Consider the following 51,061-nt stretch of genomic DNA (forward strand, 5'->3'; position numbering starts at 1 on the left):
CGTCCTTTTTGGACGGGCGGGACGCCCATCCCACAATAACAATTAAAATTGTAAGTTATTTAATTCGCGATCCTAAGATTTGGAGTGGGCGATCGAGCTTCGATCTAAAAGTTTGTAGGCGTAAGGCGGGGCGTAGCCATCGCACAGCGCCCCGGAAAAAAAGACCAAAAAAAGATCGATCGTCCGCGCAAGTCAACCCTCCTGGGCTCGCACCCGCAACAGCAGCAGCTTTCCCCCCTCACCTCAATCGGGCTGCCGCCTCCCGAAAGCCCTAAGCCTCATAACTCCCCAAAAGTTTTCGCCACAGGAGTTTCACCGTCTCCAAGCTCACAGGTATAGCAACGGCACATAGGGTAAGGACGTTCTTAATTGATGAAAGCATTGTTTTTACTGTCGAATGCCAAAAGCATTTCTAGAGGCTGCTGCTCTGGCTCCCTTGTGCACGAGAGAGGCGAATGCTATAAAATCTTAAACAGCAGGGGAGTGCGGAAATTGCGATCGAACGCCAAGCAACAACCGAACTCGATCGAGTCCAAACCTTTGATAACCTATAATTTGAATGAGATGCCGCAGGCACTTCTGCTACTGGCATTATACTAATGCGCCATCCTGCGGCTAATTTGGGATTTATTCTTTCTAACAACTAACAACTAACAAATAACAACTAATAAAGAGGGGATTGCTTAATGGCTGCAACAGATTTTAAAGACTATTACGCTATTTTGGGACTCAACAAAACTGCCAGTTCTGACGAAATTAAAAAAACTTTCCGCAAACTAGCCCGCAAATATCACCCGGACATGAACCCCGGCAACAAAGAAGCAGAAGCTCGTTTTAAAGAAGTAAACGAAGCTTACGAAGTGCTCTCAGACCCTGAAAAACGCAAAAAATACGACCAATACGGTCAATACTGGAAGCAAGCTGCCACAACTCCAGGCGGATGGCCGGGCGGGGGCAGTACGAATGTAGACTTTGGCGGGGTTGACTTCAGCGAGTACGGCAGTTTTGACGAATTTATCAATGCCTTGTTAGGTCGCGCAGGTAGTAGTCCTGGTAGTGCCCGCAACGCCAAGTGGAATTACAGCAACTACCGCAGCACCAGCGGCGGGCCCACAGGTTTTGGCGGATTTGAAGATTTCGCGGGGTACGAAAATCGCACCGCAGGAAGCTCTCTCGACACCGAGGTCGCCATTTCCCTGACTTTGGGGGAAGCATTTCGGGGAACTTCTAAGCGAGTCGCCACGGGGGAAGTTTCGATTCCAGCAGGAGTGAAAACCGGCAGCAAAATTCGGATAAAAGGCAAAGGTCAAGTTGACCCGTACACGAAGCAACAGGGAGATTTGTACCTAAAATTAGAAGTTTTGCCTCACGCTTTCTTCCAGTTTGAGGGAGAGAATTTGGTCTGCGAAGTGCCGATAACTCCCGACGAAGCGGTGTTGGGATCTTCAATTGAAGTGCCGGCGCCTGAAGGTATGATCACTGTGAAATTTCCAGCCGGGATTCGTTCGGGTCAGTCTTTGCGGTTGCGGGGCAAGGGATGGCCGAAACCGAAGAAAAACGAGCGGACTGATTTGTTGGTCAAAATTGCGATCGTGCCACCGAAAGAAATTAGCAGTGTAGAACGCGAATGCTATGAAAAAATCAAAGCAAATCGCACTTTTAATCCTCGCAGTAATCTCAATCAGATGGTGCTGTAAATTACCCAGCACGGACCTGAGTACAGCTACAGTGTGGGCTTTCAATAGCCCTGAAATGATCTTGCACCTTGCAAAACAATCTCGAACCTTCGGGCTTATTTACGAAAGCCTCAATAGCAGCAATATTCTTACTGCCGTTTAAGTCGGCATCACCTTTCCATCCACAATGACCACAAGCGAACTTTTTGCCATTCCTATAAGACTCACCCTTTACAGGATGAATGTGATTGCACTTGTGGCACATTTTGCTGGTGTATCTAGGCTCAACAAACAGAATCTTTACGCTATGCTTTATAGCTTTGTAGATGAGGAATTGACGCAACTGAAAGAACGCCCAGCTATTACTAAGTCTCCGCTCTTTCTGCGAGCGTGGCTGCTGATTTGTGCGTTCCCTAATTCCCGTCAAATCTTCCAAAGCGATAACTTGATTTTTGTTCTTAGCCTTGGTTACGATACGGTGACTGATAGTGTGATTTACCAAGGTCTGAAAGCGCTTTTCCTTGCCCGACAACCGTTTCAACAATTCTCGACATCTACGCCGAGTGCTGCGCGTGCCTTTCGTGGCTTTTCGCTGGATATTTGCTCTCAACTTGGCATAATGGTTTCTAACTTCTGTAATTTGTTTGCCGCTAAATGTATCTCCATCAGAAGTGACCGCAATATCAGTCCTACCCAAGTCACAACCCAAAACTTGATTGCAAGGTGGAGGCTCTGCTGGCTGAGATTCAAGCTGAATATTAAGATAGTAACTACCATAAGAGCGTTTGCACAAAGTAGCAGTCTTGGGGTTTTGACCTTTCAGCAATCCAAGTTGGTAGTTTCCGATAGCCAGTACAAACCGTTCCCTACCACCAGTAGTAGTCAAACTTACTGTCCAATCTTTTTCCCTAAAAGAAAAGATACGGGTATCGTAAGTGACGCTAGTAGGAGCAAATTTGTTAACAGGCTTCCCATCTTTTTTAGCTGTTTTTCTGTTACCAGAAACCCGTCTAATAGCATGGATTGCCAACTGCGCCGAAAGTCCAAACATCTCTCTGACATTGTGATAAGCTAATCCGCATTTAAATTGCAGGGTAAGATAAATTTTCACTTTTGTGGGGTGGGCATCTTGCCCGCCCTCAACATACAATTTAAATGCACAACAGCTTATACCTGCAGATTGCATCGCCAATTCATTTGTCAGAGTTGGCGGCACAGTTTGATTCACGTATTCACAAGCATTAGCGAATGCCTGAAGGGTTGCATCAATTTTGATGGAATGCTCAGGCGTTACTTGGAGCTTGCAAGGGGCGGGTTCACCGAAATATATGACACCCACCGACAAATCAGATAAACCCGCCCCATCCCATCGAGAAACTACCAGAACTATCGGTCAGAGCAACTCCGCCCTATGAAAAACTCCACTTTTAACCAACCCTCTACCAGAATAGGCGCAACCACAGGCAGATTGCGCCTACAAAACGCTATATTTTGTTGTTCGTAAGTCCTGAATCGAAAATCAAAAATCGAATAACCCTTGACGTGTGTAGCAATTCGTGATATTTTTATCCGCGTTTATCGGGATATAAAAAATATTTATGAATAAATCTTAAGTTTTAATTAAATTTAGTATTATAATTTTGGTAACTTCCAACTAAGTATTTATTCTCAATATGATAGCGGATCAATTTCCTTGGCTGACCGCAATTGTCATCCTACCCCTCCTAGCTTCCCTCGCCATCCCTTTTCTGCCCGATACAGACGGCAAAACCATTCGCTGGTATGCCCTAGGCGTAGGTATTGCAGATTTTGTATTAATGTGCTGGGTGTTTTGGACTCATTACGATCCAAGCATCTCTACTTTCCAAATCGTAGAGCAATATTCCTGGATACCTTCTTTAGGTCTCAACTGGTCTGTTTCCGTTGACGGACTGTCAGTGCCGTTGGTACTGTTGGCGGGATTGGTGACGACGCTATCAATCTTTGCAGCCTGGGAAGTCGATCGCAAGCCGCGACTCTTCTACTTCCTGATGCTGGTGATGTACTCCGCACAAATAGGAGTGTTCGTCGCCCAAGACATCATGCTGCTGTTCATTGTCTGGGAACTAGAACTAATTCCGGTGTACCTGCTAATCTCGATTTGGGGCGGACAAAACCGTCGCTACGCAGCTACCAAATTCTTGATTTACACCGCAGGCGCTTCCATTTTTATTTTGATAGCTGCCTTAGCAATGGCATTCTACGGCGGAGGCACCCCCACCTTCGACATGGTAGAACTTGGCTTGAAGGACTACCCACTGGGTTTAGAATTACTGCTTTATGCGGGATTGCTGATTGCCTTCGGTGTGAAACTGGCGATTTTCCCTTTCCACACTTGGCTACCTGATGCCCACGGTGAAGCATCTTCTCCCGTCTCGATGATTCTGGCCGGCGTATTGCTGAAAATGGGCGGATACGGACTGATTCGGCTGAATTTGGAACTTCTTCCCCAAGCACACGTTTACTTTGCACCGATTATGGCGGTGCTCGGCGTAGTCAATATTATCTACGGCGCGCTGAATTCCTTCGGCCAATCGAACATGAAGCGCCGCCTAGCGAATTCGTCGATTTCTCACATGGGATTCGTGTTGTTGGGTATTGCTTCCTTCACGGATTTGGGAATCAACGGGGCGCTGTTGCAAATGATTTCCCACGGTTTAATCGCCTCAGTATTGTTTTTCCTGGCTGGCGTTACTTACGATCGCACCCATACAATGATCATGGACGAGATGGGCGAGATTGGAAAAGTCATGCCGAAAGTGTTTGCTTTGTTTACCGTAGGTGCGATGGCATCTTTGGCACTCCCCGGAATGAGCGGTTTTGCTAGCGAATTGTCCGTGTTTGTGGGCGTCGCAACTAGCGATATGTACAGCGGTTCTTTCCGCGCGGTGACAGTGTTCCTGGCTGCAGTGGGACTGATTTTGACGCCGATTTATTTGCTCTCGATGCTGCGACAGTTATTTTACAACTGTGGGACACTAGCGGCTTGCGACCTTGAGGATCTAAATCTGCAGAATCAGAGAAACAATCTGGATGAAGCGGTTTGTTTCGGTAATAGTTGCGTTTTGCCGGGTGATGCACCGTTTATTGATGCTAAACCTCGGGAAGTGGCGATCGCATTTTGCTTTTTGATACCGATTGTCGGCATTGGTTTTTATCCCAACATGGCGATGCAAGTCTACGATGCCAAGACTGTCGCAGTCAACGCAGAAGTCCGCCAATCTTACATCCAAATTGCTCAACAAAATCCTCGGATTTATGCGAATCAACTTTTGGTTCCCAAAATTGCCCAAGCTCAAAAATCGCCTGCTTTGGACAAAATTACAGGGGCTGAATCTGCATCGGTTTTTGGCATTGTCAAATAATTTTCTCGAACTCTGTTTTTGTTGAAAATTGGGCGATCGCTTTTGTCAAAGGGCGATCGCTTTTTTCTTATCGCTGAATTTCTGAAATAATCTGCGCCAGATTCTCCCTAGCATATCCCACCTCAAGAATCGATTTATCATCGAGATCAGAGGCTACTTTTTTCAAGATATTTAGCGGTTCTTCAAAGCCTGTCGTCTTCACAAACAACACTTGCAACCGATTTTTTACTAATGCTAAAATAGAGCGACTTGGTTCGCCTTTATCCCCTTTCCGTTTAGCAATGTTGATGCTCAATTTGTGAGTTTTCAACAGCCGCATTCTTTCTATTCCTTGGGTCTTAACCGTCTCCAAAACCTCCGCTCGAATCTGATCGACTAATCTATCCGTCACATATTGCACGATCAAAGGCTGAAGCATAAAAACAGTTTCCCCGCCCTCACTAATTTTGTCAATCAGCGAGCGACGACCTAGAGAATCGAGATTTTTTAGCAAATCCGAAAGCGATGAATTGACCAACATCTGCTCTCGCAAAGTCGCCAGGGAAATCGGGATTTGAGCAATAGCAATCCAGTCGGCAATCTCTTGTTCTGAACTCGACATTCGATCGAACTGTTGCGCCAGCAAATTGCTGATATGTTCTTCAATAAATAACGCCGTAGCTTCCAAAAGCTTTAAAACATTCCCCTCGAAAAACTCGTTAATTGTTGTCGCTACAATCTTTAAGGCTAACAGATTGCCTCCGTACCGGGATAACAAGATTTCCAACTCTCGATCTTGAGGCGACAAACCTTTTTCTTGGAAAATTTCCCGCGCTATTTCCTCGGAAATAGCAGGTTTTAAAGACCGCACTTTTTCTCCCGCCAGCAAAGCCAGTTCCGTAGGCTCTTCCGAACTAACTAGCAGTAAACAGCTATTGTGATTGACCTCACCGAGCCGCACAATTAAATCTCGATATCCTTCGTAGCCTTCGCGATAGTGTCCCGCTAATTCTTCGGGTTTGAGAACCGCTTCAAAATCGTCTAAAATTACCAGACAGCGGTGTTTTCGCAGATACTCGACCAAGCGCGAAATTTTGCTGTTGAGGTCGATCCTATTCGTTGGCGTAGCCCCCGTAGGGGCGAGATCCCCTAACGGCACATCGGGTTTTTGTTGGTTAGAAAAAAGTTGAATTAAGCTTCCTAGGAAGTCGGATGGTGCGGGTGTCGATCGCAGCGATCGCCAAATCACAAAATCAAACTCATTCTGTACCTGTTTTGCCAACTGCACCGACAGAGTTGTTTTGCCGCTACCAGCCAAACCAAGCAGCGCTACCAGGCGACAATTATCTGATACAATCCACTGCTTTAAAGTAGTTAATTCTTCAGTCCGTCCGTAAAAAACCGAAACATCCGGTGCTTGGCCCCAATCTTCCTGTCGGTGTCCGATGGCCATCTTCAATAGAGAGCCTTTACCTCCACTAAAATCGCTCGTTCCCTGATCGATGTGGTATGAAAACAGCAACTGATGCCTCAATTCCGAAAGCTTTCCAGGGCCATTCCCCCCGATCTGAAACTTTTTGTAAACTTCGCCTAGTCTTTTGCGAACGGCGATGTCGCTAATGCCAAGCTTGGTTGCGATCGTCGCCGTAGATTGACCGTCGAGAGCCATAAACACAGTTTCTAACTCGGCATCTGTGACACCGCGTTGTTTGGCGATCGTTTGCACAAAGTTTTGAGGAATCGGAGTAGTCAAGGTAGGAATCTCGTCTATACTAAAAATCTATCTTCTATTATATTGTGTGAGTTCTCGCGGGAGAGCAATTGAATCGAATCTACCAACGTTCAGCTTGCTTTTTGTTGTTTGGGCAGTTTTAGATATTTATCAAAAAAAATGGGTTTAAAACCCCGTCCTTCTAGGACTGCTTTTTGTGGGCAAAAGTATAAACCCTTGAGTTATTCTAATAAAGATATGTAACAAATGTAGTTAAACAAGTAATTCCCTTGTACCTTAAGAATAGCTAAAAAAAGGATATTCAGACTTGTTAACCAACTATGTGTACAAGTTGCGCCAAAATCAAACGCAAGACTTAAAAATGTCCAATTGGGTAGATATGTTGCGGAGTCACTACAACTGGTGTCTGAATGACAGAATTACTCAATACAGCCAACAGTTCCTACAAGGAAACTATTGCGAAATTAGGACAAAAAGTGAAGCTTGCCCGTTAACCAGTTGCGTTAGTAGAAACGGTGCAACTGGATCGCCGTGGAAGATCGAAAAAATAGATAAAGACGGCAAAATCAAAAACCCTCGACGCAACCCAGGCGACATTCAAATTACCGCACTGCCAGAGTTAAAAGCGGCTAGACCTTGGTTTGCCGGAATAGACTCAACGGTTCTACAGCAAAATGTCAAACGGTTAGACACTGCTTACAAGAACTTTTTTGAAGGTCGGCGTTTTCCCAAGTTCAAGAACCGCAGCAACTTTACATCCTTCACTTTTGTGATGGGGGTGAAAATACAAGGTAACAAAATTTATTTACCTAAGTTGGGCTGGATGCGTTTTCACAGCTCACGTCCGATTCCCATCGGTTTTACCATTAAAGCCTGTACCGTGAGAAAACGGCAAAATGGCTGGTACGTATCGCTCCGCATTGAGGACAAATCTGTTCCCGATTACACTACAAAACCTCTCAAGGATGTCGTCAAAATAGTTGGATGCGACATGGGAATCACTAAATTAGTCCATCTGTCAGATGGATCTCAAATCGAAAATCCCAAGTTCTCAACTACGAAGAAAGCTAAACGCACCCTGAGAATCAGGTCCCGACGAGTCAGTCGAAAAGCTAAAGGTAGCAAGAACCGCAAAAAAGCAGCTCAGAAAGTGGGGCTTTTACACCAAAAGATTAGCGATAAACGTCAAGCTCACCACTGGAAAGTCGCCAAGAAAATTGTGGATCGCAAGATTGATGGCATAGCTTTGGAGGATTTGAATATATCGGGAATGATGCGCCGCTGCCGAGTAAAACTTGATGAGAAAACAGGTAGATTTCTGAAAAATGGGCAAGCAAAGAAGAAAGGTTTAAACCGTTCTATCTCTGACGCAGGTTGGGGTGAATTAATTTTGAAGATTGAGTATCTGGCTGTAAAGCAAGGAAAAATCGTAATCAAAATTAATCCCAAGCACTCTAGCCAAGAATGCCGGAATTGTGGCAATATCGACAAGTCAAACAGAGATGGCGAAAAGTTCATCTGTGCTAAATGCGGCTACCACGAACACGCCGATATCGGTGCAGCAAAAACGATTAGAGATCGAGCTTTGAAATTGGTACGCGGGGACTCCGCGAAACCTGGTGCTTGCACCTAAACGCCCAAAAGAGATCATCACGCCGGGCGAGCAAACGTGATGAGTTTGGGAACCCTGCAAACAGGGATATTGAGTCAGAAATTTCTCAAGAATCCTCGCGCCTTCAGGCGCCCGGAGTGTCAAACCCAATTATCGATTGTGATACCAGTTTAAAAAATACACCTCTAGGCCCGTACTCCAAACCAATACACAATCAGTCATTCCCAATTATTCAATTATTGAATTATTCAATTCTTTAATTATTTAATCTAAGATGGTATGAGGAACGGGAAGTTTATCGCCATAAATTGTTGCTATCTCCCTACCTGTATAACCTATTGTAGGATGGGTGGAGACACGGCGCTTAATTTATAGCACCCAACCATAAATCTCCCACCGCACCACAACCCACTGCAAACCAAAAACCAGGTAAATTTACAATTTTTGAAAGCATCGCTGTATCAGCCAAAAATTGTCGCAGTAGCGCGGTATTCTTGGGCAGAAAGCACCCGCCAACTCCCATCGCCCATAAGTTCCAAAACCTGCTGGTGATATTTCACTAAACTCACTCGGTGGCCGACACTCACAAACGTAGTTTTAGTGGCTTGCAACTGCTCGTATAAATGTTGCTCGTTCTTCAAATCCAAAGCACTTGTCGCCTCATCCAAAATAGCGTATCTCGGTTCCGTCAATAACAATCTAGCAAAAGCTAAACGTTGCTGTTCTCCCAGCGACAAAATCTCGCCCCAATCTAAATTCGCATCAAAACCGCCCAATCTGTCCGGCAAATCTGCTAAGTTTACTGATGCCAAAACGCGGCGCAATTTTTCCTCATCAACCTCGCTACTGGTATGGGGATACAAAAGTTGCGATCGCAAACTACCCAAAATCATATAAGGACGCTGCGGCAAAAACAGCATTTCCCCCAATTCTGGCCGCGCCAAACGGCCCGTTCCCGCGTCCCACAAACCCGCAATTGCCCGCAGCAAGGAACTCTTTCCAGCACCGCTTTGACCGACAATTAACAGTCCTTCACCGGGCTGCACTGCTACCGACAAATCCCTAATTAAAGTCTTTTGATGCTGCGGAGTATCTAAAGTAACGTGCTCCAGTGTCAACTGAGAATCTACTACTACATCTATAGCAGTTCCTCCAGGACGAGATACCGCTTTTTTCGCTTCCAGAGTATCTGTAAATACAGTCAAACGATTGATACTAGCGGCAAAAGAACTCAGCGGCTCAATCTGAGTTACAATCACAGAAAAAGCGCGCAAAACCTGACTAAAAGCAAAACCAGCTTGAGTGATATCTCCAAACTGGATTTGGCCGGCAAAGTAAGCAGGAGCCAGAAACAAAGCCGGAATAATCACAACAGCATATCCGTATCCAGTTGTGAAATAATCCAAGTTCCGCTGCCAACCAATTAGCAAATTAAAATTGCGGAATACTTCCACAAATCGCTGCTTTATTTGAAATGATTCTTGCTCCTCGCCTCCATAAAAAGCAATAGATTCGGCGTTGTCGCGAATGTGAACCAGTCCGTAGCGAAAATTTGCTTCTTTTTTAAGTTGCTCGAAATTCAGAGGTACTAATCTTTGACCAAAAACTAGAGTAGCTGTCGTGCCCACAATAGCATAGATAATCAGAAAAATCGAAAGTTGTTTTGAGATAGACCACAGGATACCAGTAAAAGATATAATATTAACTATTGAACCCAGGATGATCAGCATAAATGACAAACTTGTCCGGGTAAAAGAGCGGACATCTTCGGAAATTCGCTGGTCTGGATTGTCGATTTCCTTGTGTAAATTTATTTCGTAATAAGCCCGATTCTGAAAATACTTATCGAGGAACTTATTAGTCATCCACTCCCGCCAGTAGATACCCAATTTATCTTCGGTATACCGGTAAATTACCACAATGGGAGTGCCGACTATAAAAACCCCTGCATACACAAACAGATACTTCCAGTAATTGAGCTGGTCTTTCTTCGCTAGTGCTGTGTTAAAAAAGTTACCGACGTAACTAATTATTACATTCATACCACTGACTGACAGCGACAAAAACAGCAGCAAAGTCAATAAAGCCCAGGGCTGCCAGTGCGGTGTCAATCTGTCTTTGAACCAGACAAAAGCGCTGAAAGGAAGAATTAACATTAAAGCCACGATCGCAATTGCGGGCGAATTAATAATTCCTTTCAACAACGTAACTAAGCCGGCTGCAATACTATTGACCAATTCGGGAAATAAGACTTGAGTACCCAAACATACAGCGCTGACGAGTACAAACATCGCAGCGAACAGAAATATCAACAACAGCGCCACTAATCCTAAAAATATTCTGCCGCCCCCAGGCTCTAAAGGATAAAAGTAAGGTTGAGCGATCGCAATAAATCTCTGCCACAACTGACGGTCAAATCGATTCATCTTTGCTGTTTACAAAACTACTTTGACTGTTCTAACATATCAACTATTGTGACAAACGGCAGCAGTAATTTATGTCGGAGTTTTGCGAAAAAATTTGTCTCACCCAGAGACGGAAACTGGTTTTCCGAGTTAACTGGTGGAGACCAAAAATTTGGGAGCTTTGTTCAAGCTCTTATATTCATCTGTTAAATCAATTCTTTAATCTCAAATCTCAAATCGCTCTAGCTGGAAGAAGTTGCGCTATCGCCGGCCAAGTCCGACTGCAATTTACTGCTGTAAAATCGTTGGCTAATCCCTAAAATTACTTGTTTCATTAGCCAATACAAAACAGCAATTACTACAAAAGTGACAGCCATTACTAAAACCGGACGCTTGCCTATCAAATCGTTCATTACACTGTTAACCAGCGCATCGGGGTTAGTCAGAATGTCCCAAGTGTTGAAGCGGATAAATCGCCCTAAATAAATGCCGATCGCCGAAAGTGCGTGTATAGTTATCTCCGTTACCAGGATAAATCTACTCAAACCCTGTTGCTTCAAATAGTAACCCAAATTCATCACCGACAGCACGTAAGCTCCAAACCCGGCCAGCATAAACGCGAGATATTGGGGAATCAAAGCCAGAGTCACAGTCCACACCGAGTTCCCCTCTTTAATCTGGCGGATCAGGTGAATGATATCAGTTAAAACGTAGGGCGCATTGGGTAAAAATGCGATAAACCAGAAAAAACCGCCCCACCACCGGAGAGAGCGAACTCCGCGCTGCCGCAGTACCCAGATGTCTACAGCCATCAGTGCCAGTGTAATCGCGATCGCCCCCAAAACGTAAGTTTTGCCCACATCTTGCACTATGTGCCTCAGATACGCAAAAACAGGGCGCGTACTGGACAAAAAAGTAGCGCCTAGGAGAAAGCCCGTACCCCACAGCAGCCAGCGCGATCAAGGTTTGCGGAACAGCCAAAAACTCAGGCCCAGCGGCACTAAACCCAAAAACAAATTCCAAGACATCCAGCGGACATTGTGTCCCATTGCTTGCAGGGCTTCCAGGATTAATCCCATCATGTCAATTTTTATACAATTAAAGGTTTGATGCAGCACCGCTTCGTTAGCAGCTTCCGTCTATTTTAGTCTTTAAATTGTAGGGTGAGTCAGCTTATGGCCCCTGGCTGCGCGCCTTAAAATCAGGCTCTGCTGACGAATCCTACCACTGCGGAGTCAATCTCAAATCTAAAATCTAAAATCGACTGACGCACCCTACCACTGCGGAGTCAATCTCAAATCTAAAATCTAAAATCTAAAATCTAAAATCGACTGACGCCCTACTATTTATACACTTTGTCGATCGGAATCTCAATCTGAAAAGTTGTTCCGCATCCTATGGAAGAAATGCACTCAATCTTACCCTTGTGCTTTTCCACCACAATCGAGTGCGCGATAGACATTCCCAACCCCGTACCTTTCCCCACAGCTTTCGTAGTAAAAAACGGGTTAAAAATGCGATCGACTATCCCATCGGGAATACCCGTACCGTTGTCCGAAATTTCTACCCTCACAGTGTTCTGGGGGGTTACACCAGTGGAAATAGTAATGCGACCACTCTTTGTCTCTGATTGTGGAACCGATAACTGGTGATATCGCTCTTCAATAGCATCAATTGCATTAGCAATAATATTCATAAACACCTGATTCAGTTGGCTGGCATAGCACTCCACCAGCGGCAGTTTCCCGAACTCCTTAATTACTTCAATTTCCGGGCGGCTGTCCCGACTCTTCAAGCGGTGCTGCAAAATTAACAAAGTGCTCTCAATTCCCTCGTGAATATCCACCGGCTTCATTGCCGATTCGTCCAGTCGCGAAAAATTTCTGAGGGACAATACAATTTGCCGGATGCGCTCGCTTCCTACCTGCATCGAACCCATAACTTTTCTTAAATCCTCAGCCATGAAATCCAAATCAATCTCTTCAATGCGATCGACAATTTTTGAATTAGGATCGGGATACTCCTGTTCGTAAAGAGTAACAAGATCCAGCAACTGTGTAGTATACTGGTTGAGATAATCAATGTTAGCGTGAATAAAATTAACGGGATTATTAATTTCGTGAGCTATCCCAGCCACTAATTGCCCCAAAGAAGACATTTTTTCTGTTTGAATGAGTTGAGTTTGAGTAGAGCGCAATGACCGCAGCGCTGACTCTAAATCTCTGGCTTTTTCTCTTTCTCGTTCCTCGCTTTGCCGCAGTGCTTCCTCTGCTTGCTTGCGAGTCGTAATATCCTGGGAAACTCCAATTATTACCTTAGCATGACCCTCCGCATTCCTACTAAAAATAGTATCCCGGCTTTGCAGCCACAACAATTGACCGTATGCTCCCTGTAACCGGTACTCAATTTCCCTAGTTTCGCCATCTTCAACTTCTGCAAAGCTCGCGTGATGTTCCACAATTTTCGGCAAATCTTCGGGGTAGATCAACTGAGGCATGAGTGACGAATCCATCGCTGTAATGTCGTCAAGGGTATATCCCAAAAGCCCGAACAGTGAAGTATTCGTGTAGATATTTCGCTGTTCTTCCAAGTCGTATAGATACAAAATACCGGGAGTAGCCTCGGCTACTTTTTGAATAAACTGCTGGCTTTCTTGCAATTCTAATTCAGCTTGTTTGCGATCGGTAACATCAACGGTGATGCCGTCCCAAAGAATATCGCCGTTTTCCTTAGCTTCAGGACGCGAATTTGTCTGAAACCAGCGAATTTTGCCTGAAGGTAGTACCAGCCGTCCTTCCCACTGCCAAGGTTGCAGATTTTGGGCAGAAATAGCAATAGATTCGTCGTAATTGTCGCGATCGTCGGGATGAACCAAATCTGTTAGCACAGCCGCATTTTTAATAATATATTCTGGTTCTAACTCAAAAAGTTCTCGGCAACCAGCACTTATGTAAGGAAAACTGGAAGAGCCATCTGCACGCAACAAAAATTGATAAATTATTCCCGGCACATTAGCAGACAGCTTTTGGAATTTTGCCTCGCTTTCCCGCAGTGCTTCCTCTGCTTGTTTGCGTTCCGTAATGTCAGTAATTGAACCTACCATGCGGACTGCTTTTCCAGATGCGTCCCACAAAGCTTGTCCCCGACTCAATATCCATTTGTAAGCGCGGTTATAGCACCACAAGCGGTATTCGGTGATGTAATGAGGCGTTTTTCTCTCCAAGTGTTCTTGAAGAAGTTGCTGAGAACTCACTAAATCATCGGGATGTAAACTCGTATTCCATGTATTATTGTAATCGCTAATGTCACTATCTTCGTAACCAGTGATTTCCTTAAAGCGATCGGAAACAAAAAGTTCACCGGTTTGCAAGTTCCAGTCCCAAATGCCGTCATTGTTGCCTTTGAGTGCTAACTGCCAGCGTTCTTCAGTTTGCATCAATTGAGCAGTTCTCTGTTTCACTCTATTTTCGAGTTCTTGATTGAGCTGTTTGAGACTTTCTTCTGCCTGGTTGCGTTCGATCGCAATTCCTGCTAAATTAATCGACGCTTCTATCAATTGCAGATCAAAGTTTTTGGGGTAGCGCGGTTGGGAATAATACATTCCAAAAGTCCCCAAAACTTGACCCTGAGATGAGAAAATAGGAGTAGACAAGCAAGCTCTCAGTCCAAAACTCAAGGCTAAATCTCGATAATTTTCCCACAAAGGATCGCTGGCAATATCTGTAACGATTACCTGTTGGCGGCTAAAGGTAGCAGAGCCGCAGGAACCGACATTCGGCCCGATGGCTATGCCATGAATAGCAGCATTGTAACTGTCGGGCAAACTGGGCGCGGCTCCGTGCAGCAAATGTTTTCCGTCTGGAGCTAGAAGCAATATCGAACCGATGACATCTCTAGATTGCTGCTCGATAATTTTAACTAAAGTATTTAAAGTATCGCCCAGAGAAGCACCCTTAGCAATCATTTCTAAAATTTGTTTTTGACCCGTTAACCAATTTTCAGCTTGCTTGCGCTCCGTAATGTTGCGGGCTACCCACAGAGCCGTGTTTTCTTTCATTGGCGAAATGGTAGCGGCAAACCACGTTTGTACGCTGGCAAGTTCCAGGTTATATTCAAAAGTACAGGTTTGATTTGTAGCAAGGGCGGTGCGAATTTTATCGTGAAAAATATCTGCCATTTCTGGCTCGAATAATTCGCTGATTTTTTTCCCGGAAAATTCCGCCGGTGGCTTGTACAATAATTCTGGATTTGTCGGGGCAATTTTCAGCAAGCGTCCCTCAATATCAATCTCGAAAATTACGTCGTTCATGGCAGCGAACAAAGCTCGAAGTTCCGCTTCAGAACCTTGCAGGGCGATTTCAGCTTGTTTGCGATCGCTAATATCCGTCCCGATACAAAGCAGTCCTGCCACATTTCCCTTCGCATCTAGTAAAGGTTTATTTGTCCACGCTATCCACACCCTTTCTCCATTGCTGCGGATGTTTTCATTTTCGTTTTGGAAGTATTTTTCCGGCTGTGCCAAACAGTCTCGAATCTTTGTCGCGAGGTCACTTTCAAATAACTCTGTTTTCGGTATAATTGTGCCGATCGCACTTTGGCCGATGATTTCTGCTTCTGAATACCCGAAAAAATCTTCAGCAAACTCGTTAAAAAAAGTAATATTACCTTCACTGTCTAACTGCACAATCATGCTGTTAGCATTCTCAACTAATTGCCGGTACTTAACTTCGCTCTCCCGCAGTTTCGCACGGCCGTACACCCCGCTAAAAACTGCCACCCCAGTCAAAAGTGCCAGCAAGTCGCCTCCAAAGATCACCCACCCCCGAAACGGCGAATTCGCAGGCCATCCTCCCGCCGGAATTGCTGCCAACTGCCAGGAACCGTTGGGCAAAGTCACTTCCAGCACCACGGGATTCTCCTCAAAAATTGACCCGTCACCGAAAAACACAGGGCCGGAGGCTCCCGAACCGTCTTTGCCCCGCAGAGCGTATTGCAGCTTCGCTGAGGAGTCGTTGAGTCCTGCTTCCTCAATGAGGGTATTTTTGTCGATGATCAGGCCTGTCAAGCCCCAGTAAACTCCTGTTTCTGCCTCGGCGCCGGAGGGTGTGAGAAAAATCGGCGATCGGCTGATGAAAGTCTCGTCCCCCTCCAATAATTTCACGGGCCCGGCTAGCAAAGTTTTTCTGGTTCGGATGACCTCTTTGACCATTTCCCGCTGTTCGGGTAGCGTCGTCAAGTCAACTCCGATCGCCGATTCATTTCCCTCCCGCGGATAAATGTAAGCGACCGTCGTGCCTTTAACTAAAGTTATGGCGCGAATGCCCGGTTGCTGTGCCACCAGAATTCTCGCCGTCGCTGCAAACTCGGCTTCGGTGATGTTTGGGTTGTTGGAAATGTAAGCCCCCAAACCCCGCATCAAAAACAGGCGGGAATTCAAAGAGCCTTCCAGCTTTGAACGGACTGTGCTGAGGCGATCGAGGGTGCTAGCGCGGTTGTAGTGAAAAAACCGCCGCTGTTCCGATCGATCTAAAATGCCAACTCCGACCAAAATTGCTATTGATGCCGAAATAGCTGCTAAATACGGTGAAATTTGGAATTTTTTAACCTTAAAGTATTCCATCTGCCGGGGGTTAAGGTATTTTTTTACGTCTTTAGATAGATTTAGTTTAGTTTGATTTCTCTAGGCAAATCCAAAATTTTCGGCATACCGGGCTTTTCGCAAGCGGGCGCGAGTTTGTTGTGTTCGAGGACGCCCGTCGAACGCGGGCCGCCAAGCCTCTCATCATCAATTCTATGGAAAAAGTTTTAAATCTCAAATCGACTGACCGAAAGTAATGTGGTCATAAGCCCCCGGATTCATTCCAACGCGCAGGCTCAAGACGGGATCAATCTAAAATCTGAAATCTAAAATCTAAAATCGACTGACTCGCCCTCGATGGGGTAGGACGCGCCATGCTCCCGCACCACACCGGTGGGGGAACGCGCACCCGAAAGACGGGAGTTATTAGCTAAAATAGGTTTAGCAATAATTTTTTTCAGCGCTACGGCTAATCATTCATAGGGGCAATTTGATGCAAGAACAGTTGATGGAAGCGATCGCACCTTACCGCAATCGCGTAGATTATCTAGAAGTTCGCCTCGAACAAAGCGAGTCAACTGCGATTAGTTTTCGCGGCCCTCAGTTAGATGCTGTCAACCGCAGTTTTAGTCTCGCCGGCGGCATCCGCGCCTGTCACAAAGGTGGCTGGAGTTTTGTAACTTTTAACGGTTTAGATGAATTAAAAGACCGCATTGAAGAAGCTGTAGTGCAATCTCGTTTGGTTGGTAGTGAAAAAACTCTACTAGCAGATGTCACCCCGATTCAAGATTATGTAGCGGTGGAATTGGGCCGCGATCCGCGCTCTATTACTCTAGCCGAAAAGCGGAAATTGCTCGAATCTTACAATCAGTTGCTGTTAGATCATGACCCGCGAATTCAGACGACAATGGCAGGTTACAGCGACAGATTTGGGATTACTTATTTTGTGAATTCTCAAGGGACTTGCATCGCTCAAGAGCGCTTGGACGTGACCGGACGTTTCGGAGCGATCGCCCGCGGCGAGGGCGGTGTCGTCCGCCAAGGGTTTGAGTCGATTCACTCGCGATCGGATTACGATGTCTTGACAAATATTGAAGATCGTGTTAAGAGTGCTGCCGTTCGAGCTGTAGGCCAATTAGAGGCAAAATCGGTGAAAGGTGGTCAGTATCCGGTGATTTTAGACCCTTATTTGTCGGGGGTTTTTATTCACGAAGCTTTCGGGCATTTGTCGGAAGCAGACGGCATTTACGAAAACCCGAAAATGCAGGAATTGTTGACTTTGGGCAAGCCTGTGGCGATCGAACAATTGAATGTAATTGACGACGCAACTGTGCCGGGATTACCGGGAACTTTAAAATATGACGACGAAGGCGTGCCGGCTCAGTGCAAGCATTTAATTAAAAATGGAGTTTTAGCCGCTCGAATGCACAATCGCGAGACTGCGGGCAAAATGGGCGAAAGTCCGACGGGAAATGCCCGGGCTCTGAGTGCTACTTTTATGCCTTTGGTGCGGATGACTAATACTGCGATCGAGTCTGGCGAACATTCCTTTGACGAAATGGTTGCCGACATTGACGAAGGAGTTTATGCAGTGCGGATGTTGGGAGGACAAACCAACGGCGAAATGTTTACCTTTGCGGCGGCTCAAGGGTTTATGATTCGCGACGGCAAATTAGCCGAACCCGTGAGCGATGTCACCTTAAGCGGCAATGTATTTCAGACTTTAAAAGATATTGAGTCGATAGGAAATGACTCGGTTTATGCCTACGGCGGTTGCGGTAAAGGTGGCCAGAGTGGCTTGCCGGTAAGTGTCGGCGGCCCCCATTTGCGGATTAAAAATGTTGTAGTCGGAGGAAGGTAATCATTAGTCATTAGTCATTAGTAATTAGTTCAAAACTTACGCAATTGGCACATGGTGAAGGCGTGCTCGCGCCCTCACGCCTCACCTTAACCAGTGCGGGACACGGACAAGTTGACAAAGGACTTAAATCTGGTATTTACTTTCACTCCCGCTGAGTGCGATGTCGCAGGCTACCGCTACCAAAGGTGTAAATTTCCGCACATCAATTCGCACAACGAATAAGCTAGACTTGTACGGGTTTCGCGTTCTTTTAGCCAATTTTATTCCCCTTAACTCGCCTTCATCTCTACCCGCTCGCTCTGCCTAATGGGAATCTCAACCACAAATTATGCACCCGGTTCTGTTGGCTGTGATAAACACTTCAAATCTCCGCCGCGCTTCTCCACCAAAATCTGATAGGTAATCAAATAATCCCAAACCAGTGTCTTGACCCGCAGGTTCAGTTGTAAAGAAAGGACTAAATAGATGGGTTCTTAGGATCGCGAATTAAATAACTTACAATTTTAATTGTTATTGTGGGATGGGCGTCCCGCCCGTCGTTTTTGGACGGGCGGCACGCCCATCCCACAAACTTGTGGAAGTTATTTAATTCTCATTCCTTACCTCCCTTGTTATTCCCAGCCCATTGTCTTTCACACCGACTCTTACCCCATCCTAATTCAGCATAGAAGTACAAATCGTAATCGTACTATGGTCATTTTTAATTTGCTCCGAGGTGCGTTTTTGGTCATAGCAATTCAAGGCATGAATCGCATAGCTCAGCAAATTCATAAATACCTGATTCAACTTACCGACATAACATTCTATTTTTGGCAAATCTCTTGGGGACGAGGCGCACTCTACAGATAGAGTTTGTGCGTGCAGGAGTGTTCCCTCTTTCTTCTTCCTTCTCAATAAAAAATCCCGGTTTCTTTAAGAAACCGGGATTTTTCCTACCAACTAAGAGAGGAGTCAAAACTTCACAGGTAGCGGTTGCCGGAATTCTGCATTTCTCGCACAACCCTCTAAACCAAACTACGGCAAATTCTAGTTCCAGCTTCTTTAAAGCTGTCTCATTTCCTCTTCAAGCACCCGAACCAAATCTTGATTGCCACTGGATCTCGCTACTTCTATGCGGTGCATCAGTTGCTTGTGAATGTTAGCGCGGTGGGTTTCTGCTACTTTTTTTACGTTTTGACGATTTGTGTTCATGGTGGACGTTCCTTATATTAAATTTGGTGTACCTGCTACTTCTCTAATATAGCGCTAAATTCCAAAAAGTATCTAAATTTACAAAAAATTTACAGTTGTTGACCGATCGACCAAACTCCTGTATAAGATTGGTCATAAGTCAATAGCGATATCTTGACAATCAGAAGTCATTAGTCATTAGTCAGTAGTCATTAGTCATTAGGCTGATGCCCGATGCCCGATGCCCGATGCCCGATGCCCAACATTTACATTTAGTCAAGCGGTGCGCGGTACGCACTCAACATTTAGTCAAAACTAAAAACTTGCTTCAGCGCCTCTACCAACTGCTGAAGGTGTGCGAGCTCGTGAGTTGCCATCAGCGAAATCCGAATTCGACTCACGCTGACAGTCGGAGGCCGAATCGCTGGAGCAAAAATACCCATTTCCTTGAGTTTGCTGCCGACTGTTAAAGCGGAGGCTGCATCTTTTAACGGAAGAGTGAAAATTGGGGAGAGGGAATTACTAATTGGTAATTGGTAATTGGTAATCGCGCAATATTTGAAAGTTTCGATATTTTGTCGCAACCGAACTCGGCGTTCTGGTTCTTGCTGTACAATCCTCACAGCTTCTAAAGCAGCCGCCGCGTCAGCAGGCGTCAATGCTGTAGTATAAATCCAACTCGCAGCTCGATTACGCAGAAAATCAATTAAAGCAGCAGAGCCCGCAACGTAACCACCTAAACTTCCCAAAGCTTTGCTGAGTGTCCCCACTTGAATCAGTGGTGTTCCCGTACACCCGAAATGTTCTGCACAACCGGCACCGCTAGCACCGAAAACTCCCGTAGCATGAGCTTCATCTACTAATACCATGCAGTTAAAGGTTTCGGCCACAGCCAACAACTGTGGTAGCGGACACAAGTCCCCATCCATGCTAAAGACGCTATCGGTAATAATTAAACACTTGCGATACCTTGCGCGATTTTGCTCTAGCTTGGCTTTTAAATCCTCAAGATTGCAGTGACTGTACTCTAGGGCTGTTGCACCGCTGAGTGTGGCTCCGTTTTTCAGGCTCGAATGGTTGTACTTGTCAGATAATATCAAATCGCGCTTGCCGACAACGGATGCGATCGCCCCTAGATTCGCCAAATATCCCGAACTGAATACTAAAGCATCTTCAGTTTGTTTTAAATTAGCAATAGCTTGTTCTAACTGTCGGTGCAAATCGCGGTGTCCGCTGACCAACCTCGAACCCGTCGCACCCGTACCAAATTCCTTAGTTGCAGCTATAGCAGCTTCAATTAACCTGTCATCGCCCGCAAGTCCCAGATAATCGTTGCTGGCAAAGTTAATCAGGCTGTGGCCTGCTAACTTTACCACAGGCCCAGGGGAACTTTCGATCGATTCTGGCGATCTATACCAATTGGCACGGCGAACTGTGTCCAGGGCCTTCTCTATCCAAGCGTAAGGGTCTGTGTTCATATTGGAAAGCGATCGGGTAATACGTTATATTAGCTGGTGATCAGTTCCTCCCTATCACAGAAGCATATGCCACTCACTAAAAAATACAGATTAGTCACCCGCAGCGATTTTGACGGTCTAGTCTGTGCAGTTTTGCTCAAAGAACTCGATATGATCGACGAGATTAAATTCGTGCATCCTAAAGATATGCAGGATGGGAAAATCGAAATAACAAATAACGATATTAGCACCAATTTACCCTATGTTGAGGGAGTTCATCTAGCTTTCGATCACCATTTCAGCGAAACTCTTAGACACGAGAAAATCAAAATCAACCACATCATCGATCCCTATGCAGCTTCTGCAGCTAGGGTACTGTACAAATATTATGGAGGTGCAGCAAAGTTTCCTGATATTTCTGAGGCAATGATGGCAGCAGTTGACAAATCAGATTCCGCTCAATTTGCCCAAGAAGAGGTTCTGCATCCGCAAGAATGGGTGCTGTTAAACTTCATAATGGACGCACGAACCGGGTTGGGAAGGTTTAAAGAGTTTACCGTTTCCAATTATCAGTTAATGATGCAGTTAATCGATTACTGCAAATATCATACTATCGATGAAATATTGCAGCTTCCTGATGTAAAAGAAAGAGTAGACCTCTACTTCGAGCAAGAAGAAAAATTTAAAGAGCAAATACAGCGATGCGCCCAAGTTTATAATAATTTAGTTGTTTTGGATTTGCGTAACGAAGATGTGATTTATGCGGGAAATCGTTTTGTAATTTATGCTTTGTTCCCTCAGTGCAATATATCGATTCACGTACTTTGGGGACTGAAACAACAAAATACTGTTTTCGCAGTTGGCAAGTCAATCTTTAACAAAACTTCTAAAACTAATATTGGGGAGTTAATGTTGAGGTATGGCGGCGGTGGACACCAGAATGCCGGAACTTGTCAGATTGAGAACGATAAAGCTAGTCAAGTTTTGAAACAGTTAATTGCCCAGATAGAGCAAAATGGTTAATTTGGCTTTATCTTTTTTGCAGTCAGGACTTGAGTCTTTGATTATTTATTTTAATTTTCAGCACTAAAGTCCTTACTACAAACAGGGATTTTTAGGACTGAAGTCCTTACTGCCAACGAGAGTTTATTCCTCAAGGTTTTGATCTGGCGGGTTCTGAACATTGAGATTTTCTGAACTTTTGCCTTTGACTGGTGGCAAATGGTCTACCAAACCCATATCAAAAGCGATATCCGGCAACTCATCAGCGTTATATTTTCCTGGCTCAAACAATCGGCCGGGAGTAAAACAAGGCTGTTTTAATCGTACCACTTCCCCGGGTGAAAACATTCCCCTAAACATTTTGCGTTCGAGTCCCATAATTTCTGCTCTTAAAACAACTTTCGCATTAATCCTAGCAATTTTTGAGCAGCAGCTTCCCAATTAAATAAATCTGCCGTCTCTTTAGCTTTTTGAGCTACCTGAAAACGCATCGGGTCTTCAACAATTTTTCGCAACTGTTCGCGAACCGACTGAACATTTGGCTCGGCCCAATGAGGAGCATTTCTGATTTTTAGATACTCAGTATCGTAACACTTTCCCACGGGAATTAGATCGTAAGCAATGGGATAGCAGTTATCAGCATTGGCGTACTCAGTCGGGCCGCCGTACATAGTCATAGCAACGGGCAAACCTGCTGCAAAGGCATCCAAAATTTTAATCGCAAAACCCTCGCCGCGAAACGGTGCTAAAAAAGCATCTGCTGACAAGTATAAATCAGCTAGTTCTGCTTTAGTACAAAATTTAGGCTTTACCTGAACTTTTGACTTGAACTTGCCGAATTGTTTTTCGATATTTACGAGGTGTTCCACTATAACATCAGGATTTTTGCCACCATCTTTGATAATTAACTCTACGTTAGAATCATCTTTAAACTCTTCACAAAAAGCTTGAATTGCCAGATCCGTGCCAAATCTATACCAATCAAAAGAATTGGTCATGTGCAGAATATACTTTACATCTTTTTGGGTTTTTTGCGGTCTGGGCAAATAGAGTTGCGAGATTAAAGGATTGAAACCTAGAGGCATGACTGATACGTTAGCCGGCGGACATCCAGCTTTTATTAAAACGTTTTTAGAATATTGGCTGACGGCTAGTTTGTGAGATGAAGTGTTAACAGCATCGTAAATCCAGTAATCATAATCATCATGGTTTTTGGCGAATTCGTAATTGATAGCAAAAAGTTCTAAGTTGAGATGTCCGTTGAGTTCTTTTAAAAAATAAGGTTTCCAATAATGAGACCATTTGATCTGAAATAAATCTGAGGGTGTGGTGTTCATCCACTTCTCTAGCAGGTCGTTTTCTTCTGCTGTGGAATGGCGGCTGAGATGAGAGGCTATTGTTGAAGGTTCGACCGAAATAGGAATTCCCATTTGGTCTAAAGTTTTGGCCAGGGATAGGGTAATGTCGGTGAAGGAGTTAAAGTGTTGAAAGGCAACGTTAAAGTGAACCATATTTATGGGTTATTAGTGCAGGGCGATCGCATCTAATTTGGTATAAATTGTACTTGACAAATGACATAAAATGCACCTGCCAGAGGCAGGGCTGCGGTGGAGACGGGATGGGCCACCAACAAGTAGTTAAACTGGGAATGGACTCCCGGCAGGTATCTCTCACTGAGGCAGATGGAAAAAGGCTGCCGTGAAATCTATCGGCAACGGAACATTGTTGAACGTGCTATCAAGCGACTCAAGCAATGGAGTCGGAGCGCTATTCGATATGAGAAGCTGCCTGCCAATTATACAGCCACGATCGCGATCGCCTGCATTCTGTTGTGGTTATAGTTTGAAAACACGCCCTAGGCAAGAGTACGTGATGGAGATAAATCAACTAGGTGGAACCCCAGCGAGCGTGCTTAGCTGCCTATCAGCATCACACTCAATTTTCATTCCTTAGTTTACGAGCTGCGCTTGAAAGATGCTGTCAAATGTTTAAAAAATTTCCCTCACCATTATACCTTAATTAAGATGCGATTCCCCTGTAATATCTCGGAATATTTTTTTATTCTTTATCTTCTGGGAGCCTTCAAATTGGCCAAATATTCTAAAAAACTGGCATTTAATATATTCACCGAAGCCAATGAATCTGTTTGTTTTGGTTGGTGATTTAAAGTTTGAGTAAAACCTTTTGCCATTGATAGCACCCATAAACTTACAATAACTACATTGAAATTTATTCGGATTTAACTGTAGGATATTTTGGGTTCAAATTAAGATGGGTTTACCCTGGAGCGTAAAGCCAGGATTAGGCAGCAGTTAAATCGGTCTGCCTATCCTACTTTACTTTTGTGGCATTTTCGTAAGTTGTCACCAATGGGAAGACCCTGGTAAGGAAGATTTGGAGGCAGAGCCTCCAAATTGTTTTCTCCTTTGAATCGATGCTGTGCCTCCTCCAAAGGTCTTCCCAGGCAGAGCCTGGGGACGATTGAAATAGTCATTGGTCAGGCGTTAATTGTTACTAACTAATAACTAATAACTAATTAGCACTTTTTTACAGCTTCTGGAACACTGCGAACATCGGCAGATACATCGACAGCAAAATTGAACCTACGATACCACCGACGACCACAATCATCAGAGGTTCTAGCATACTGGTAAGTCCTTTTACTGCTTCTTCCACTTCCGTTTCGTAGAAAGCGCCAACTTTCATCAGCATCTTGTCAAGTTCCCCTGTTTCCTCGCCAATTGCCATCATTTGGATGGCCAAAGACGGAAAAACAGCTTGTTCTTGCAAAGCAATACTGATCATGCCGCCGCCTTGAATTTCCTGTCTCGCATATTCGATCGCATTAGATATCGCCTGATTTCCCGCCACATCTCGCACAATTTCCAAAGAATTGAGAATCGGCACGCCCGATCGCGTCAGCGACCCAAATATCACGCAAAACCTAGCCACCGCAGATTTTTCGATCAAATCGCCAAACACCGGCAATTTCATCGCAATTCTATCAATTTGTAGGCGACCTATGGGAGTTTTGTAGTACATATCGAAGGCAATTTTTAGCGCTATAATTACCCCAATAACTGTCACCTGTTGAATCGGAGGCCAAGCGGTACAAAATGAACTAATTGCCAACATCATCACCGTAAAAGCCGGCAAATCTGCACCAATATCCTTAAAGATTTTAGCGAAAGTTGGTAGCAAGAATATGGTCATTGCGAAAAAAATCACGATCGCGATGGAAAGCACCGTCTTCGGATAAGACATAGCCGAATTAATTTCGGATTCCGTCTTGTGATTTTTTTCCATCATCACCGCCAGACGGTCTAGGGTTTCATCTAGCACCCCCCCGACTTCTCCCGCCGCCACCATACTGATAAACAGTTGGTCAAACACATCAGGAAACTTAGCCATCGCCTCTGCCAAGTTTATCCCCTCCTGAACGTCAGCATTCATGCTTCTGAGCGCTCGCTTCAGCTTAGCATTAGAACACTGCTCGTGCAGCACGGAAAGGCATCGAACGATCGCCACCCCTGCATTAAACATAGCCGCAAACTGACGAGCAAAAATAGCCATATCCTTAACAGTAAGGCTGGTAAGGTTATATTCAATTTGCTCCTGAATCTTACTGAAATCAAAGCCACCTTTCGGTTTTTGGCGGATAACGTTGGTAGCCACAGCTCACCTCTGAAAATTTATTAAAAGTTATGACTCATCAGTCATCAGTCATTAATTCAGCCTGCGAACTCCTGACTAATGACTGCTGACGGAACTAATGAGCTTTTACCGGGGCGCTACCAACCGGTGCCGGGCCGATCAAGCGTTCGAGTTCGTCCGCCTTAGAAGCCTTGGCCATTGCCGATTCCCAAGTGACTTTACCGCTCTTGTAAAGTTCAGCGAGGGCCATTTCCATCGTCCTCATACCCAATTTTGCCCCCATTTGGATTTGAGAGTAAATCATCGGAGTTTTGCCCTCCCGGATCAAGTTAGCCATAGCTGGAGTATTTACCATGATTTCCATAGCGCAGCAGCGGCCGCCCCCAACTTTTATTACCAAATTTTGGCTGCAAATTCCCACCAAAGAGTTAGACACCTGGGCGCGAACTTGGGGTTGTTGAATGGGCGGGAACACGTCCAAAATCCGATCGATCGTTGCAGCCGCCGAATTAGTGTGCAGCGTTCCCATCACCATGTGACCCGTTTCTGCAGCCGAAATTGCCAGACCGATCGTTTCCAAATCCCGCATTTCCCCCACGAGAATTACATCAGGATCTTCGCGCAAAGCAGCTTTCAGAGCATTAGCAAAGCTCTTAGTATCTTCGCCCTTTTGGCGCTGGTGAAACAAACTCTTGACATTGGGAAACACATATTCGATCGGGTCTTCAACGGTTAGAATGTGTTCCGCCCGCGTCCGGTTGACCAGATCCAACAAAGCCGCCATCGTAGTAGTTTTCCCGGAACCCGTTTGTCCCGTCACCAACAGCATACCCCTGGGTCTTTCCGTCAGATCCCGCAAAATCTGTGGCACGCCTAAAGCATCTGCGTTCGGAATCTTAGAAGCCAGAGCCCGCATGCAAGCAGCCCAAGAACCCCGTTCCCGGTACACATTTACCCGAAACCGAGCCAATCCCCGAACGCCGTAAGCGCAGTCGAGTTCCCACTCCATTTCCAACTGCTTGCGCTGCATATTGTTGAGCATTTGGAAAATTAGGATCTGCACTTCCTCAGCAGACAGAATGTCACCGTATTGAGTCTGAGGAGTTAGTTTCCCGCTGACTCGGAAGAATATAGGCGCGCCCGCTTGGATGTGTATGTCCGAACCCCCTTGCTCTACCAGGGACTCCAGTACGTCTTCAATCATCAGACCCATAGATACCTCTCCTCGATCGAATTGATATGATAGTTATTGACCAATCTAGCTCAGTTAAGAGTCAACAGTTAATAGTCAACAGTTAACTGCTGAATCAATCCAAAAAGCGCGGAGTCAAACAGTACGGACAATCCAGCATCTCCGGCTTCAATTCCGCCTGACAAGTCTTGCAGGTAAGTCCCTGCTTGCGTTTGGCTTTCATTTCAGCCTCCAGCCCAGAGTCTGTAAACGTCACCCGCTCGACTTCTTCAAAGGTAGTCGCGCCTTCCCGCACCAACTGCAAGCTGTAAGCAAGCAGCGTTTTCATCCCTTCTTCTACTGCTGCTTCCTTAATTTGCTCTGTGGGAGCTCCTTGAGTGATCAGAGTTTGAAGCCGCTCAGTATTTTTCAGGAACTCGTAAACCCCTACCCGTCCTTTGTAGCCTAGGCCGCCACACTTCCGACAAAGTTGCTCGTTGTCTGCGAGTTCCTTCCTTTCCTCCACGGGTATAGTGTTGGCTCTGTAAACAGTTAGATCAATTTCTTGAGAAGCCGACAGACCGTACTTGCCGAGTTCTGCAGCAGTAGGCTGGTAAGGAATGCAGCATTTGTCGCAAACGCGCCGCATCAGACGTTGAGCCAACACGCCCAACAGAGCGGCCGAAACCATGAACGGTTCTACGCCCATTTCGGCCAAACGCGCCACTGCCCCGGCCGCGTCGTTCGTGTGCAGCGTCGTCAGCACCAAGTGTCCCGTCAAAGCAGCTTCCAGAGCAGTTTTTGCCGTTTCCTTGTCCCGCGTTTCCCCCACCAGCATCACGTCAGGGTCTTGCCGCAAAAAAGCCCGCAGAATGTTGGAAAAAGTCAAGTCTTTTTCCCGAATTACTTGACATTGGGTAATTCCTGGCAAAGCATATTCGATCGGGTCTTCCGCCGTACTGATATTAACCCCCGGATCGTTCCGTTCCGCCAGAATCGAGTACAGAGTAGTTGACTTGCCCGAACCCGTCGGCCCCGTCACCAAAATCAGTCCGAACGGACGGCTAGCACTCTCTCGCACTAAAGCCAGAGTTTCTTCGTCGGAGATTAACAAACCCAAACCCAACTGAGTGCTGGAACTGTCCAAAATCCGCAGCACGATTTTTTCACCGTACCGGGAAGGCAAGCTGTTGACCCGGAAATCCACCGTGCGTCCCTCAAACACCCGGCGGATGCGCCCGTCTTGAGCTTGTCGGCGTTCGGCAATATCCAGGTTGGCAATAATCTTGAAACGAGCGGTAATCGATTGGACTACCTGCTTGGGAAACCGGAAATACTCTTGCAGCACTCCGTCTTTCCGCATCCGAATCCGCATGAACTCTTCTTGAGGTTCTACGTGGATGTCAGACACCTTTTCCGACAAAGCTTTCGCCAAAATGATATTGACGGCCTTAATTACGGGAGCCGCCTCAGCATCATCCAAGGTGTTAGCGAGGTCTTCTTGGTCGGTGCTCTCCTCTTCTAGCGAGAGCTCGCCAAAATCTCCCTCCCCTAAATCCATCTTTCTCTGCTTTTCGATTTCAGCTTTTTTAGCTTCCCTCTTAACTTGTTCGTCTTGATAAGCAGAAGTAATGTCCTGGTAGTCGTCCGGCGTAATCACTCGCCGCTGCAAAGCCAAGCCGTGAGGCTGTAAAATCCGCCGCAAATCTTCTATGGCGTTGAGGTTGTCGGGATCTACCATTGCCACTAAAACCGCCGCAGGCTCAGTTTCCGTCTTCGCTACGGGTAAAAACCGACCTTGGTGACAAATGTCGATCGAAATCTTCAACGCATCGAGCATAACTCCGAGTTGCTCGTTAGACATTTCGCTCATCTCCGGGTCAAATGCTTCAACGCCGTAGACTATCTTCCGTTCAAACATCTGCTGCTTCTTGTAAAGTCGCAGCAATTCTGGAGGCAACGGTTGCCCAGTAAGTGCTTCTAATACCTCCGTCAACCGCTTGCCGGAGTTCCGGCTATCAACTAGAGCTTGTTTTACTTGCTCGCCGTTGACGTAACCCGACTGAATCATCTTGGTGATAGCCGGAGTAAATTGACTCACAGAAACTAGGGATGTGGAGCGAAGCGGGGATGTGCTAGTCATAAAAAACACTCAATAGGTGGGAAACTCAGTCACAAAAAGTGCTGAGAGGAAAACCAACGTGGGGTTTTAACCCCCGTATTCTTTGCTTATGGATCAGCTATCATTTTCTGGCTCAATCCCTATCTCTCAAGTTTAAGCTCGCAGTCCCCTCTAAGCTGCGTCCACAAATTGACGAGATGTTGGAGGGATTTGCGGGTGCTTGCAATCAAATCTTGTTCGTTGAGTGCTAAGTTGCTTATTTACCTGATTAACTTGCGGGATACTCTCGTTATAGCGTCAGGGCACATCACTTGGGGGTTCCCCGTACCGGGAGAGAAAAGCGGGGCGGGGTGTGTGCCCCTCCCAGACTAATTCTATTTTCCCAAATTGTTTGCTCAAATTACAGCGCCCGTGGTGGCGCGGTTAGCTTTACTAAATTAAATATGAGCTATGTTCTGTGATGATAGCTTTTACGAAAGCCTCGATCGCCCTTTTGAAATATATTTTGATTAATTATCTGCGATCGGTCACTGCCCGATCGTCGGCTGCATGAGCCCCCTGGGCCAATTTTGAGCAACTCTAGTTTTGGGTCAGTAAATATTACTTTGATTATACCCTGGTTTCCGAACCTTTGTGATCTAAGTTTTACGGTTCAGAAATGTTGGAAAGATGCCCATTAGATATCCATATTATCTACAGATGAGTATCGTCGCCATACCCGCTAATATCTATCATTTGAATGGCAAAAATTCCAGACTTCAAGAAACTTCGGCGTTATTGACTCTGAAAAACCACGCCCCCAATTCGCATCAAGATTAAAAACCTAGTGTCTGAGTTACACAAGCACACAGCTAACTATTTAGTTCCTCAATACAAATTTCTTTTTCTCCCCACTTGGCAAACTCAGCAAATGGTAAAAAATGGCAGCGTCAGCTTGCGACTAAAACAGCCTGATCGATGATAACTTTAAGTTTCTATCCTTTTAAGTAAACCTTGAAACATCAAGCCTCCTAATTGGGAAATATTGTAGTAGACTTAACCGCAAAATATACTTATAAAAATTGTTGTAAATGCGATCGCTTTAATTAAAAATGAGGAACCAACAAACCTTGGGTTTGCCCCATTAATGCCATAAATTATACCTCAATATTTAAACGGGGCTTTGAATATTTTATGGAAAGCTTTGAGCAATGTCTCCCGATCGGGCGAGACTTCCTCTTTTCACATTGTGCCATACACAGTAAATTCGAGTCCTCTAGATTTACCGGGTTAACTGTATCTGCTAGAATTGATAGGGTTCTGTCGCGCAGCTTTTATGATTGACGAGGAAAAACAGCAAGATCAAGATCCTAACTCAACTGGGGAAACCACCCCAGAGGGTTCGCCAATGGCAAGCGAAAATCCGGCGGCATCAGGAAACTCGAACGAATCGGCGGATTGGGAACTCGAACTTGCTCGAGCTTATCAAAGTGCTCAGGGCGATCGCACCCCAGCAAACGCATCGGGGCCTACCGTCACCGGCAGTTCAACCAACAGTCCGACTGCAGACGCGGCGGAGCCTTGGAAGAATGAACTGGCCCAGGCCAACGATGAAAAAGAGGCTTTAAAAACTCAGTTGCAAGCCACATCCGCTCAACTAGAAGAACTGAAAAATCAAAATCTCCGCCTAGCAGCAGATTTTGAGAACTTCCGCAGGCGTACCCAAAAGGAAAAAGAAGAGCTAGATTTACAGGCAAGGTGTCTCACGATTAAACCCCTGTTGCCGGTAATTGACAATTTCGAGCGCGCTCGATCGCACATCAAGCCGCAAACCGATGGCGAAATGAACATTCACAAAAGCTACCAAAGCGTTTACAAGCAAATGGTAGACGGCCTCAAGCAAATCGGGGTTTCTCCGATGCGGCCCGAAGGCGAACAGTTTGACCCCAACCTCCACGAAGCTCTGCTGAGCGAGCCAACTGACGAACACGAGGAAGGAACAATTATCCAAGAACTAGAACGCGGCTACATTCTGGGCGATCGCGTCTTGCGGCACGCCAAAGTGAAAGTTGCAGCGGCTGGGCTATCTGTGGTAGCCTCAGATGAAAATCCCGATAGTTCGGAAGGTTAAGCGGGATACAAGCTACTGCATTCCTTAAAGTCACTTACCCCCGAATAGAATTCGGGGGTTCCCAGGTGGCAGACTCACCAACTTATTAATTAAAGATGACTAAAAGCACGTCAGCGCTTTATCCAAAAATTCTGAAAAATGTTTTTACCGGTCTTTGATATTGCTTTAGGACATCAAGTTTATTTCCTACAAATCTAGTCTGGTAATGCTTGTTTAAACAAGCTGAGTCGTTTTTCTTCCCCCAACCTGTAGTTGGAGGTTTCCAAACATCCCACAAAGTTTTATGAGGCGCTATGGGAAAAATTATTGGAATTGACTTAGGCACAACTAACAGTTGCGTAGCTGTGTTAGAGGGCGGTAAACCCGTCGTGATCGCCAATTCCGAGGGCGGCCGCACAACTCCTAGTATAGTAGGATTCGGCAAGGCGGGCGATCGCTTAGTAGGTCAACTAGCCAAGCGGCAAGCTGTAACTAATGCTGTAAATACTGTATACAGTATCAAACGATTTATCGGACGGCGGTGGGACGACACTGAAGAAGAACGAGCGCGGACTCCCTATACCTGCATAAAAGGCAAAGACGATACCGTTAACGTCCAAATTCGGAATAAGGTTCACACTCCCCAAGAAATCTCGGCAATGGTACTCCAAAAGCTCAAGCAAGATGCTGAAGCTTATTTGGGACAAACTGTTACCCAAGCCGTGATTACAGTGCCAGCGTACTTCACAGACGCCCAACGGCAAGCTACTAAAGACGCCGGTACGATCGCCGGCCTAGAAGTCCTGCGGATCGTCAACGAACCGACAGCGGCAGCCCTTTCCTACGGGCTGGACAAGCAAAATATAGAACAGAAAATCTTGGTCTTTGACCTCGGCGGCGGTACTTTCGACGTTTCGATCCTGCAACTGGGAGACGGAATTTTTGAAGTCAACGCTACCTCCGGTAACAATCATCTCGGAGGAGATGACTTTGACGACTGCATTGTGCAGTGGCTGGTAGAAGCTTTCCGCACTCAAGAAGGCAGTGACCTCTCACAAGACAAAATGGCCTTGCAGCGCCTCCGAGAAGCTGCGGAAAAAGCGAAAATCGAACTCTCCAACCGGGAATCCACCTCAATCAATTTGCCCTTCATCTCTTCTGACGAGAAAGGGCCGAAGCATTTGGAAATGGAACTCTCCAAAGCTCAGTTTGAAAAACTGGTGGCTCATTTGGTCCAAGCGACGATCGATCCGGTGACTCAAGCCCTCAAAGACGCAAGTTTGACCCCCAAAGACATAGACAGGATTATTTTAGTGGGAGGCTCAACCCGGATTCCGGCAGTTCAAAAGGCAATTAGCAAGTATTTTGGGGGCGTTTCTCCTGATAAATCGGTCAATCCCGACGAAGCTGTAGCGGTAGGCGCGGCAATTCAAGCCGGAGTGTTGGGTGGTGAAGTCAAAGACTTGCTGCTGCTCGATGTGACGCCGCTCTCCCTGGGACTCGAAACCTTGGGCGGGGTGTTTACCAAAGTAATCGATCGCAATACAACTATTCCCACGAGCCGATCGCAAATGTACAGCACGGCGACAGACGGGCAAACCTCGGTAGAAATTCACGTCCTCCAAGGCGAGCGGGCATTGGTTAAAGACAATAAAAGTCTCGGCAAGTTCCTGCTCAAAGGCATTCCCCCAGCCCCCCGTGGCGTACCTCAAATCGAAGTTACCTTTGAAATCGATGCCAACGGGATTCTCAAAGTCGCTGCTGAAGACAAGGGAACCGGAAAAGAACAAAGCATCCAAATTTCCAATACAGGGGGATTGAGCGAAACCGAAGTCGAGCGGATGCGACAAGAAGCCGAACTTTACGCCGACGAGGACATCAAGCGCGCTCTACTCGTCGAACTCAAAAATCAAGCTGACTCCCTCGTCTATAATTGTGGTGTAACTTTAAAAACCAACGCGCAACTGCTGAGTGACGAGCTCAAGGCCGAAGCGGAAACAGCCGCAGCAGCCTTGCGGGCAGCGATGAGTAACCCCGACATCACAATCGAGGAACTCACCCCCGCAATCGAATCTTTCAAGCAACTGCTATACTCGCTGGGGACAGCAGTCTACGACCAAGCCCGCAGCGGGGTAGCCCCGTCAGGAGCTGTTGTTGAAAGCGAGATGATGTCAGAAGTAGAATCATCAGAACCAGAAGAGGTTAAAGCTGACGACGACAGCATTTTGCTGAAAGAAGAGTTGCTGGTGGCGCCGGAACCAAAGCCGGAACCAAAGCCGGAACCAAAGCCAGAACCAAAGCCGGAACCAAAGCCGGAACCAAAGCTGGAATCAAAGCCGGAATCAAAGCCGGAGCGACAGTCAAAACGACAGTCAAATCCACAGCCAAGTCCACAGCCAAGTCCACAGCCAAGTCCACAGTCAAATCCACAGTCAAATCCACAGTCAAAACAAAAACAGAAGGTTCCCGAACCAGAAGTTGATGATATGAATCCTTTCCTTTAAAACAGAAAAGCTAAAAATTAAAAGTTAAAAATTAACAATGAGAATTTTTGATTTTTAATCTGTAATTTCAGGAAAGGTAGCCCGTTTCTTTTTCGTACACTTTTTGTTATTTACCTCCAGGCAAGCAGCTCTATGGCCGGTGATTACTATGAAATATTAGGCGTTTCTCGCAGCGCAGACAAAGAAGAAATTAAGCGTGCTTACCGCCGCCTAGCTCGCAAGTACCATCCAGATGTCAACAAAGAATCCGGTGCCGAGGAGCGGTTTAAAGAAATTAACCGCGCCTACGAGGTACTCTCAGAACCAGAAACCCGCGCCCGTTTCGACCGTTTCGGCGAAGCAGGCGTCAGCGGTGCAGGCGCGCCTGGGTTCCAAGACTTTGGTGACAGCTTTGCCGATATTTTTGAAAGCTTCTTTCAGGGCTTTCAGGGAGGCGTCGGTGGGCCACAACAGCAAGGTCGTAGGCGCAGCGGGCCGGTGCGCGGAGACGATTTGCGCCTCGATTTGCGGCTGGATTTTCGAGAAGCAGTGTTTGGTGGGGAAAAAGAACTCCGAATCAAGCATCTAGAAACCTGCGAAACTTGCACCGGGACTGGCGCGAAACCGGGAACCAGACCACAAACCTGCTCGACTTGTACCGGCAGTGGTCAAGTCCGACGCGCTACCCGCACTCCTTTCGGCAGCTTTACTCAAGTTTCAGTTTGCCCCACTTGCAACGGCACCGGGCAAGTGATTGAGGATAAGTGCGAAACTTGCGGCGGCCGCGGCCAGAAAGAAGTGATGAAAAAGCTGAAAATCACAATTCCGGCTGGGGTTGACAACGGTACTCGCTTGCGGGTTTCCAATGAAGGGGATGCCGGCAAACTGGGCGGGCCGCCCGGGGATCTTTACGTGTTCTTGGCGGTGAATGAAGACCCGCTATTTAAGCGCGACGGCACTAACGTTAGCTCGGAAGTTAAAATTAGTTATTTGCAAGCAATTTTAGGGTGCCGGTTGGAAGTGGAAACCGTAGACGGGCCGACGGAATTGTTGATTCCTAGCGGAACTCAGGCCAATACTGTTTTGACTTTGGAGAAAAAAGGGGTGCCTCGGTTGGGAAATCCAGTCAGTCGCGGCGATCATTTGATTACGGTGTCTATTGACATTCCGACTAAGGTGACGGCTGAGGAACGGGAATTGCTGATGCAGCTTGCTAAGCTGAAGGGCGATCGTACTGGTAAAGGCGGTTTGGAAGGATTTTTGGGCAATTTGTTTCAGAAATAAGCAAAATTTGACACCCATGGGTGTCAAATTTTCCTCTTTGAGGATTCCCCGGCAATTTGTTTTAGTATCTGTCAAAAAATTGTTTGCAATTGCTCACAAAAATCTCAGGTGGGACGGTTTCTAGGCATTCGGTTTCAGCAGCGCTCAAAAAAGTGAGCGCAATTGCGCTCATTTTTTTGAGAAAGAATAATAGTCTGTGTCCAATTGGACACAAAATTTTAGATTTTCCAGTTTCCAGGCAACTTGTTTAAAAAACTAAGGCTTTCAGGATTTGAGATTGCCAAAAACATTATGAATTCAACATCGAAAATTGAAAGTCCCAAATCCCCAGATGCCAAAATCGATCTGCGTGGTACTCCGTGTCCTCTGAATTTTGTCCGCACTAAACTGCGCTTGGAGCAAATGGCACCGGGTGCTGTTTTGGAGGTGTGGCTGGATGCTGGGGAGCCGATCGAACAAGTGCCCGATAGTCTCAAAATGGAAGGCTACCAGATTCTCGAAACGGAATTTGTCGCGGATGAGCCGGAGTCGGGCTATTTTTCAATGAAAGTGCAGCGCCCAGAAGACAAGGAAGCAGGATGAGCCTGAATTCACCCTCGATCGTGGGTACTGTAATTGCTGTTCAGGCTAACTTCTACCAAGTGAGGTTAGATCCCGAAGTCTCCATTGACGGGAAAAAGGCTCCCCTCGCTGATTCTCCGACTCTCCTGTGCACTCGTCGCACTCGACTGAAAAAAATTGGTCAACAGGTGATGGTGGGCGATCGCGTGGTGGTAGACGAACCGGACTGGACTGACCGCCGGGGTGCAATTTCTGAAGTCTTCCCCCGCCAAACAGAACTCAACCGCCCGCCTGTAGCTAATGCCGATCGCATTCTCCTGGTTTTTGCCCTCGCCGAACCAGACTTAGATCCCGCATCATTAACTCGGTTTTTAGTCAAGGCAGAATCTACAGGTTTAGAGGTGAGTTTGTGCCTGAACAAATGCGATTTGGTCACGCCCGATGAGTTGGAACAGTGGCGCGATCGGCTTTCAGGCTGGGGCTACGAACCAATGTTTATTAGCGTCCGCAGCGGTTTAGGAGTTCATGAAGCCCCCGCTAATGACAAAAATGAAGTTTCTGCATCGGAACCAGCTTTCCATGACTTAGTGGAGAAAATAGAACCATCTATGCTGAGTTCTGAGGATAACCCCCAATTGCCAAATTCGGTCAATCCGTTAAATCCGTTAAAGCCCGTACATAGCCCGTTGCCGAACTTCCTTCTGAGCCATTTGCAAGGAAAAATAACGGTAATTTGTGGCCCTTCTGGGGTTGGCAAGTCCAGCTTAATCAACCAACTGATCCCGGCCCTGAATCTGCGAGTGAACGCTGTTTCCGGCAAACTCGGCCGCGGGCGCCACACGACACGCCACGTAGAACTATTTGAACTTCCCGGCGGCGGACTTTTGGCCGATACTCCGGGCTTTAATCAACCGGCTCTCGAATGCGATCCGTCCGAGTTAGCGGAATATTTCCCAGAAGCGCGCCAGAGGCTGGCTTTGGGTAGCTGCCAGTTTAGCGACTGTTCGCACCGAGACGAGCCTAACTGTGTCGTGCGGGGGGGTTGGGAGCGCTATGAGTATTACTTGCAGTTTCTCGAAGAGGCGATCGTCCGCGAACAAGCTCTGCAAAACTCCAGCAGCGCCGAATCGAGTTTGAAGCAGCAAACCAAGTCGGATGGTACGCAGCATTACGAACCGAAGCTGCAAACTAAAAAATATCGCCGCTCTTCCCGCCGCCTTCAACACCAGTCACTCCAAGATATGTGTCAAGACTTAGAGGAATTGTGAGGAAGTCGCCGCCCATCGGCCGTAGGTACTAGAAAACCGTACCAAGACTTACCCAGAAACCGGGTTTCCTTGACGAAAATACTTAGTTGCACCCCAAGGGGCCGTTCGCAAAACCGGCTTTCTTTAGTGGCGAGTGCGTAAGTCCTGAGTACATTAATAGCTAAAATTAAATGGCCTTAGATTTGTTAAAAAAAGTAGAACAGAAGCAAAAGTTAGCGGGTACTGCAGGAGCAAAAATATTGTGAATATTCAAGAACTGTTTCAAAAAGGCGGCCCCGCCATGTGGCCCCTGTTGGTGTTATCGATTTTATCTTTGAGTACAATTATCGAGCGTTTGTGGTTTTGGGCAAGCCTCCTGAGCAAAGAAAAGCAGATAGTTAACCGCATTCTGGAAGCCGCTCGCAGCGATTGGGGGGTGGCTAACGAGATGGCCAGACAAGCTAACAGACAGCCGATCGGGCGATTTCTTTCTGCACCCCTGCGGCTCTACAATCCCGAACCAGATTTATTTCGACTCGCACTCGAAGCAGCAGCCGATGAAGAGTTGGCTTCGATGCGCCGCGGCGACAAAATCTTAGAAGCTACGATCGCTCTGGCGCCTTTGCTGGGCTTGCTGGGAACTGTTTTGGGCTTGATTAACTCGCTCAGTTCCATCCGTCTGGGCGACATCGGCACGGCGGCCACGAGTGGCGTGACATCGGGCATTGGCGAATCGCTGATTACGACTGCTACTGGGATGGTAGTAGCAATTTTTACCTTGGTGTTTTATCGGATATTTCAAGCTTTTTTGTTCAACCAGGCAAAAATATTTCGCAAAGCTGGAAATGAACTGGAATTGCTTTACAGGCAATACTGGCCCGCTGCTAATGCTAAGGGTCGAGCACCCGCTGCTGAATACAGCAATTCTTCTTTTGGTGCAGATGGTTTGAACAGGCGTTCTCTCAATTCTCAAGAACCGGGAGAACGGAATCGGGAGCCGAAATTGAAAGGTTCCGATCCGGCTGAAGATTCTCCTTCTAATAATTAAAACTCCTGAGAACTAATGAAGATTAATCTAGATACTCCTGCTGAAGAGGCTCGGATTGAACTGGTGCCTTTAATTGACGTGATATTTTGCATTCTGACGTTTTTTCTCCTGGCGGCTTTGCAACTGACTCGCCAGCAAGCCATTAATGTCGATTTGCCTAAAGCGAAGACTGGACAAACGCAGATGCGAGAGATGCTGATTGTCAGCATTGACGATTTCGGGCAAACTTATATCGACCAATTGCCTGTTAATTACCAACAGCTCGATCGAGTTTTAAAGAGTTTCCAAAGCCAAAATCCTACGGGGTTGATGGTGCTGTACGCTCCTCAAAATGCTAGATATGCCAAGGTTGTCGAGGTTTTAGACAAATTGAGAGAGGTAGGGGGCGATAGAGTTGCCCTGGCAACTCTTCCTAGTTCGGCTTCCTCCCCATTGCCCAATCCCTCGCTTCCCAATTCTGGCATTCCTGGAGCACCTGCGATCGGCAATTCAGGTCAACCTCTGCCGTCTCCTGTGCCTCCGGGGCAGCAACAGTTCAACCCCAATCAGTTTCAATCCCCTCTCCCCGCTCCCGGGCAGCAGCAGTTCAATCCGAATCAGTTTCAATCCCCTCTCCCGGCTCCTGGGCAGCCTAGCAACTCTGGGGCAAATCAGGGCATTCCTCCTGTTTCGCCTGCACCCGCTGCTCCCAATTTCAGTCCTGGAGTCGCCACTCCACCGCAAGATGGCGGGCCCTCGAATTAGTTAGAAGGAAGAAGGTTCGGCAACGGATTGTGTAAGGGATGTAACGGATGTCAGTCCGATGTCCGTCGGAAGAAGGGAGAAGGAAGAAGGGAGAACAGAGAAATAGAAATTTTCCCAATCTCCTCATCTCCCGCTCTCCCGCTCTTCCGCTCTCCTCATCTCCCCCTCTCCTCATCTCCCCCTCTCCCCATCTCCCCCTCTCCCCCTCGCGGAGATTCTCTCCGCCGGATTTGGTATAAAGGGCTTCAATTCTTTTGGTTCGTACTGAGCCTTTTTTCTCTTGACAAGTAGATACACTTGTATATGCCTGCGGAAGGAACTTTTGCAGACATATCGCCATCTCTATCGCTAAGTAAGCTATTTCTTAGGAGAGATGGTAATTTTGTCAAATGATTGTTACCTTTTGTAATATAGACTAAAGTCAGATGGGCAATCGGGCATCCCGAAACCAACTGTCGATCGCTGAAACAACTTACAAATCTGGTTAATCCAGGTGTTCACTTTTAAGTCACCTTTACTTAGAGAGGAGTCAAAGTCATGAGCCAACCAGCAGAATTGTCTTTGGAACAGCAATTTAGCCTGTGTTCCTTCAAAACACAGGTAAGTGACATGAGCCGCGAACAAGCTCAGGAGTTTTTGGTCAAGCTTTACGAGCAAATGATGCTACGAGAAACCATGTACCGCCATTTTCTGAAACACCACTGGGGTTTAGAACCTAACCCAGGTGTTGAGTAACCAAGAGTCGCAGTCGGCGACCTCCGTCTCTTACTCACTTCCATCAGGCGGAAAGGAGTTGGGGGTGATGGGGCGTCACTCGAAGGCAGAAGCTAGAACGCATCTGTAAAGACGTGAGGAAAATTTGACAATTCCTTTGTGGATTTCACTGAATGTGGAAGTCGAGGTCAGCAGTTTGTCGATCGACACCACTGGAGAGTGCAAAGATAATTTATCGCGTCTCAACTCGAAAATTGGACAACTATTAATAAAAAGTGTTAATTTTTTAACCACTTAAAATTTTTAACAAATTCAATATATTTGTGTTTATTTGCAGCGGATGAGGTTTGACAACAATGGCGCTAGTCGGACATCTGAGCGCGACCTCCGACTAGCAAAACCTTCAGTTTTCACATCACAATCCCTAGAACTGGCAACTGTGGACTCTAGAAAGAGTTATTCCGGCTGACGTTCCAGAGTCGCCTCCATTGTACTGGTCAAGTAATGACCTGACATAATGCCGCTAGATTGGTAGTAGCGGTTCTCATCAACCCGGTGAAGGGTATCAAAACCCGTCCGCCGCTGGCGTTCGTCTCCCAATACCCAATAACGCTGGACGATCGACTGGGGAGCAATCCAACCTTCGCCCTCGACGCGGGCGAGTTCGCTGTGTTGGAGTACAAAAGTATACTGCCGTTCATCACTGTTGAGGTGTCCTCGGTACTGCAAAATAATCTCTTCGCGATCGCCTCCAGGAAATACGAGCTTTGTCACCATACTGAACCAATCTGTTCGGTTCCAGCTCACTAAAGTTTTGCCTTTAACCGTAATTGGCACGCCATTGCGCTCAATCCAGCTTCCTTCGAGCGTCCATTGGCCAGATTCCATTAAAAACGTGTGAGCCACAGTGCTGTTCCTATGCTTTTCCTGCTGGCTACAATGCTGGTGCAACAACGCACAGCCGTTGTCCCTCAGACTCTATGCTATCACGCCCAACTGTGCCAACAAGAGTTAATTTCTCCTAAAAGTACCGATGTCCGGGCACCAGTAACTTGAGGCAGATTGCCGGGAATGCCCCGAACCCGCCATGCGGCTAAAACCGCGAAAGCGATCGCCTCTTTAAAATCTACATTCAAGCCTGCCTCAGAAGTAGTCAACACTTGCACTGGATGCAATTGAGATTGCAATCGGCGTTTTAAGTAGAGATTGTGGCTGCCGCCCCCGCATAGTAAAACTCGATCGGGCATAGCCGGTAAAAAAGTTTGGTAACTGTGAACGATCGAGGCAACAGTCAGTTCTGTCAGAGTAGCCAGCACGTCAGCAGGACTGAGGTTGTAACCTTGGGCCTCGACCAAACACCTGTCAAAATAGTCTACACCAAATAACTCTCGCCCCGTTGATTTCGGCGGTGCTTGGCGGAAGAACTCTGATGCGAGCCAATCCTCCACTAAAGCTTGACAGGGAGTTCCCGATGCCGCCCAAGCTCCACCTTCGTCGATCGTCTTAGTGCCGCCTGAGAAGTGCTGTACTGCCAAATCTAACAGGGAATTCCCCGGGCCTGTATCCCAGCCCGATATGCCATCCCCAAGACTCAAAATCTCAGACTCGTCATTGTTTCCCCCTTTGCCTCTTGCCGGAAGATAGGTAACATTGCCAATTCCCCCGAGATTTTGGATGCAGAGGCTGAGGTTGGGTTCCGCCAGCAGGCAGGCATCAACTATTGACACTAAGGGTGCTCCTTGACCCCCTGCTGCAATGTCTGCCGAGCGAAAGTTAGTCACAGTAGTAATTCCTGTCAATTCCGCAATTAGCGCGCCCCGCCCCAGTTGCAAGCTGTAGCCCATTAACGCACCAGCGCTGTCTTTCTGGGCTTTCCCAGCAGGTCGGTGGTAGACAGTTTGACCGTGAGAGCCGATTAATTCTGCTTTATCATATTCTGCTTGAATTGTCAATGCTGCCGTCGCAAATTCTTGGGCGATGGCATCATCTAATTCTGCTAGTTCAGCCATTGACAAAGCTGAGCCACTGCAAACCGAGAGAATTTGCGATCGCAAATTAGCAGGATAAGGGAAAGTCTTGCCGGCGACCAATAGCACTTTCAAGTCTGTTTGGGAACCGACCACATCCACCAAAGCAGCATCAATGCCATCCACCGACGTGCCACTGATCAAACCGATAACGCGGGTCATTCTATTTTAGATTTTAGATTTTAGATTTTTCGATTTTAGATGGTCGGGTGCGATCGGGCGATGAATATTATTTGAGGTCGATCGTCACGATCACCACAGTAATATTATCGCGTCCACCTTTATCCTTAGCTGCTTGAATTAAAGCATTTGCAGCACCTTCGCAGGCGCGAATCGACTTCAGAGGCGAAGCTATCAAAGGATCGGAAAGTTCTTCAGTCAAGCCATCGCTGCACAGCAGCAAGCGATCCCCAGGCTGCACGTCCACAGGCAAAATATCTATCTCCCGCAAATCATCGCGGCCCAAACACTGGGACAAAACGTGACGCCAAGGATGACTGCGAGCCTGGTCAGGAGTTAGGGCCTTTCTTTTCACAGCCTGAGCCACCCAAGTCTGGTCTTCAGTAATCTGTTCCAAGCGAGATCCGTGCAGTCGGTACAAACGAGAGTCCCCGATATTAGCGCACCAGGGTCGGCCCTCATCCCTAAACATTAGAACCACAGCCGTAGTTCCCATATCAGCACGCTCCGGGTGGTCGAGCTGATCCGTCAAAATTGCTTGATTGGCAATTAAAAAAGCCTTTTCCAACAACAGCGGAGAATCCTCTGGCCCTTCCCAATGTTCGAGCAAATAAGATTGAATCGCCTGAGTCGCAATCCGGCTGGCTTCTTGACCTCCGGCGTGTCCTCCCATTCCATCGGCCACTATGAAAAATCGCCCGTCAGAGTCTATGTAGTACGAATCCTGATTTACGGAACGAACTAGCCCTGTGTCTGTCTTACCTGCGAAAGAGCGTTTCATAGATTGGGTGATTGGACTCATCGAACTTGAAAGCTTGATTTAATGGGGTACGATTTTTTATTCCAAAACTTAAATCCCGAACGGACTTGAAATTCTGCAGCCCGCGATCGCGAGTTTTGGAAAAATTGCACTTCCTTGACCTCATATTGTAGATCGTTTGACTTCCACCCCGACCGTCGCGGACGGGGATTCCCAAACCTCACGATTTGAATTTCTGCTTCTTCGCAACTGCCTCCACCCTAAAAGAGATTTGGTCTTATGTTCGCTCCACAGACTAACCCCGCAAGCCCTGCGGTTTTTATGTGTCGAATACCAAACGGAATTCTTCGTAGTTTTGATTCTAGGGATGTTTACCATTGCCCTATCCTCTTTTCCCGGTCTACCGATTTTGCTTCGCCGCCAGCACCTCGGGCTGAACTTCGCTCGTATAGGCTGTTTGATCCATCGTCTCGGGTGGGTCGTTGACCAATTATATTGTAATATAAAGCCGTCCTAAAAGGACGAGGTTTCTACCCAATTTTCTGATGATGGTAATCCCATCTTAAAATTTCGGTAAATCCAGTAAATTCAGCAGCACCTGCAAAAAAAAACTGGATTTCTACCCAAAATTAGAAGTTTGGCTGGCGAGAAATCTAGGCAGCAACCGGGTTTTTAGCCTCAAAGGGCCTAAATGTTGTAAATTTCAGCAATCTGTGGTCAGCCAGCCCAAACTTAACATTCGATGTCAAATTTGGGCTGGCGAGAAATCTCAAACCTGAAATTTAAAATCGCAAATTGCACAATTATGACATCCTGTCTAAACGATCGATCCGCTTGAACAAACGCATAAGAGCAAACCCTGCACCCGCAGCCAGCACGGCAACAGCGACAGCCGGCCAGACCTGATTGCTGACAAACAAAATTGTCGCCGACAAAGTAAAAGCACTCATCAGCAAAGCATAATTCGTGCCCATTTGAGCGCTGCTCATCCGGCGGAGCAAGCGTTCAGTTTCGGCAGAACGGACGCGAATCCGCAAATCTCCCTGTTCGAGTTTATCAATAGTCTCCTCAATCCGGCGGGGCAAACCCAAAGCACTCGAACTCACCTGAGCCGCCTGACGGCCGATTTCGTTAAAAATGCTGCTACTTGTATCATGGCCATTTCCATTAGTCATAAGCTGCATGGCAAAAGGTTGTGCCACCTCCATAAAGTTGAACTCGGGATCTAAACCTCGGCCCACCCCTTCGATGGTGGAAAAAGCTCGCATTACAAAAGTAAAAGTAGCTGGGAAGCGAAAAGGTTGATTGTAGGCAATATCGTAAAGGTCGTCGGTAATCGCGCTCACAGACTGATTTTCAAAAGGCTTGTCCATGAAGTTATCCAGCATATACTGGATGCTGCGGCGCACCGGACTCATATCACCCGTAGGCACCAAAGCTCCCAAATTGATCAGAGAATCCATAATCCGCTGTCCATCCTTGGAAGCAATGCCGTAGAGCGTCTCCATCAGTCCTTCGCGGACGTTCGACTGGATTTGCCCCATCATGCCAAAATCGTAGAAAATCAGACAACCGTCAGCACTAACTGCGATGTTGCCGGGGTGTGGGTCAGCGTGGAAAAAGCCGTCGTTGAGCAACTGGCGCAAATAAGCTTTTGCGCCCAACTGAGCGATTAATTTACGATCGATACCGGCCGCTTCCAAAGCTTCGTAGTGGCTGATTTTAATCCCCGGCAGGTATTCCAAAGTCAGGACTCGCGGAGCCGCGTACCGCCAATAAACCCTCGGCACCCGCACCCAGTCACAGTTGCTAAAATTGCGGCGAAAAGTATCAGCATTGCGGCCTTCATGGAGATAGTCAATTTCCAGCCAGAGAATGCGACAGCATTCCTCATAAATCCCCATCCAATCGCGGCCGCGGCCCCACTTAGGATGGTTTTGAAAGTAGCGGGCAATTCCCTTAAGAATTTGCAAATCGATCTCGAACAGTTTCCGCAGTCCAGGTCGCTGCACCTTGACCACCACTTCCGGGCCCGAATGCAGTTGAGCTTTGTGTACCTGACCCAGACTGGCAGCGGCCAGGGGCACTGGATCAAAGCTGCGGTAGAGTTCTTGAACTGTCTTGCCCAAATCTTGCTCGACAATTACCTCTAACTGCTCGTAGCTGAAAGCAGGCACTTTATCTTGCAGCTTAGAAAGTTCCTCGACAAACTCTGCCGGGAACAAGTCGGCGCGGGTGGAAAATAATTGGCCGACTTTAATGAAAGTTGGCCCCAAATCCAAGAGTGTTTCTCGAACCCAGATAGCTTGAAAGCGCCGTCTGGCAACTTTCTTTTCTTCAGTCACGCCTCCCCAGTAGCTCCAATTTTTGCTGTCGAGCCACAGCGAAGCCAGCCAGAGCAAGACAAAGGCCCAAATGTCGAAGAAGCGCCGCTTCCGGGAGTATTTTTCGCGATTCCAGCGATAAGCTTTACTTTTGTAGGATTTACTAGCAGTTTTTTGCTCATCGGCTTCGCCAGTGTGCTTGGGGGAGCGCTGGCGATTAACAGAGTCATCAAGGAGAGCAGACACTTGGGTTCCCAAATTGCTTATTTTATGTTGTTGCTTTGATTGAAAGTAGGAGCGCAGGAGCGCAAAGCAATGCGCTCACGTTGTAAATAATAGTTGTGGTCGAGTCGATCGCTAGGGCAAACTGCTGCGGTAACGCTGCAATTCCGATCGCACCAGAGCCACTTCGGCGCGCAGCTCGTCAATAGTCGCTTGCAAATCAGCGGGATGGATGTCTTGAATGGTGGTGGTGCGATCGGTGCCAGTTCTGGTCTGCATCGCCTCATCCGAAGCTCTATTGGCCCGTTCCACAACTCGATCGGTGAACTGCCGCAGGCGTTCTCTTTGTTCTGCGTCAAATTTGCCGAGTTCAGAGAAAGCGTTGGTTGCTGCGCTTTCTAATTGCTCGTACAGTGCTTCGGCAAGTGCTCTGCCTACAAAAAAAGCATGAACTGGGGGTTTACTCATAAAAAATATTCGGTAAGTGGGAAACTCAGAGTCTTTAGACCTGAGAGGAAAACGACTCGGCGGTTTCAACCGCCTTGAATCCCCTTTCGGGGTTAGAGGGGTATGGTTGCCCCTCCAATGGAGATACAGTTGTCTCCTTCCTCCCTTGCGGGGTAATGTTCGCCTCGACCTGGTTATAAAGGCTTGTTAGACCTGCAACACTGTTTCAGTGACTTTAAAACTGTTTAATTGCAGATGACAGAGCGGAAAACTGGCGTCGCACTCTCCGGTGTCGTGACCTGAATAACGCCTCCTCCTGAGAGGGGTCTGGTCAGAACAGCTTGTAATTTCTTACAAGCTCAGTGGCTTTAGCCCTGAGTTCCTGACAAAAAATCTCTGTGCGCTTCCGCAACAAATTATAACTTGCTTGTCCCCGATGATGCTTGCTCCCAAAGGAAGGAATTTTGGGGGAATTGACACTCCCACCCCGAGTGTCGGAGATGGGATTCTTGAGATTTAGAACAGTCTAACGCGCCACGGCGTAGCCCTAAAGCGTCGCTTACACTGGCTCAAATTCGAGGTTGGGGTTGCTTTGTACCAAAATGTTTGCAGCTTGGCAGTATTAATACGCGACATCACACCACCTCAGCGCCGCGCACATATTCTAACATAATTTAAATCCAAATAGAAAACAGTCCTGCAATTTTTTGCGGGCATTTAGATTGCCGAGGGAATAGGAAATATTCGATAAACTCAGACGGCGACTGTTGGGATTTTCAGATTCGACGGAAGTTTTTGGAAGATAGTCGTTGGCTAGGTAGGGCCTTATTATCTCAACTACTGAGCGGATATTTGCTGACTCATAAAACCAAGTATTTGTCCGCACTTTTAACCAACAAAAACCATACTAATTTGTCGCAGGTTCGGGAAAAGGCATTGTGGGATCTGCAACAGGGGGTGGTGAATCAGGTGCGATCGAACTATCTGAATAGTTGTCACTGCCGCTTGGTATTGCAGGCTCAGGCGATCGCTCGATCGGCGAGGCTATTACTGGTGACGGGGATTCCGACGACGGCCAGGTTTCAGCGCTAGCACTCTCAGGGGCAGGTGGGGCGGGTGCGGCGGGCGGTTCTGGAGGCAGGGGCGCAACTTCCGGTACCGGTGCGGCTTCTGGTTCGGGCTCTGGCTCGATTTCGGTTTGAGGCTCTGGAATGAGGGACTCAGAAGGCTCCTCTGCGGGTTCTGGCGTCGGGGATGGCTCAGATTCCGCTTCGGGATCTGGGGCGGGAGTTTCCTCGTTTGGAGACTCAGAAAGTTCGGCGCTAGTTTCTGAGGACTCGATTTGTTCGGGAATGTTGCTGCTGTCTAAGGGGGGTTTGGGGAGCTTGTTGAGTTCGATGGGGTAGAGAGGGGTGCTTTCGACAGACGGCTGTCCGAACATCGGCTCTGATAAATCGCGGGATTTGAGCAAATCTTCGAGAGATGGGAAGGATTCAATTTTGGGACTATTACTGAGACTGGTGCTGTTGTAGTGCGATGCTAGGTCAAAACCCATCCAGCCTGCAATTGCAGCCGTTACCACAAATGCCACAAAAGTCAACTGCGGCGGGGGAGGTGCGGGCAATCTTAGACTTTGCTTGCCTTTTCTTTTTACTGATACTCGCTCTGTTTCTTGCAGCATGGTGAGCCAATTTTCCACTGTCTGAGGGCGGTTGTGGGGGTCGATTTCGAGTCCCTGAAGGATGGCTCGCTCGATTCCTGGGCTGAGGTTGGGCTGAAATTGCCGTAAGTCAGTCAAGGGAATGCGATCGCGCAGGGGTGCTGCTACGGGCGCCACGCCGGAGAGTAAGTAGTAGAGGGTGGCGGAGATCGCGTAGATGTCAGTGGCCGATGTACATTTACCGTCATGGAGGTATTGTTCGATCGGCGCGTACCCAGGGGAGAGCAAGTTGGTGTGGGTTTGCTTGGTGCCGGCGGTAAAGCCGCGGGCAATTCCGAAATCTATTAACATTACTACGTGAGAATCGGCTCGCCGGATAATATTTTCTGGCTTGATATCTCCGTGCAGCAATCCGCTGTGGTGAACTGTACTTAAGGCTGAGGCTATTTGCCGAATATAGTGCAGGGCCTGGGCTTCTGGGAGCGGCCCATCGGTTTCGACTATTTGGGCGAGAGTTTGGCCCGGAATGTAGTCCATTGCAATAAAAGACTGTCCGGCTTCTTCAAAAAAGTCGATTACCCTGACTATGTTGGGATGCTGACACCGCGATCGGTGTTGGGCTTCGGCAATAAACTGCTGCTGAAATTGGGCAGATTCTGGGTGTTGGCGCAGACTTTCGTTGAGGGTTTTGAGTACGACGGTTTGGTTTAAATGGGTGTGGATAGCTCGGTAAGTGATGCCGAACCCTCCTATGCCTAAAGTGGCGTTAATTGTGTATTTGCCCTGTTGCAGGACTGTTGCTGGCGCTAAGTTCATCTTCAGTTGATGCCGTTTCCCAAACTATGCTACCGCCTTTGGGTTATTTCGCAGAGTTAGGGGTGAGGTTCGATCGATCGGCACCCTAGTTTGAGCTTTAGCTCTGCTATATCTTTAATCTTGGCATCCCCACGTCATTTTATCTGTAGTAGCGTGAAACTTCACGCTCCGGCTTTCCAATAATAAAAATCCCGCTCTTGTGGAACGGGAAAGCCATCAGGGTGCATCTATAATGATCAGACTCTAACTTATGGGGGGTACAACCCCTCATTGCTTTAGCAAGTCTTTAAAATTAGCCGATTTTTGTAAAAATTTAGGTTTTATGTTGACTTATGAGCAATCTTATGAGCACTAAGATTGCCGGATGGCGATCTTGAGCTTGGGGAATTGACACTCTCACGTCTGATGTTGCTCCCAGAGTCAAACATTACAGACCAGATTACCTTTTTGGCTCAGATGAAGTTCAGGCGAGCGGCATAAAATAACAAAGAGGCATCGTATCGGGCTTAATCTTGAGACTGCACATGGCTCAAACCTTGTAAATAAAAAGGCTGTAAGCATTCTCCCGACATTTGTAGCCCACAGCCATCAATGCTTCAATCGCTGTTCGCGTTACACAGCAAGGCCTGGAGGCAAGCTCAAGTTCCCCGAAGGGGGGAACTTGAGCTTAAGTTGTCACCAATGGGGTCTTCCTAGTAACGAGAAGCGATCGATTAGCAATTAGCAGCAATTAGTAATTACTTATTCTTTGGTTTGAAAATGTCTGTTAAACAATCACATTACGAGACTTTACTAGCAGAGTACAGCGAATCTTCTGCCGCGATCGCCCTGCTGAAAAAATATCGGGTTTACATGGAAATGATTCCGAGTATCCGCCGCGCCCATGAGAGTTTAATCACAATTCCTTTGCCAATTGCGCGCTTGCGGGACGGGGTCTCTTATGCCGGAAGCAGCGGCACTAGCATATCGCCCGGACAGGCAGTTTGTTTGCCCTGCGATTTGGCGATTTTGATGTGCGATCCTGAATGGAAAGTTAAAATTGGAGTGGAAATTTTGATTTTCATTCATCGTCCGGGCGAAGAGTTTTCTGAGTTGCTTGGCCGCTGGCGGCAGTCTCAGGTTTGGCTGGATAAAGGTTACGAATGGGTGATGCCGCAGCGCTACAGACATATTTACAGCGATGAAGCTGAGGCTGTTCATCCGCTATTTGTTTTGTTTGAGGAAACGCCGGAACTGATTCAACGGGGTTTGATGGCGGCTGGTTTGCCGTTTGTGGTGGAAAGTTTCGAGTCTGGGAGTGAGGAAGTAGAGGAGGAAGAGTTTCTCGGTAGCGGGGAACTGGGAAGTATTGGTGAAGAGAGTTTTGATTTGTAGGGTTTGGTGCGATCGCCTATAGCCATCGTATTGCTTGAAGTAAAGTAGATTTTTTTCCAACCGCAGAGGGCGCAGAGGGCGCAGAGAAAGAGAGAAGAGAGAAATATTGATGTTTTGGAATCCCGAATCTGGTTGTTATATGCAGATATTCAAAAATATTTTGGGTGAGGAAAGGAATGTTTATGCTCCCCCTAGATTCAGGGAGTAACTCTAAAATCTACAATCTAAAATCGAATGACCCATCTAGCTGGGCAGGAAATTTTAGCTTTCATGCTGGTTGCGTCGCCTAATGTAAAGGTGTGTCTTGATATTTTTCCCTCCAGCATGATATTATCATCAGTCTGCTCTATTTGGTTTGTTAATTTAGATGGGTTTTTAATAGAGAATTTACTAAATGAACCGCAGAGAACGCAGAGACCACAGAGGGGAGAGAAAGAGCAAATTAGAATTTATTGATATAAGTAAAATTTACTATTAAACTGGAGCTATTGAAATGAGATTGTTAAAACCCTGGCGTTTATTTTTATTAAGTATAGTTTTTGGGATGGCTGTAATTCTCTCAAATTGCAGCACCACCTCAAACACGGTTAGCAATAATTCTTCAACTCCGACAACTCCTGCTCCGGTTCCGGCTGGGGCTTTAGTTTACGGTGCTGGTGGGCCGCCGATCAACCTGGAACCGGGAAATATTACTGATGGCAATTCGGTGATTGTTATCGACCAAATTTACAATCGCTTGACTGATTTCAAACCGGGAACTGTGGAACTTGAGCCGAGTCTCGCTACTGAATGGTCAAGTTCTAAAGATGGTAAAACTTGGACTTTTAAGTTGCGTTCCGGGGTAAAGTTTCACGACGGTACGGATTTTGACGCGGAAGCTGTTAAGTTTAATGTGGATCGCTGGTGGGATGCCAAAAATCCTAACGGTTTTCGAGAAGCGGGCAAGACTTATCCGATTTGGAAAAATTTATTTGGCGGGTTTAAGGGAGAAAAAGATTCTTTAGTAAAAGATGTGGCGGTTGTTGATAAGTCTACAATTAAATTTGTTTTGAATCGACCTTTTGCGGCTTTTCCCTCGGCGATAGGTTCCGCTTATTTCGGGATGGCGAGTCCGGCGGCGGTGAAAAAAGCGGGTGCTAAGTACGGCACTCCGGGGTCGCTGGCGGTGGGTACGGGGCCTTTTGTGTTTCGGGAATGGCGATCGGGCGATCGCATTGTTTTGGATAAAAACCCGAATTATTGGAAAACGGGTACGCCAAAAGTCAATCAATTGGTAATTCGTTTTGTTGATGATCCGGCGGCGAGACTGGCTCAGCTACGAGCTGGACAACTTGATTTTACTGTGGATTTAACGCCGGATCAACTGAAAGAAGTTCAAGCAGATCCTAATTTAGAAGCTGTTGTGCGACCTTCTTTTAATGTCGGTTATTTAGCCTTAAATCCGAGTTACGAACCTTTGTCAAAACCGGAAGTCAGGCGGGCGATCGCCCAAACAATTAACAAGCCCGCCATAGTCAAAGCTTTCTGGGGAGAACTCGGAAAACATGATTCGCAATTTCTTCCGCCTGCGCTGAATTGGGCGACTTCTGATCAAGTTAAAGATTATGAATTTAACCCGCAGCAAGCTAAAGCAATGCTGGCGAAAGCCGGTTATCCGAACGGTTTTGATTTGGATTTGTGGTATATGCCCGTCAGCCGTCCCTATTTCCCCACGCCGAAGCCGATCGCTGAGGCTTTGGCGGCGGATTTGAGCGCGATCGGGATTCGGGTAAAATTGCTGACAAAGGATTGGTCTGCTTATTTAGCCGATCGGCTTAAACCTCCCGGCTTTCAAGCTTTTATGTTGGGTTGGACAGGAGATTATGGCGATCCCGACAATTTTTATTATCCTCACTTCGGGCCGGGTTCGACGGCGGATTTGGGAAATTGGAAAAATCCGAAAGTTCTGGAACTTTTGGATCGGGGGAGGGCGAGTGGCGATAAAGCAGCTAGGGCGAAAATTTATGCGGAAGTTAGCGAGGTTTTGCATGGGGAAGCTGTGCGTTTGCCGATCGTACATTCGCAGCCGCTTTTAGGGAAACGCAAGAATATTCAAGGTTGGATTCCGAGTCCTTTGGGGTCGGAGTCTTTTGAGGATGTTAGTAAGTCTTGAATATGGCAGATTTTCCTTGTATCTAATTGTGTAGATACTGTCTTGAACTGTCAAGGGGTAGCAAGTAAATAATTGGGGTCGAAAGGCTTTTGGGACTTTAAAATAC

The 51,061-nt window shown here is 46.9% G+C and carries 38 protein-coding genes; 19 read left to right on the top strand and 19 right to left on the bottom strand.

What is annotated here, in order from left to right; translation table 11 throughout:
• Both QUB20_RS14185 and QUB20_RS14190 read left to right on the top strand, forming a co-directional pair.
• A partial coding sequence (locus QUB20_RS14185) for a hypothetical protein (protein WP_333250255.1) occupies positions 1–275 on the top strand: 275 nt, incomplete at its 5' end.
• A 411-nt stretch (positions 276–686) separates the two neighbouring features.
• Complete coding sequence (locus QUB20_RS14190) at positions 687–1,697, top strand: J domain-containing protein (protein WP_333057740.1); 1,011 nt, start codon at positions 687–689, stop codon at positions 1,695–1,697.
• A 1-nt stretch (position 1,698) separates the two neighbouring features.
• Here the strand turns inward: QUB20_RS14190 and QUB20_RS14195 are convergent, their stop codons facing one another.
• Positions 1,699–2,862, bottom strand: coding sequence for a transposase (locus tag QUB20_RS14195; protein ID WP_333291424.1), 1,164 nt, complete (start codon positions 2,860–2,862; stop codon positions 1,699–1,701).
• Positions 2,863–3,349: 487 nt separating this feature from the next.
• Between QUB20_RS14195 and QUB20_RS14200 the strand changes: the two genes are divergently transcribed.
• Positions 3,350–5,080 (top strand): NAD(P)H-quinone oxidoreductase subunit 4, encoded by a 1,731-nt coding sequence (locus QUB20_RS14200; protein ID WP_333246324.1) that lies wholly within the window; start codon positions 3,350–3,352, stop codon positions 5,078–5,080.
• Positions 5,081–5,147: 67 nt separating this feature from the next.
• Here the strand turns inward: QUB20_RS14200 and QUB20_RS14205 are convergent, their stop codons facing one another.
• Positions 5,148–6,812: an NB-ARC domain-containing protein gene (locus QUB20_RS14205; RefSeq protein ID WP_333250257.1), complete on the bottom strand. Its 1,665-nt coding sequence runs from the start codon at positions 6,810–6,812 to the stop codon at positions 5,148–5,150.
• A gap of 286 nt (positions 6,813–7,098) precedes the next feature.
• On the opposite strand from QUB20_RS14205, the gene QUB20_RS14210 reads away from it, so the two are divergent.
• Positions 7,099–8,424, top strand: a complete 1,326-nt coding sequence (locus QUB20_RS14210) for a transposase (protein WP_333250259.1) — start codon at positions 7,099–7,101, stop codon at positions 8,422–8,424.
• 440 nt (positions 8,425–8,864) lie between these two features.
• On the opposite strand, the gene QUB20_RS14215 is transcribed toward QUB20_RS14210, so the two are convergent.
• The 4 genes from QUB20_RS14215 to QUB20_RS14230 form a co-directional block, all read right to left on the bottom strand.
• Complete coding sequence (locus QUB20_RS14215) at positions 8,865–10,829, bottom strand: ABC transporter ATP-binding protein/permease (RefSeq protein WP_333250261.1); 1,965 nt, start codon at positions 10,827–10,829, stop codon at positions 8,865–8,867.
• Positions 10,830–11,050: 221 nt separating this feature from the next.
• Positions 11,051–11,719 (bottom strand): DUF1361 domain-containing protein, encoded by a 669-nt coding sequence (locus QUB20_RS14220; protein ID WP_333250263.1) that lies wholly within the window; start codon positions 11,717–11,719, stop codon positions 11,051–11,053.
• A gap of 48 nt (positions 11,720–11,767) precedes the next feature.
• Positions 11,768–11,890: a hypothetical protein gene (locus tag QUB20_RS14225; protein WP_333250265.1), complete on the bottom strand. Its 123-nt coding sequence runs from the start codon at positions 11,888–11,890 to the stop codon at positions 11,768–11,770.
• Positions 11,891–12,150: 260 nt separating this feature from the next.
• The gene (locus QUB20_RS14230) at positions 12,151–16,428 is read right to left on the bottom strand and encodes a PAS domain S-box protein (RefSeq protein WP_333250267.1); all 4,278 of its coding nucleotides are present in this window, start codon (positions 16,426–16,428) and stop codon (positions 12,151–12,153) included.
• Between the two features lie 451 nt (positions 16,429–16,879).
• On the opposite strand from QUB20_RS14230, the gene QUB20_RS14235 reads away from it, so the two are divergent.
• Together QUB20_RS14235 and QUB20_RS14240 are read left to right on the top strand one after the other, a co-directional pair.
• Positions 16,880–18,247: a TldD/PmbA family protein gene (locus QUB20_RS14235; RefSeq protein ID WP_333057730.1), complete on the top strand. Its 1,368-nt coding sequence runs from the start codon at positions 16,880–16,882 to the stop codon at positions 18,245–18,247.
• A 690-nt stretch (positions 18,248–18,937) separates the two neighbouring features.
• On the top strand, positions 18,938–19,096 hold the full coding sequence (locus QUB20_RS14240) for a hypothetical protein (protein WP_333212558.1): 159 nt from the start codon (positions 18,938–18,940) through the stop codon (positions 19,094–19,096).
• A 192-nt stretch (positions 19,097–19,288) separates the two neighbouring features.
• On the opposite strand, the gene pirA is transcribed toward QUB20_RS14240, so the two are convergent.
• Both pirA and bioF read right to left on the bottom strand, forming a co-directional pair.
• The gene (gene pirA, locus QUB20_RS14245; RefSeq protein ID WP_172185012.1) at positions 19,289–19,438 is read right to left on the bottom strand and encodes an arginine synthesis PII-interacting regulator PirA; all 150 of its coding nucleotides are present in this window, start codon (positions 19,436–19,438) and stop codon (positions 19,289–19,291) included.
• Between the two features lie 284 nt (positions 19,439–19,722).
• Positions 19,723–20,895: an 8-amino-7-oxononanoate synthase gene (bioF, locus tag QUB20_RS14250; protein ID WP_333248833.1), complete on the bottom strand. Its 1,173-nt coding sequence runs from the start codon at positions 20,893–20,895 to the stop codon at positions 19,723–19,725.
• Between the two features lie 66 nt (positions 20,896–20,961).
• On the opposite strand from bioF, the gene QUB20_RS14255 reads away from it, so the two are divergent.
• Positions 20,962–21,897: an exopolyphosphatase gene (locus tag QUB20_RS14255; RefSeq protein WP_333246335.1), complete on the top strand. Its 936-nt coding sequence runs from the start codon at positions 20,962–20,964 to the stop codon at positions 21,895–21,897.
• Positions 21,898–22,020: 123 nt separating this feature from the next.
• Here the strand turns inward: QUB20_RS14255 and QUB20_RS14260 are convergent, their stop codons facing one another.
• Both QUB20_RS14260 and QUB20_RS14265 read right to left on the bottom strand, forming a co-directional pair.
• Positions 22,021–22,254, bottom strand: a complete 234-nt coding sequence (locus tag QUB20_RS14260; protein WP_333056036.1) for a hypothetical protein — start codon at positions 22,252–22,254, stop codon at positions 22,021–22,023.
• Between the two features lie 11 nt (positions 22,255–22,265).
• The gene (locus QUB20_RS14265; RefSeq protein WP_333246337.1) at positions 22,266–23,387 is read right to left on the bottom strand and encodes a glycosyltransferase family 4 protein; all 1,122 of its coding nucleotides are present in this window, start codon (positions 23,385–23,387) and stop codon (positions 22,266–22,268) included.
• A gap of 171 nt (positions 23,388–23,558) precedes the next feature.
• Between QUB20_RS14265 and QUB20_RS28710 the strand changes: the two genes are divergently transcribed.
• The gene (locus tag QUB20_RS28710) at positions 23,559–23,717 is read left to right on the top strand and encodes a transposase (protein WP_445243020.1); all 159 of its coding nucleotides are present in this window, start codon (positions 23,559–23,561) and stop codon (positions 23,715–23,717) included.
• A gap of 706 nt (positions 23,718–24,423) precedes the next feature.
• Here QUB20_RS28710 and QUB20_RS14270 read toward each other — a convergent pair.
• The 3 genes from QUB20_RS14270 to QUB20_RS14280 form a co-directional block, all read right to left on the bottom strand.
• Entirely contained in the window at positions 24,424–25,551 is a 1,128-nt protein-coding gene (locus QUB20_RS14270) for a type II secretion system F family protein (protein WP_333056038.1), read from the bottom strand.
• A 94-nt stretch (positions 25,552–25,645) separates the two neighbouring features.
• Positions 25,646–26,743, bottom strand: coding sequence for a type IV pilus twitching motility protein PilT (locus QUB20_RS14275; protein WP_333246704.1), 1,098 nt, complete (start codon positions 26,741–26,743; stop codon positions 25,646–25,648).
• A gap of 94 nt (positions 26,744–26,837) precedes the next feature.
• Complete coding sequence (locus QUB20_RS14280) at positions 26,838–28,844, bottom strand: GspE/PulE family protein (protein WP_333248836.1); 2,007 nt, start codon at positions 28,842–28,844, stop codon at positions 26,838–26,840.
• Between the two features lie 1,294 nt (positions 28,845–30,138).
• Here QUB20_RS14280 and grpE point away from each other — a divergent pair.
• The 8 genes from grpE (at position 30,139) to QUB20_RS14320 (ending at position 39,014) form a co-directional block, all read left to right on the top strand.
• A complete protein-coding gene (gene grpE, locus QUB20_RS14285) occupies positions 30,139–30,933 on the top strand; it encodes a nucleotide exchange factor GrpE (RefSeq protein ID WP_333248838.1) in 795 nt (264 codons plus the stop codon).
• Positions 30,934–31,226: 293 nt separating this feature from the next.
• On the top strand, positions 31,227–33,416 hold the full coding sequence (gene dnaK / locus QUB20_RS14290; RefSeq protein ID WP_333248841.1) for a molecular chaperone DnaK: 2,190 nt from the start codon (positions 31,227–31,229) through the stop codon (positions 33,414–33,416).
• 132 nt (positions 33,417–33,548) lie between these two features.
• Positions 33,549–34,679: a molecular chaperone DnaJ gene (gene dnaJ / locus QUB20_RS14295; RefSeq protein WP_333056045.1), complete on the top strand. Its 1,131-nt coding sequence runs from the start codon at positions 33,549–33,551 to the stop codon at positions 34,677–34,679.
• A 291-nt stretch (positions 34,680–34,970) separates the two neighbouring features.
• The gene (locus tag QUB20_RS14300) at positions 34,971–35,261 is read left to right on the top strand and encodes a sulfurtransferase TusA family protein (protein ID WP_333248843.1); all 291 of its coding nucleotides are present in this window, start codon (positions 34,971–34,973) and stop codon (positions 35,259–35,261) included.
• Positions 35,258–36,508, top strand: a complete 1,251-nt coding sequence (gene rsgA, locus QUB20_RS14305; protein ID WP_333248846.1) for a ribosome small subunit-dependent GTPase A — start codon at positions 35,258–35,260, stop codon at positions 36,506–36,508. Before QUB20_RS14300 ends, rsgA begins: the two co-directional genes overlap by 4 nt.
• A 241-nt stretch (positions 36,509–36,749) precedes the next feature.
• A complete protein-coding gene (locus QUB20_RS14310) occupies positions 36,750–37,535 on the top strand; it encodes a MotA/TolQ/ExbB proton channel family protein (protein ID WP_333234144.1) in 786 nt (261 codons plus the stop codon).
• Between the two features lie 15 nt (positions 37,536–37,550).
• Positions 37,551–38,279, top strand: a complete 729-nt coding sequence (locus tag QUB20_RS14315; RefSeq protein WP_333248849.1) for a biopolymer transporter ExbD — start codon at positions 37,551–37,553, stop codon at positions 38,277–38,279.
• 537 nt (positions 38,280–38,816) lie between these two features.
• On the top strand, positions 38,817–39,014 hold the full coding sequence (locus QUB20_RS14320; protein ID WP_006635253.1) for an NblA/ycf18 family protein: 198 nt from the start codon (positions 38,817–38,819) through the stop codon (positions 39,012–39,014).
• Positions 39,015–39,449: 435 nt separating this feature from the next.
• Here QUB20_RS14320 and QUB20_RS14325 read toward each other — a convergent pair whose 3' ends face one another.
• The 6 genes from QUB20_RS14325 to QUB20_RS14350 form a co-directional block, all read right to left on the bottom strand.
• Complete coding sequence (locus tag QUB20_RS14325) at positions 39,450–39,899, bottom strand: hypothetical protein (RefSeq protein ID WP_333056052.1); 450 nt, start codon at positions 39,897–39,899, stop codon at positions 39,450–39,452.
• 80 nt (positions 39,900–39,979) lie between these two features.
• Entirely contained in the window at positions 39,980–41,182 is a 1,203-nt protein-coding gene (locus QUB20_RS14330) for an anhydro-N-acetylmuramic acid kinase (protein ID WP_333248851.1), read from the bottom strand.
• 67 nt (positions 41,183–41,249) lie between these two features.
• Complete coding sequence (locus tag QUB20_RS14335) at positions 41,250–41,981, bottom strand: PP2C family serine/threonine-protein phosphatase (protein WP_333056054.1); 732 nt, start codon at positions 41,979–41,981, stop codon at positions 41,250–41,252.
• A 782-nt stretch (positions 41,982–42,763) separates the two neighbouring features.
• Complete coding sequence (locus QUB20_RS14340; RefSeq protein ID WP_333248853.1) at positions 42,764–44,530, bottom strand: AarF/ABC1/UbiB kinase family protein; 1,767 nt, start codon at positions 44,528–44,530, stop codon at positions 42,764–42,766.
• Between the two features lie 111 nt (positions 44,531–44,641).
• Entirely contained in the window at positions 44,642–44,974 is a 333-nt protein-coding gene (locus tag QUB20_RS14345; RefSeq protein WP_333056057.1) for a DUF6825 family protein, read from the bottom strand.
• Between the two features lie 886 nt (positions 44,975–45,860).
• Positions 45,861–47,429 carry a serine/threonine-protein kinase gene (locus QUB20_RS14350; RefSeq protein WP_333248857.1) on the bottom strand — a complete coding sequence of 523 codons (1,569 nt, stop codon included), beginning with the start codon at positions 47,427–47,429 and terminating at the stop codon, positions 45,861–45,863.
• 759 nt (positions 47,430–48,188) lie between these two features.
• Here QUB20_RS14350 and QUB20_RS14355 point away from each other — a divergent pair.
• From QUB20_RS14355 to QUB20_RS14365, 3 genes are all read left to right on the top strand, one after another.
• Positions 48,189–48,803, top strand: a complete 615-nt coding sequence (locus QUB20_RS14355) for a hypothetical protein (RefSeq protein WP_333042238.1) — start codon at positions 48,189–48,191, stop codon at positions 48,801–48,803.
• A gap of 234 nt (positions 48,804–49,037) precedes the next feature.
• Positions 49,038–49,259: a hypothetical protein gene (locus tag QUB20_RS14360; protein WP_333291422.1), complete on the top strand. Its 222-nt coding sequence runs from the start codon at positions 49,038–49,040 to the stop codon at positions 49,257–49,259.
• 37 nt (positions 49,260–49,296) lie between these two features.
• Complete coding sequence (locus QUB20_RS14365) at positions 49,297–50,955, top strand: ABC transporter substrate-binding protein (protein WP_333248859.1); 1,659 nt, start codon at positions 49,297–49,299, stop codon at positions 50,953–50,955.
• Positions 50,956–51,061 lie beyond the last annotated feature (106 nt).

This window comes from Microcoleus sp. B4-C2 (genome assembly GCF_036705265.1).
In the GTDB taxonomy this organism is placed as follows: Bacteria; Cyanobacteriota; Cyanobacteriia; order Cyanobacteriales; family Microcoleaceae; genus Microcoleus.

Coding starts and splice junctions, on each gene's coding strand:
- QUB20_RS14200 (WP_333246324.1), top strand. CDS start 3,350: ATGATAGCGGATCAATTTCCTTGGCTGACCGCAATTGTCATCCTACCC.
- rsgA (WP_333248846.1), top strand. CDS start 35,258: ATGAGCCTGAATTCACCCTCGATCGTGGGTACTGTAATTGCTGTTCAG.
- QUB20_RS28710 (WP_445243020.1), top strand. CDS start 23,559: ATGGAAAAAGGCTGCCGTGAAATCTATCGGCAACGGAACATTGTTGAA.
- QUB20_RS14255 (WP_333246335.1), top strand. CDS start 20,962: ATGCCACTCACTAAAAAATACAGATTAGTCACCCGCAGCGATTTTGAC.
- QUB20_RS14355 (WP_333042238.1), top strand. CDS start 48,189: ATGTCTGTTAAACAATCACATTACGAGACTTTACTAGCAGAGTACAGC.
- QUB20_RS14345 (WP_333056057.1), bottom strand. CDS start 44,974: ATGAGTAAACCCCCAGTTCATGCTTTTTTTGTAGGCAGAGCACTTGCC.
- QUB20_RS14335 (WP_333056054.1), bottom strand. CDS start 41,981: ATGAAACGCTCTTTCGCAGGTAAGACAGACACAGGGCTAGTTCGTTCC.
- QUB20_RS14360 (WP_333291422.1), top strand. CDS start 49,038: ATGACCCATCTAGCTGGGCAGGAAATTTTAGCTTTCATGCTGGTTGCG.
- QUB20_RS14315 (WP_333248849.1), top strand. CDS start 37,551: ATGAAGATTAATCTAGATACTCCTGCTGAAGAGGCTCGGATTGAACTG.
- QUB20_RS14225 (WP_333250265.1), bottom strand. CDS start 11,890: ATGATGGGATTAATCCTGGAAGCCCTGCAAGCAATGGGACACAATGTC.
- bioF (WP_333248833.1), bottom strand. CDS start 20,895: ATGAACACAGACCCTTACGCTTGGATAGAGAAGGCCCTGGACACAGTT.
- QUB20_RS14350 (WP_333248857.1), bottom strand. CDS start 47,429: ATGAACTTAGCGCCAGCAACAGTCCTGCAACAGGGCAAATACACAATT.
- QUB20_RS14230 (WP_333250267.1), bottom strand. CDS start 16,428: ATGGAATACTTTAAGGTTAAAAAATTCCAAATTTCACCGTATTTAGCA.
- QUB20_RS14240 (WP_333212558.1), top strand. CDS start 18,938: ATGGTCATTTTTAATTTGCTCCGAGGTGCGTTTTTGGTCATAGCAATT.
- QUB20_RS14260 (WP_333056036.1), bottom strand. CDS start 22,254: ATGGGACTCGAACGCAAAATGTTTAGGGGAATGTTTTCACCCGGGGAA.
- grpE (WP_333248838.1), top strand. CDS start 30,139: ATGATTGACGAGGAAAAACAGCAAGATCAAGATCCTAACTCAACTGGG.
- QUB20_RS14275 (WP_333246704.1), bottom strand. CDS start 26,743: ATGGGTCTGATGATTGAAGACGTACTGGAGTCCCTGGTAGAGCAAGGG.
- QUB20_RS14195 (WP_333291424.1), bottom strand. CDS start 2,862: ATGCAATCTGCAGGTATAAGCTGTTGTGCATTTAAATTGTATGTTGAG.
- QUB20_RS14190 (WP_333057740.1), top strand. CDS start 687: ATGGCTGCAACAGATTTTAAAGACTATTACGCTATTTTGGGACTCAAC.
- dnaK (WP_333248841.1), top strand. CDS start 31,227: ATGGGAAAAATTATTGGAATTGACTTAGGCACAACTAACAGTTGCGTA.
- QUB20_RS14320 (WP_006635253.1), top strand. CDS start 38,817: ATGAGCCAACCAGCAGAATTGTCTTTGGAACAGCAATTTAGCCTGTGT.
- QUB20_RS14300 (WP_333248843.1), top strand. CDS start 34,971: ATGAATTCAACATCGAAAATTGAAAGTCCCAAATCCCCAGATGCCAAA.
- pirA (WP_172185012.1), bottom strand. CDS start 19,438: ATGAACACAAATCGTCAAAACGTAAAAAAAGTAGCAGAAACCCACCGC.
- QUB20_RS14265 (WP_333246337.1), bottom strand. CDS start 23,387: ATGGTTCACTTTAACGTTGCCTTTCAACACTTTAACTCCTTCACCGAC.
- QUB20_RS14365 (WP_333248859.1), top strand. CDS start 49,297: ATGAGATTGTTAAAACCCTGGCGTTTATTTTTATTAAGTATAGTTTTT.
- QUB20_RS14280 (WP_333248836.1), bottom strand. CDS start 28,844: ATGACTAGCACATCCCCGCTTCGCTCCACATCCCTAGTTTCTGTGAGT.
- QUB20_RS14215 (WP_333250261.1), bottom strand. CDS start 10,829: ATGAATCGATTTGACCGTCAGTTGTGGCAGAGATTTATTGCGATCGCT.
- dnaJ (WP_333056045.1), top strand. CDS start 33,549: ATGGCCGGTGATTACTATGAAATATTAGGCGTTTCTCGCAGCGCAGAC.
- QUB20_RS14330 (WP_333248851.1), bottom strand. CDS start 41,182: ATGACCCGCGTTATCGGTTTGATCAGTGGCACGTCGGTGGATGGCATT.
- QUB20_RS14235 (WP_333057730.1), top strand. CDS start 16,880: ATGCAAGAACAGTTGATGGAAGCGATCGCACCTTACCGCAATCGCGTA.